Annotated in this window: 49 protein-coding genes; 45 read left to right on the top strand and 4 right to left on the bottom strand. The window is 62.1% G+C overall.

All coding sequences use genetic code 11. From position 1 onward, the window contains the following. The 9 genes from E8E78_RS15990 to E8E78_RS15950 all read left to right on the top strand — a co-directional run. A partial coding sequence (locus E8E78_RS15990; protein WP_280337118.1) for a hypothetical protein occupies window positions 1–804 on the top strand: 804 nt, incomplete at its 5' end. A 92-nt stretch (window positions 805–896) separates the two neighbouring features. After that, the gene (locus E8E78_RS15985; RefSeq protein WP_010799440.1) at window positions 897–1112 is read left to right on the top strand and encodes an AlpA family transcriptional regulator; all 216 of its coding nucleotides are present in this window, start codon (window positions 897–899) and stop codon (window positions 1110–1112) included. A 4-nt stretch (window positions 1113–1116) separates the two neighbouring features. Continuing rightward, window positions 1117–2004: a ParA family protein gene (locus E8E78_RS15980; protein WP_280337073.1), complete on the top strand. Its 888-nt coding sequence runs from the start codon at window positions 1117–1119 to the stop codon at window positions 2002–2004. An 89-nt stretch (window positions 2005–2093) separates the two neighbouring features. Then, on the top strand, window positions 2094–3665 hold the full coding sequence (locus tag E8E78_RS15975) for a ParB family protein (RefSeq protein ID WP_280311639.1): 1572 nt from the start codon (window positions 2094–2096) through the stop codon (window positions 3663–3665). A gap of 16 nt (window positions 3666–3681) precedes the next feature. After that, on the top strand, window positions 3682–4233 hold the full coding sequence (locus tag E8E78_RS15970) for a DUF2857 domain-containing protein (protein ID WP_280337074.1): 552 nt from the start codon (window positions 3682–3684) through the stop codon (window positions 4231–4233). Then, the gene (locus tag E8E78_RS15965) at window positions 4227–5420 is read left to right on the top strand and encodes an STY4528 family pathogenicity island replication protein (protein WP_063423920.1); all 1194 of its coding nucleotides are present in this window, start codon (window positions 4227–4229) and stop codon (window positions 5418–5420) included. Before E8E78_RS15970 ends, E8E78_RS15965 begins: the two co-directional genes overlap by 7 nt. 324 nt (window positions 5421–5744) lie before the next feature. Continuing rightward, entirely contained in the window at window positions 5745–6500 is a 756-nt protein-coding gene (locus E8E78_RS15960) for a PFL_4669 family integrating conjugative element protein (protein WP_179027763.1), read from the top strand. Next, entirely contained in the window at window positions 6497–7000 is a 504-nt protein-coding gene (locus E8E78_RS15955; RefSeq protein WP_179027764.1) for a DUF3158 family protein, read from the top strand. The genes E8E78_RS15960 and E8E78_RS15955 overlap by 4 nt, the downstream gene beginning before the upstream one ends. Then, the gene (locus E8E78_RS15950; protein WP_179027765.1) at window positions 6997–7425 is read left to right on the top strand and encodes a single-stranded DNA-binding protein; all 429 of its coding nucleotides are present in this window, start codon (window positions 6997–6999) and stop codon (window positions 7423–7425) included. Before E8E78_RS15955 ends, E8E78_RS15950 begins: the two co-directional genes overlap by 4 nt. A 44-nt stretch (window positions 7426–7469) precedes the next feature. Here the strand turns inward: E8E78_RS15950 and E8E78_RS15945 are convergent, their stop codons facing one another. After that, window positions 7470–7652, bottom strand: a complete 183-nt coding sequence (locus E8E78_RS15945) for a hypothetical protein (protein ID WP_179027871.1) — start codon at window positions 7650–7652, stop codon at window positions 7470–7472. Between the two features lie 200 nt (window positions 7653–7852). Between E8E78_RS15945 and E8E78_RS15940 the strand changes: the two genes are divergently transcribed. From E8E78_RS15940 to E8E78_RS15870, 15 genes are all read left to right on the top strand, one after another. After that, window positions 7853–8194: a helix-turn-helix transcriptional regulator gene (locus tag E8E78_RS15940; protein WP_179027766.1), complete on the top strand. Its 342-nt coding sequence runs from the start codon at window positions 7853–7855 to the stop codon at window positions 8192–8194. A 111-nt stretch (window positions 8195–8305) separates the two neighbouring features. Next, on the top strand, window positions 8306–10285 hold the full coding sequence (locus E8E78_RS15935; RefSeq protein ID WP_280337075.1) for a DNA topoisomerase III: 1980 nt from the start codon (window positions 8306–8308) through the stop codon (window positions 10283–10285). Between the two features lie 742 nt (window positions 10286–11027). Beyond that, complete coding sequence (locus E8E78_RS15930) at window positions 11028–11540, top strand: STY4534 family ICE replication protein (RefSeq protein WP_280337076.1); 513 nt, start codon at window positions 11028–11030, stop codon at window positions 11538–11540. 61 nt (window positions 11541–11601) lie between these two features. Beyond that, window positions 11602–11859 (top strand): hypothetical protein, encoded by a 258-nt coding sequence (locus E8E78_RS15925; protein WP_280337077.1) that lies wholly within the window; start codon window positions 11602–11604, stop codon window positions 11857–11859. Window positions 11860–11921: 62 nt separating this feature from the next. Continuing rightward, window positions 11922–12416 carry a JAB domain-containing protein gene (locus tag E8E78_RS15920; RefSeq protein WP_280337117.1) on the top strand — a complete coding sequence of 165 codons (495 nt, stop codon included), beginning with the start codon at window positions 11922–11924 and terminating at the stop codon, window positions 12414–12416. A gap of 58 nt (window positions 12417–12474) precedes the next feature. Next, a complete protein-coding gene (locus tag E8E78_RS15915) occupies window positions 12475–13191 on the top strand; it encodes a hypothetical protein (protein WP_280313772.1) in 717 nt (238 codons plus the stop codon). Window positions 13192–13450: 259 nt separating this feature from the next. Beyond that, the gene (locus E8E78_RS15910) at window positions 13451–13840 is read left to right on the top strand and encodes a PilL N-terminal domain-containing protein (protein ID WP_280313771.1); all 390 of its coding nucleotides are present in this window, start codon (window positions 13451–13453) and stop codon (window positions 13838–13840) included. Continuing rightward, window positions 13837–14505, top strand: coding sequence for a hypothetical protein (locus tag E8E78_RS15905; RefSeq protein WP_280313770.1), 669 nt, complete (start codon window positions 13837–13839; stop codon window positions 14503–14505). Before E8E78_RS15910 ends, E8E78_RS15905 begins: the two co-directional genes overlap by 4 nt. A gap of 10 nt (window positions 14506–14515) precedes the next feature. Continuing rightward, window positions 14516–15232 carry a TIGR03759 family integrating conjugative element protein gene (locus E8E78_RS15900; RefSeq protein WP_280313768.1) on the top strand — a complete coding sequence of 239 codons (717 nt, stop codon included), beginning with the start codon at window positions 14516–14518 and terminating at the stop codon, window positions 15230–15232. Further along, window positions 15214–15768, top strand: a complete 555-nt coding sequence (locus E8E78_RS15895; protein ID WP_280313766.1) for a transglycosylase — start codon at window positions 15214–15216, stop codon at window positions 15766–15768. Before E8E78_RS15900 ends, E8E78_RS15895 begins: the two co-directional genes overlap by 19 nt. Before the next feature lie 71 nt (window positions 15769–15839). Then, the gene (locus E8E78_RS15890) at window positions 15840–16226 is read left to right on the top strand and encodes an integrating conjugative element protein (protein ID WP_280313765.1); all 387 of its coding nucleotides are present in this window, start codon (window positions 15840–15842) and stop codon (window positions 16224–16226) included. A gap of 9 nt (window positions 16227–16235) precedes the next feature. Continuing rightward, window positions 16236–18362 (top strand): type IV conjugative transfer system coupling protein TraD, encoded by a 2127-nt coding sequence (gene traD, locus E8E78_RS15885; RefSeq protein ID WP_280313763.1) that lies wholly within the window; start codon window positions 16236–16238, stop codon window positions 18360–18362. A 34-nt stretch (window positions 18363–18396) separates the two neighbouring features. Then, entirely contained in the window at window positions 18397–19125 is a 729-nt protein-coding gene (locus E8E78_RS15880) for a TIGR03747 family integrating conjugative element membrane protein (protein ID WP_280313761.1), read from the top strand. A gap of 226 nt (window positions 19126–19351) precedes the next feature. Beyond that, window positions 19352–20695: an MATE family efflux transporter gene (locus tag E8E78_RS15875; protein WP_280313759.1), complete on the top strand. Its 1344-nt coding sequence runs from the start codon at window positions 19352–19354 to the stop codon at window positions 20693–20695. A gap of 75 nt (window positions 20696–20770) precedes the next feature. Further along, a complete protein-coding gene (locus E8E78_RS15870; RefSeq protein WP_280313758.1) occupies window positions 20771–21415 on the top strand; it encodes a TetR/AcrR family transcriptional regulator in 645 nt (214 codons plus the stop codon). 8 nt (window positions 21416–21423) lie between these two features. Here the strand turns inward: E8E78_RS15870 and E8E78_RS15865 are convergent, their stop codons facing one another. Beyond that, a complete protein-coding gene (locus E8E78_RS15865; protein ID WP_280313776.1) occupies window positions 21424–24063 on the bottom strand; it encodes a glycoside hydrolase family 3 C-terminal domain-containing protein in 2640 nt (879 codons plus the stop codon). Between the two features lie 91 nt (window positions 24064–24154). Continuing rightward, window positions 24155–24367, bottom strand: a complete 213-nt coding sequence (locus E8E78_RS15860) for a hypothetical protein (protein WP_280313756.1) — start codon at window positions 24365–24367, stop codon at window positions 24155–24157. Window positions 24368–24879: 512 nt separating this feature from the next. Here E8E78_RS15860 and gspE point away from each other — a divergent pair. From gspE to gspD, 11 genes are read left to right on the top strand one after another with little or no spacing between them, the layout of a single operon-like run. Next, complete coding sequence (gspE, locus tag E8E78_RS15855; protein WP_280313755.1) at window positions 24880–26568, top strand: type II secretion system ATPase GspE; 1689 nt, start codon at window positions 24880–24882, stop codon at window positions 26566–26568. A gap of 1 nt (window position 26569) precedes the next feature. Beyond that, window positions 26570–27769, top strand: a complete 1200-nt coding sequence (locus tag E8E78_RS15850; protein ID WP_280313754.1) for a type II secretion system F family protein — start codon at window positions 26570–26572, stop codon at window positions 27767–27769. Between the two features lie 10 nt (window positions 27770–27779). Beyond that, window positions 27780–28202, top strand: coding sequence for a type II secretion system major pseudopilin GspG (gene gspG, locus E8E78_RS15845; RefSeq protein WP_179053554.1), 423 nt, complete (start codon window positions 27780–27782; stop codon window positions 28200–28202). A gap of 2 nt (window positions 28203–28204) precedes the next feature. Beyond that, a complete protein-coding gene (locus E8E78_RS15840) occupies window positions 28205–28645 on the top strand; it encodes a GspH/FimT family pseudopilin (protein ID WP_179053553.1) in 441 nt (146 codons plus the stop codon). Continuing rightward, on the top strand, window positions 28642–29004 hold the full coding sequence (locus E8E78_RS15835) for a type II secretion system protein (protein ID WP_179053552.1): 363 nt from the start codon (window positions 28642–28644) through the stop codon (window positions 29002–29004). Before E8E78_RS15840 ends, E8E78_RS15835 begins: the two co-directional genes overlap by 4 nt. Then, window positions 29001–29606: a prepilin-type N-terminal cleavage/methylation domain-containing protein gene (locus E8E78_RS15830; protein WP_280313746.1), complete on the top strand. Its 606-nt coding sequence runs from the start codon at window positions 29001–29003 to the stop codon at window positions 29604–29606. The genes E8E78_RS15835 and E8E78_RS15830 overlap by 4 nt, the downstream gene beginning before the upstream one ends. Next, window positions 29603–30316 carry a general secretion pathway protein GspK gene (locus tag E8E78_RS15825; protein WP_179053550.1) on the top strand — a complete coding sequence of 238 codons (714 nt, stop codon included), beginning with the start codon at window positions 29603–29605 and terminating at the stop codon, window positions 30314–30316. Before E8E78_RS15830 ends, E8E78_RS15825 begins: the two co-directional genes overlap by 4 nt. After that, window positions 30313–31353, top strand: coding sequence for a type II secretion system protein GspL (locus E8E78_RS15820; RefSeq protein WP_280313745.1), 1041 nt, complete (start codon window positions 30313–30315; stop codon window positions 31351–31353). Before E8E78_RS15825 ends, E8E78_RS15820 begins: the two co-directional genes overlap by 4 nt. Then, window positions 31337–31948: a type II secretion system protein GspM gene (gspM, locus tag E8E78_RS15815; protein ID WP_280313743.1), complete on the top strand. Its 612-nt coding sequence runs from the start codon at window positions 31337–31339 to the stop codon at window positions 31946–31948. Before E8E78_RS15820 ends, gspM begins: the two co-directional genes overlap by 17 nt. After that, window positions 31945–32457, top strand: a complete 513-nt coding sequence (locus tag E8E78_RS15810; RefSeq protein WP_280313741.1) for a general secretion pathway protein GspN — start codon at window positions 31945–31947, stop codon at window positions 32455–32457. Before gspM ends, E8E78_RS15810 begins: the two co-directional genes overlap by 4 nt. Further along, entirely contained in the window at window positions 32454–34703 is a 2250-nt protein-coding gene (gene gspD, locus E8E78_RS15805; RefSeq protein ID WP_280313740.1) for a type II secretion system secretin GspD, read from the top strand. The genes E8E78_RS15810 and gspD overlap by 4 nt, the downstream gene beginning before the upstream one ends. A gap of 424 nt (window positions 34704–35127) precedes the next feature. Here gspD and E8E78_RS15800 read toward each other — a convergent pair whose 3' ends face one another. After that, complete coding sequence (locus E8E78_RS15800; protein WP_280313738.1) at window positions 35128–35694, bottom strand: hypothetical protein; 567 nt, start codon at window positions 35692–35694, stop codon at window positions 35128–35130. Window positions 35695–35910: 216 nt separating this feature from the next. Between E8E78_RS15800 and E8E78_RS15795 the strand changes: the two genes are divergently transcribed. From E8E78_RS15795 to E8E78_RS15750, 10 genes are all read left to right on the top strand, one after another. Next, window positions 35911–36162 (top strand): hypothetical protein, encoded by a 252-nt coding sequence (locus E8E78_RS15795; RefSeq protein ID WP_280313736.1) that lies wholly within the window; start codon window positions 35911–35913, stop codon window positions 36160–36162. Window positions 36163–36320: 158 nt separating this feature from the next. Further along, window positions 36321–36656 (top strand): RAQPRD family integrative conjugative element protein, encoded by a 336-nt coding sequence (locus E8E78_RS15790; protein WP_179053544.1) that lies wholly within the window; start codon window positions 36321–36323, stop codon window positions 36654–36656. After that, window positions 36643–36882 carry a TIGR03758 family integrating conjugative element protein gene (locus tag E8E78_RS15785; protein ID WP_179053543.1) on the top strand — a complete coding sequence of 80 codons (240 nt, stop codon included), beginning with the start codon at window positions 36643–36645 and terminating at the stop codon, window positions 36880–36882. Before E8E78_RS15790 ends, E8E78_RS15785 begins: the two co-directional genes overlap by 14 nt. Window positions 36883–36897: 15 nt before the next feature. Beyond that, window positions 36898–37254, top strand: coding sequence for a TIGR03745 family integrating conjugative element membrane protein (locus E8E78_RS15780; RefSeq protein ID WP_179053542.1), 357 nt, complete (start codon window positions 36898–36900; stop codon window positions 37252–37254). A gap of 7 nt (window positions 37255–37261) precedes the next feature. Next, a complete protein-coding gene (locus tag E8E78_RS15775) occupies window positions 37262–37663 on the top strand; it encodes a TIGR03750 family conjugal transfer protein (protein ID WP_280313731.1) in 402 nt (133 codons plus the stop codon). Continuing rightward, window positions 37660–38298 carry a PFL_4703 family integrating conjugative element protein gene (locus E8E78_RS15770; RefSeq protein WP_280337116.1) on the top strand — a complete coding sequence of 213 codons (639 nt, stop codon included), beginning with the start codon at window positions 37660–37662 and terminating at the stop codon, window positions 38296–38298. The genes E8E78_RS15775 and E8E78_RS15770 overlap by 4 nt, the downstream gene beginning before the upstream one ends. After that, window positions 38298–39104: a TIGR03749 family integrating conjugative element protein gene (locus tag E8E78_RS15765; RefSeq protein WP_280337106.1), complete on the top strand. Its 807-nt coding sequence runs from the start codon at window positions 38298–38300 to the stop codon at window positions 39102–39104. The genes E8E78_RS15770 and E8E78_RS15765 overlap by 1 nt, the downstream gene beginning before the upstream one ends. Then, window positions 39094–40602, top strand: coding sequence for a TIGR03752 family integrating conjugative element protein (locus E8E78_RS15760; protein WP_280337107.1), 1509 nt, complete (start codon window positions 39094–39096; stop codon window positions 40600–40602). Before E8E78_RS15765 ends, E8E78_RS15760 begins: the two co-directional genes overlap by 11 nt. After that, on the top strand, window positions 40565–40984 hold the full coding sequence (locus E8E78_RS15755; protein WP_280312361.1) for a TIGR03751 family conjugal transfer lipoprotein: 420 nt from the start codon (window positions 40565–40567) through the stop codon (window positions 40982–40984). The genes E8E78_RS15760 and E8E78_RS15755 overlap by 38 nt, the downstream gene beginning before the upstream one ends. Next, window positions 40984–41306: TraC family protein (locus E8E78_RS15750; RefSeq protein ID WP_280312363.1), on the top strand; the 323-nt coding region annotated here is incomplete at its 3' end. The genes E8E78_RS15755 and E8E78_RS15750, both read left to right, overlap by 1 nt.

The raw sequence follows: 41306 nt of genomic DNA, 5'->3' as shown, positions 1-41306 counted from the left end.
CCCCTGTCAGTGGTCAGGAGGATTTTCAGCAGGAGGCTGTTAGCTATGGACTCAGTTAGGAGCTGCTATCACCCTATCGATGCCGCCATCCTTTGGTGCGACCTCGCCAACCACACAGCGGAGATATTGCAGGTCGAGATTGCTCATTCCGGTGAGCTATTAAAGCATTTTCCACAGTGGCCCGACCTTCACTTTCATGTAGAACAAATATACGAGGCTGTAGCCTGCGGTGAGCTACCGGCAACCTTCTTAGGAGGTCCGATTACGCCTAACAACCCCTCCGAACGCGTGTATTGGTCTATTCGTCGGCCGGATCTACGGACGTGGTTTGCGCTGAACCACCCTGAAGATAAGCCCGCGTTTCTATTTCCCAAGAACACCGACCACCTTGAGTGCGTGAATCTCAGCGTTTTTTTGGCTGTGCAAGCCGAGCGAGACTTCTACGCGCGCGAATACGAAAAAATGCATCAGGCTTTTGATTCGCTCGTCGAAGAGATGGCTGCCTATAAAAAGCAAGAGCACGAATTGGCATCACAATTCGAGGCGGCTGGGCCTGCATCCGAGGCATCCACCAAGGTGCACCACACGATTATTGGGGCCCTGCTCGCGATCATGCTGGAAAAGTCGAAAAGCGGCCAACCGCGATCAATCTACAAGACCCAGACTGCGGTAGTCGATGCCATCACTACGCTGTTCCCCGGTATTGCTGGGTTGAGCAAACGCACCCTTGATCGGAAATTTGCACAGGCTCGCCGTCTGTTAGCCCAGGCGGTAGAGGCAGAACATCGAATTGCCAGGCAATGACCGCCATTGCCTGGCAATGATTTTCTAAACCAACGGGCCTTCACTGACTGTCACATCCCACTGCGCGCCACATGGCGCTAAGGAGTGACAGAATGCAACCTGCCAGCCCTGCCCCAGCTTCCGCCGATCGCCACATCATGCGCCGCGATGAGGTGGAACAAAAAACCGGCTTCAAACGCTCACACATCTACAACCTGATGAAGGCCGGACTATTCCCGCAATGCCGGCGCATCGGCACCCGTGCGGTCGGTTGGGACTCGCTGGAGATCGAGCAGTGGGTTCAGGATCGCCTGTCTGTTCGGGAGTAGTGCCATGAAAGTCCTTTCGCTGATCTCGACCAAGGGCGGCGCCGGCAAGACCACGGTTGCCGCCAACCTCGGCGGCCTACTTGCCGACGCCGGCTTGCAGGTGCTGCTGCTCGACCTGGACAGTCAACCGACGTTGTCCAGCTACTACGCCCTGTGCGAGTCACGTGAAGCGGGCAGCTACGAACTGATCTCGCAGCGGCTCACGGTTGCCGAGCAGATCATTTCCGTCACCGCTATCCCGCGGCTTGAACTGATCGTTTCCAACGACCGCGCGGGCCACCTGGGCACCGTACTGCTGCACGCGCCCGATGGCCGACTGCGCCTGCGCAACCTGCTACCCGCATTTGCCGATCAGTACGATGTGCTGATCGTCGACACCCAGGGCGCGCGCAGCGTGGTGGTGGAAATGGCCATCCTCGCCTCCGATTGTGCGCTATGCCCGTTGCCACCGGAAATGCTCGCGGCACGCGAACTGCGCCGCGGCACGCTCGGCCTGTTCGAAGAGCTGGAACCCTACCGCTACCTTGGCGTGGACTTGCCCCCGGTGAAACTGCTGCTCAATCAGGTGAACGCCAATCGGCGGGACACCTGCCTGATCATGCAGAGCCTGCGCAACACCTTTGCCGCCGACCCGCATGTCAGCGTCTGCAACACGGTGATTCCCGATCGCGTCGCGTACCTCAATGCCGCGTCATTGGGACTGCCGGTGCATCGGGTCGAGTCGAAAGCCGCCCCTCGATCGCGCAGTCGCTGCGCGGCCGATGTCATGCGGGCACTGGCCAATGAACTGTTCCCTGAGTGGGAGCAGCGACTGGCCCAGACCAGGATCCGTGCGCGCTCTTATCCCAACAGCGTTGCCTCAGTGGAATGCATCACCGGCCGACCAGCTTAGTGCCACGTTCATCCCTCGCTGCCTCACTCACGCGGCCGATCGGAAAGGCCTGGGCAGTCCGTCTGCATTGACAGATCAAGGGCAAGTTCATGAAACCGCCAACCTCCGAAGACATCACGCGCCAGCTCCAGCACGGGCACTTCCCACAGCGGGTAACACAGCTGCCGCCCACCGATCCCGACTGCGATACACCGATGGTCGTGACCCTGGAGCAACTGCGGCCCTACGAGCACAACCCGCGCTTCATCCGTAACCCGTTATACGAGGAATTGAAGGCCTCCATCCGCGACCGCGGCCTGGATCAGCCCCCGTCCATCACACGCAGACCCGGTGAGCCGCAGTTCATCATCCGCAACGGTGGCAACACCCGCCTGAGTATCCTCGGTGAGCTGTGGCAGGAAACCCGCGAGGACCGCTTCTTCCGCATCCACTGCTTGTTTCGCCCCTGGCAGTCGGAACTGCATACGCTGCTGGGCCATCTGGCCGAAAGTGACCTGCACGGCCAACTCACCTTCATCGAGCGTGCACTGGCCGTGGCCAAGTTCCGCGACATGCTGCTGATAGACGGCAGTAGCCTGAGTCAACGCGAACTGGCGGCGCAACTATCCGCCGGCGGCTACCCGATCTCGCAATCGCACATCAGCCGGATGCTGGACACGCTGGAGCACCTGCTGCCGGCTATCCCGCAGACCTTGTACGCCGGCTTAGGCAGACCTTCGATCGAGCGAACCCTTAGCCTGCGTCGACGTGCCGAATCGGTGTGGAATCGATACGTTGCGACACAGTTGGATTTCACCGCGCTATGGTTGGAGGTGCTGTCCACGTTCGACTGCACAACCGCCGAGCTGGACACCGCCGAGCTGCAGGACGAACTGCTCGCACAGATGGCGAAATCCTTGGACCAGTCACCACGCCTGCTGGCGTTGGAGCTGATCCAGGATAGTGGCCAACCATCACGTCAGCCACTTACGTCCGGCATGTCCCTGTCTCCCCCGCTGAGCGTGGGCCAAGACACCGATGCTACTTCCGGCAGTGAGCCTGAATCTCCCACGGGGCTCCACTCACCGGAACCGGCCTGCCCTCTGCAACCCGCTGACAGACAACCCGAACAGGCAGACCAGACGAAGCCTCCCGCCGCCGCCCGAGAACAGGTATATAGTCCAACTCCGCCACCGCCCGCTCGGCCTGCCAATCTCGGCAATGCTGGGCTTCAGTGCTTGCCCGACTCACTGGACACCATCTGGCCGATACCGCCGGCTCTGGAAGACCTGGTGCAACTGCGCCAAGCCTGCGCGCAGCTGGCCAGCGAACTGGCTGGCTACGCCAATGCACCACACATGGTCTGCGCCACGGAAGAAGGCCTGGGTTTCTCGTTGGCGCCCGATACAGCAACGCCTTCGACACCCCACCGCACCGGGATTCAGCTGCTGTTGGGCGCACTGTTGCGCGTGCAGGATGACGTTGCTTGGGAGCAACGGCAGCAACTTCCGGCAGCGCTGTTCGGCCAACTGCTGCTGGGTGCCTACGACCTGCCACTGATCGAGCGCCCACCGCTCGCGATCGGGATTGAGCGGCTCCCCGATCCTCAATTGGCGCAACTGTTTTCACTTATCCGGCTCTCTCGACGCCTGATCGAACTCACGCTGTCGTCCACCCGCTGACCCCCGGAGGTGCCGCATGAGCACGTCGTTCAATTTGCTGAACCACGCCATGTTGAACCAGGTCCTGCATGAGCTGCGCCATGGCCGGCTGCAACGGTGCAAGGCCTTGGGCCTCGGCGACGAGGACATCGAGGTGCTCCAGTCGCTGCCGCCCACCACCTTGTCCCACCTGGCGCATACCACGATCGCCTGGGTCGAGATCAAGGTCGACACCACGGTGCTGCGTCGCCTGATCGCCCAGGCCGAACGCGACGAACTGAACGAGCGGCTGATCAACCGTGCCCTCAAGCTTGGGGCGAGCTCGAACATCATGTACCGCTGCTTCGGCCTCGACCACTCCGACACGGCGTTGCGTCGGCGAATCCTGAAGATCGAGACCCATCGCGGCCGCCCTGTCCAGCTCAGCGAAGCCCAGGAACATGCCGTGTGGAACCGTTGGCGCCAGTTGCGAGCTGAAGATCCGGACAGCGAGCCGCTGGACGCGATGATGATGCTGGCCGAGGAACAACAGATCAGCCTGACCCTGATTTGGCAGCAGATCGAGCTATACGGAGGTATCCCATGCTGAACTTCTACACCGTGGACTGGGCTGATGTGGTGCGCCAGAGCATGGTCACGCTCAAGCGTTGTCTGGAGCAGGCCGAACAAGCCAGGGCCGCCCGTGCGCTGGCTGAGGGGCCATGCTTCGTGTACTACGGCAGCCACGATCCGTTACCGCGGGGATTGCTGCAGGATCGCCGGCTCACACCCGTGGAGCGCAATCTCTGGTTGGTGCTGCGCTGGTTGATCACCGAACGGCAAATGCGTACCCCACGGTATCAGGACCTTCAGCCGTACCTGGCGACCAGCCCCTGTGGTGCGCAGGCTTCACGCGAGACCATCGCCCGCGCGCTGAACGTGCTGCGCGCTACCCGCTGGCTCAGCCTGAGCGAACGATATCGCGATTCGCAGGGTTGCCTGCGCGGCTGTGTCTACGTACTGCACGACGCGCCGCTGTCACCCGCACAAGCCATCGACCAAGATGCCGGTTACCTGCCCCTGATCTGCCAAAACCTGTCCCATGCCACCAAAGGCGTGCGCGATCTCGCTCAACACCTCCTCCAGGAGCTACGGGCGGATCCAGAGGTGACTGACGAGGCCTTGGCCATGATGGCTTCGCTCCCCGCATCAGGCGCTCAACAGGCCTTGCCGCTGCAGGACGACAGCCATGCCGAGCATTCCGAACGAGGCGAGGCGTACAGCGTTCGGTTTGCCACAGCGTCCTCGACCGATTCCGAACCCAGCGCGAATGTCCCGGCTCCGGCTGCCGTTCGGATTCCAGCGCACGACCGTACCGTACAAAAACAAAGCAAAAAAAGTACAGTACCGCCCGCCTCGGCCAGTGGCAGCGCCGCTTGGCCAGAGGGTCTGCAGTTGAGCCCGACTGAACAGCGCCGGGCAGTCCAGGCGCTGCGCCAGCTCGAGCCCGAACAGCGACAAGCGGTGATCAATGAAGCAGCCGTTCGCTGCAGCCGCGGCGACATTCGCAAGCCGATTGCATATCTGTTGGGGCTGATCAAGCGGGCGTGCCAAGGGGACTTCACCCTGTGGGCCGCCCGTAGCGATGCCCCGCTAGCACCGCGCAAGCGCATTCGCCCGCCAGAGCCAGCTGATGAGCGCTCACGGGAGTCCGGAAGCCGGGTGGCCTCGCCGCTGGCCAAGGCGTACCTAGAGCAGCTCAAGCTTCGCTGCGGTGTCGTGAGCGGGGCAACGTAACAGCGCGCTGAGTCTTCCAGGTCTCCAACGTTCAGCGGACCGCAATGGATTTGATCACAGTGGCATCACTCCAGTGACGTCTTCTAGCCAGACACAATCGCTCGAGGAGTGTGATCTGCGTGATGGGTGTAAGGTCGCAGCTTTGACCAATGCCAAGATGAAATAGTTAGCTGCGTTGGCACTCAGCGGATTTGATCACAGTGGCATCAATGTGAGGACCTTCGAGAGTAGGGGCAATGTGAGCCCATCGCGTTCACATTGATCACTGCCAGGTTGCCCGAGAGCGCAGATCGTCGGCGTCATTCCGACGGCGAGGATCTGGCAATGGTCGACCACTACCAGCTCAACCTGGGTTCACTGCGCAGCAGCATCACCCTCACCCTGCACACGCATCACGCAGCACGACTGTGGCAAGGCCGTGCCGCACGCGAAGGCGTGTTCGGCATCATGGGTATGGCGGGCTACATCAGCGTGACCAACCTGCTCAAGCAGGCGAGCAGTCAGGACGACCCCTTCGCCGACTGGTTCATGCTGCAACTCGAAGACAAGGTACTGCAGGCCAAGGCCGAGCTGCTGACATTGACCGAGCAAGTCAAACTGGTCGAACGGGATTTACCCACCCAGGTCAGCGTTGGCGACAACCTGAACATCCACCCTGTCACCCTGCCCTTGTTCATCGGCAGCCAGCTGGGGTTTCTCGCCGTCTACCTGCTGACCGACTACGACAGCCTGGTGCGTCGCGTGCTGCTCGCCCACCACACCGCGCTGATCGGCCGGGTCGACATGGAACACTGGATCGATCGTGGCGCCCACCTGCTGCGCAGTCTGTTCAGCATGGCGCAGCAGTATCGACTGGCCGGGGTCAGCCGGGATGACATGGCCGCCAACAACGCCCGCGCCCGCGAGGCCATCGACAAGTTCGGCACCCCACCTCAGGACATTCTCGAAGGTACGCGACGCTCGCAATTTGCGCCGCCCATCGTGCGCGCCGCCAAGCCCGCACTGCCCGCTGAGACCGATCAACTTGATGACGACGTGGAACCTTCGCCCGGCGCCCCCGCCGAAGGCGGTGCAGCATGACCCTGGCCGAAGCGATCGCCCATTGCCTGTCATCCGAGGCCTATCGCGAGTTTGAACACAGTGCCTCTCTAAAAGGCCTTTTAAAGCCTTTTAAGGGTAAGGGGGAGCTGTTCCAGTACGCCGAGACAATCAAACAGCTGCGCGGCGAACTCGAGACGCTGATGGCCGCGATGCTGGCGATCATGGCGCAGCCACCCTTCTCGTTACTCGAGTTGCGACTGAGTGTCCAGCACAGCTCCCAGGGCGCATGCTTCCTCCGCTGGCGCAGCCCGGACTTCAAGCGCATGGGCGTGGAGGTCTGGGAGCAGGTGATGGCGCATCCGTTGCTGCAGCCGGAGTTGCGCCAGGCGCTGTACCAGCTGGAGGCCAACCGGATCGTCCTCAACCTGCAGATGAGCAGCCTGAACTCGCTCTATCGCCAGGTCCTCATGGGCGCCCTCAAGCTCGCGTATGCCGATGACGTCCTTTTCGATACCACCACCGAGGAGAAACACCCATGAGCACGTTCTTTGTTGGCGAAGGCAATATCGGCAGTCCCCCTGAGTTTCAGGAGTTCAACAACAACCCGGACGAGCCAAAGCGGCTGCTGCGGTTGAATGTCTATTTCGACAATCCGGTACCGCGCGAGGGCGGCTATGAAGATCGCGGCGGCTATTGGGCGCCGGTCGAGCTCTGGCACCGCGATGCCGAACACTGGAGCACCTTGTACCAGAAAGGTATGCGCGTCCTGGTCATGGGCCGAACGGTCAAGGATGAGTGGGAAGACAGCGAGGACAATGCCCGGGTGACATTCAAGGTTGAGGCGCGGCACATCGGCATCCTGCCGCATCGTCTGGCCGGCGTATCCATGCGCGAAAAGGCCAGTGACAGTGGGGGCAGCAGCCGCAAGCCGGCCGGCAAGAAAACCACCCGCAAGTCGACCTGAGCGGGTGGACGTCAGTGGAACCGTGCCCTTCAGCGCGATACTGCTCAGTCGCGGGGCCCCACGCGGCGGGCGACGCCATGCAGGTCGTCCCCCTCGATCAACCCTTTGACCTCCGCCAGGTACTGGTCCAGGGCAAGGAACGCCCGCCAGTGCGCGGGCGCTTCCTTGACCCACGCGATCAACCTGGCCCTCGCCGCCTGATCGTCCGGTTCCTGATGGGTAGCCATGAACAACTCGCAGGCCTTGATCGCTAACGCATCCGCTTCATGCTGCTCACGTTCGTCCAATCCGCTATCTCCGTGTGACGGTCAGGTCACCGTACTCTCATTGGGTGATACGCCCTGATAGGTCGATAGTCAACCGTTCAGGGCGTTCATATCTTCGGGTGGCTGGTCAACCAAACGGGTTGAATTGGAGAGCCGCCCCGTTGCCAGTCAAAGAGCCTAGCCCACAACACATCGGCCGCCAGTTGGCCAAGTACCGCCGTGCCCAGGGCTTTACCCAGGCGCAAGTCGGTGAGCGCCTCGAGATCGGTACCGAAGCGGTGTCGCGCATGGAGCGTGGCAAGGTCGAGCTGACCGTGCCCAAGCTGCTGCAGTTGGCGGATATGTATGGATGTCCGGCCGATGAATTGCTGCTGGCCATCAGTCCTCGGCCACAGGACCAGGGGCAAAAGATTGCCCCACTGATCAAGGACCTTGGCGAGACGGACAAGCAATTTGCCTTGGACCTTCTGCAGACCGTGACCGCGCACCTCTCGCAACGGTAAGTCGCTCGCCGCTGGTGGTTACATCGATATGATCTCGACCAGTTCAGCTTTTCCCTAGCGCTCCCCTGTCACGCGACCACCCTGTCGGTACCTGACCGAGAGGGCCACGTCATGCGCCTCTACATTTGCGAAAAACCGTCCCAAGCCCGCGATATCGCTCGCGTGCTGCAGGCCCATCGTCACGGCGATGGCTGCCTGCAGGGCACGGGGGTGACCGTAACCTGGTGCGTGGGGCACTTGCTGGAGACCGCGCCGCCAGAAACCTATGGTCAACAGTTCAAGCGCTGGTCATTGGAGCACCTGCCGATCATCCCGCAGCACTGGCAACTGGTGGCGAAGCCCAAGGTGGCGGCGCAGCTGAAGGCGATCAGCCGGCTGCTGCAGAACTGCACCGAGGTGGTGATTGCCACCGATGCCGACCGCGAGGGCGAGATGATTGCCCGGGAGATCCTCGAACGCTGCCAGTATCAGGGGCCGATACTGCGCCTGTGGCTGTCCGCCCTCGACGACGCCTCGATCCGCCGGGCCCTGGCGGCGTTGCGGCCGGGTGAGCAAACCCTGCCGCTGTACCACGGTGCCCTCGCCCGGTCACGGGCCGATTGGCTGGTTGGCATCAACCTAAGTCGATTGTTCACCCTGCTCGGTCGCCGCGCCGGCTTCGACGGTACACTGCCCGTGGGCCGTGTACAGACACCGACCCTGCGCCTGGTGGTTGAACGTGACCGCGCCATCGCCAGCTTTGTCGCCCGGCCGTTCTGGACCATGGACGTTGTGCTGCGGGATGACGGGGCTGAGTTTGAGGCACGCTGGCAGCCACCTGCTGCACACTGCGATGATACCGGTCGCTGCGTTGATCAGGTGGCGGCCGAGCGGGCTGCCCGGCGCCTGGCAGCTGCGCGTTCAGCACACGTCGAGCGGGTCGACGTTGAACGCGTGACGGAGGGGCCGCCCTTGCCGTTCGACCTGGGCACGCTGCAGGAGGTCTGTTCGGCCAAACTCGGCCTGGGCGCGCAGGAAACCCTCAGTGTGGCGCAGGCACTGTACGAAACCCACAAAGTCACCACCTACCCTCGCAGCGATTGTGGCTACCTACCCGAGAGCATGCTGGACGAGGTACCGCGTGTACTAAAGGCCTTGGCCGCAGCCGACCCGATGCTTGGCCAGCGCTTCAAGGAACTCGATCCGACACGGCGGTCCCGCGCCTGGAACAGCAGCAAGGTCACCGCCCACCACGGCATCATCCCCACCGCCGTGGTGATCCCCCTGGATCAGTTGTCCGAGCGCGAGCGCGCCGTGTACACCCTGATCCGCGCCCGCTACCTGGCGCAGTTTCTGCCTCAACACGAATACCTGAAGACCCAGGTGCAGTTGCGCAGCCAGGCCGATCAGTTGCTGGCCCGCGGCAAGCAGATCCAGGTACGTGGCTGGAAGGCCGTGATCGACGAAGCCGACGCCAGCGAACCGACCGAGCAAACGCAGCGGCTCCCCACCTTGCAGGAAGGTGCGTCGGTTGGTGTGCGAGACGCCAAGGTCAACACGCAGCGCACCCAGCCGCCCAAACCCTACACCGAGGGCACACTGGTCAAGGCGATGAAAACCATCGCCAACCAGGTGGCCGACGTGCGCCTCAAGCAAACGTTGAAAGACAGCATTGGCATCGGCACCGAGGCCACCCGCGCCGCGATCATCCAGGGCCTGATCGATCACGGCTACTTGACCAAGAAAAAGCGCAGCCTAGCGGCCTCTGCGGCCGCCCACACGTTGATCGAGGCCGTTCCGCGTGAGGTGGCTGATCCGGTGATGACTGCGGTATGGGAACAGGCGCTGGCACGGATCGAGACCGGTCAGCTGAGTGTCGAGGCGTTTCTCGCCAAGCAATCGGCCTGGCTCACCCAGGTGGTGCGCAGCCAGGCCTCGTTGGACCTGCAGCTACCCCGTTCGAAAGGTCCAGCCTGCCCCGTGTGCCGAAGCCCCATGCGCCAGCGCAAAGGCCGCACCGGCAACTTCTGGTCCTGTGTGCGCTACCCCGACTGCAAGGGTACCAAGCCGTTGAAGGCCAGCGCGGCGCCCGCCAAACCGAAGCGTTCCTGACTGCTTGACGCTGGGGGCCGTCCCTGATGTAGTGAACAGGCCCCTCGCCGTTTGGCGACCCCAGGCCGATTCGCTCCGGGCAGCTCGGCCAGACTCGTTGAGTTCGGAGCCTCTTTCACCGCGCTGTATCGCTGTTCCAGATGTCCAAGGTTCTCGAGACGGATGACCCGTGCGACCTGCTGCAGGCTGCAGGGGTCATCCGCCTCGGCGACGATGCTCAGTGCCGGTGCCCGCCGGCGAAAAAACGGGCGCCGTTTGTGCGCGGATGCGTGCCAGTTATCCCGACCCAGGCCACGACAAGGGTCGGTTGATCAGGGTGACGCGACAGCTGAAGTGAAGCGATGACTTCGCTGTCAATGGGCCGGATCAAGGGTGGCCTCTCTGTTCCTAGCCCGACGACCGTTGGGCTATTTTTTTACGCGTTTGTGTCCACTGCGCTCCACTCATGTCCACACCTCTGAACCCAGTCAAAACCGCTGTTGACGAGCGCTGCGCACCGTTCTATAGATGAACTGCACCGCGCTGTCGTTGACAGCACCAGGTAGCCGGAACCTGCAAGGCTACGCTCTCTCCAGAGTGGTTCCTCCCAAAGTGCGACTAGCGTTCGGCGGCTCGCACGGTTATCGCTCCCCGCGATGATGAGCGCTCTTACACCACTGCTGTTGCACCTGACCTTCCCTTGCGGACTCACCCCCGCCAGGGCCGGTGAATATCCGCGTTTCTCGCAAACAGGAGATTCACCATGACCACGGCAAACACTGCTGCCCCCAGTACCTACTTCAACCTGCACACCCAAGGCATTGGTTACTTGAACCGCGTGCGTGAGGTGCCAGTGCGGCGAGGCCAGCCCTTTATGGCCTGCGACATTGCCGCCTTGCACGGTGCGTCGGATGACGTCGAGTACACCCGCTTCGACTGCAAGGTCGCTGGCGGTGAAGCCGAACGGCTGATCCGCGAACACCTCGAGGATGTCCGTGCCGAACGCAAGGTGCTGATCGCGTTTCGCATTGGCGACCTTTGGGTCGACGCCTTCACCTACGAGAAAGGTGAGCGCAAAGGCCAACCCGGTGCCAGCCTCAAAGGTCGGCTGATCTTCATCGAGTGGATCAAGGTCAACGGTCAGCTCACCTACAAAGCGCCAGATCGGCAGGATGCTTCCTCGGCAGAACTGCCGTCCGAAGCGGCAGAAGAGCATGCGCCGAATCCTTCACACAGTGCCGATCAGGCTCAGGACCAGGCCACGCAGCCTGCCTGAGACGGATGCTCCACCACAGAGGCGCTCGCATGAGCGCCTTTTCTTATCCCCGGAGGTTGCCATGGAGAGTTACTGGCTCTGTGAGGATTGCCTGCATGCCGTGGCCTACGACGACTTTAGCGCGCTGTCGCTGTACTACAGCGAGGTCGAAGTCGACCAGCGAATTGCGCAGATGCGTATCGAGCTGCAGGCGCTAATGCCGCTCAGCGCCGATTTCGATCCGCACACCGGCGTCGGCATCGACCCCTTCTCCACTCGCCCCTGCGAAGCCTGCCATTCCCCGTTGCACGGCACCCGTCATCGTTTCACCCGCCTGTGACCGCCTGATCCCACACACCGGAGGCCTCCTCCCGGAGCGCTTCTGCACACGAGGCTCTGCTCATGAACACGCCCTTGACCCTGGTCGAGCCCCTCGACCCCGCCCTGACCCAGCGCGCCCACGAAGATGCGTTGATCAACGAAGCTCTGCAGCTGCTGGACCAACGCTATTTCCAGCGCGGCGAAGTACTCATCACGCCAGCCGACGCCGCATCCTACCTGAAGCTGCGTCTAGCGCCTTATCACCACGAGGTGTTTGCCTTGCTCTATCTCGACTCACAGCACCGCGTGCTGGACTTCGAGGTGCTGTTTTTCGGCAGCATCGATGGGGCCTCGGTGTACCCCCGTGAAGTGGTGGTCAAGGCGCTGGCACACAACGCCGCCGCAGTCATCCTCAGCCACAACCACCCTTCCGGCTGCCCTGAGCCCAGCGGCGCCGACCGCGTGCTGACTACACGCCTGATCGAAGTGCTGGCGCTGGTCGAGGTCCGCGTTCTGGACCACATCATCGTTGGCGAAGGTCAGCCCCTGTCCCTGGCCGAATATGGCTGGATCTAACCCTCTCTCTCGCCACCGCCTGCATGGGGTGGCGTTCTCTTTTAACTGGAGCGCCACCATGCTCACCTCAACCCCCAACCCCTTTGCCCGCGGCTTCCATGCGCTCTCCTGCGAGCGCGTGGTCCAGATCCACTACGACGACCAGTGCCCACCCTGCTACCGTCCTCTGCACACCGCCCAGTTGGACCTGGACGACGATCACATCAACTGCCAGGCGTGCGTGTTCGATGACGACTGTGCCGTCATCACGGAAGGCCAGGATGTCTCTGGCTTCCTTCGCATGCAATTGCCCGCAGACGGCGTGGTCACCACTGTGCTGTACCAGGTCACCGCTGAGCGGCTGAGTGGCTCGGTACACGTTGGCGATCTTCCCAGCTTGGAAGCGGCGGAGCATGTGATGCAGCAGCTGTCCTTTGCCACCGGCCACTACAGCCGCAGCTGGGAGATCAGCTCATCCCATCTACCGGCCGAGGAGTACGTCTACCTTGAGCAGTTGGCCCGCAGCGAACGACCGGCCGGTTTCTTTGAATGCTTCCAGTTGGTCAGCAACCGATCCCTCGGCTGCAAACTGTACTCGACTCCCTGGCACCGCAGTGCCCATGTAGAAGGCTTCGGCTGCTCAGCGGCGGATGTCTGCATTCGCCTGTTGGATGAGCAGGTGCCAACGGTGTTGATGACCCTGTTGTTGCTGGCCGGCCAGGCCGACACGCGCTTCCTGGTGTTCGATCCCGATGCAGCCCCGCTGGCAGGACTGCCGGTGTTTGCTGACGATTGACCCAAGGCGCCCTGCAGGGCGCCTTTTTCATGTGTTGGGCTCGATAAACAGGGCGGGCAACTTCGGTTTTTCAGTGGGTGCACCTTGCGTGCGTTGCCAAGGTGTCGGCACCTACTGTCGAGACCTGCTCATGCCCACGCCCGCACTTCCTTACCTGGTCCTGATGCTCGCGCTGGCGGGCTGCAACACGTCGCCTGCTATCACCCCAGCGACAGCGCCACCCAAAGCCGCTCCAGCTCCGCCCCCCCCTTCCAAGCCGTTGTCAGAGTCACCAGCATGGGTCCACCAGGACCGCTACACCCTGGTCAACACGCGACCGACGCTGGAGCAACGCCAGCCACTGTTCCAGCTCATCACCGTGCAGATTGCGCCGGCGCTGCACGCGACGGTCGGTGATGCCCTGCACCACGTGTTGCAGCGCTCGGGCTACTCACTCTGCGCCAACCGCGCCGAAGTCACGACCTTGTTTAGCCACTCACTGCCGGCCGTACAACACCAGCTTGGGCCGATGGCGCTGCTGGACGCCTTGACCATCCTCGGCGGCCCGGCCTGGCGGCTCGTGATCGACCCGGTCGAACGCAGCGTGTGCTACGAACTTCGCGCACCGGTGCCCCTCCCACCTCACCCGCCAATGGAGATCGCGCCATGAAGGTCCATCACTTTCAGGCCCTGGTGCTCGGGGCTCTGTGCCTCGGCGCCGCCGTACTGGCCGCCGTGACCTACAACCACCAGCAACAACTGACCGCGCTCCTGGTCGCCGCTGATAATGCGCCAGCCGATCCAGCCCCGGCGCTGCGTCGGGAACTCGATGCACTCGACGCCACCCTCGCTGCACTTCCACCGCAAGTGAACGCGCTGGGCGAGCATCAGCGCCAACAGGACGCGACTTTCGCGACGCTGAGCAAACAGCTGGATGAGGTGAGCGCTTCGCTCAAGGCCATTGCAGCGGTGCCGCTGGGTCCGACCAAGGCCGATCTGGCCGCGCTGGAACAACGATTGGGCAACGCCGAAACCGCCGTCCAAGCCCTCGAGGCTCGACCGGCTCCGCCATCCGCACAGCCCCAGCCTGCAGCCCCCGCCAAATCGGCCGCCAAAGCCCAAGCCCCGACGCCGCCATTCACCTTGCTGGGTATCGAGACCCGTGGTGATGTCCGGTTTGTCTCGGCCCTGCCGGCCGGCGCGCACGCCCTGTCAACCGTCCACCTGCTGCAGCCCGGTGACAGTCTGAACGGCTGGCACCTCAAGGCCATTCGCGAGAACCAGGCCGAGTTCCAGGTGCGTGGCCTCGGCGAACGTTCGCTGTCCCTGCCGTAACGAGGTGCGTATGGTCCGGTTCACCACCCTCTCGTTGCTCCTACTCCCCATCTGCCTGGTAACAAGCCCAGGGTGGAGCGCACCCGCCACGGTTGAAACCGAGCAGCAGCCCAGCGAGCACGCCCCGCTGCAGCAAGCCCGTTCCGCAGCACAGGCCAAGGCCTGGGGGCTAACTGATGACGAATGGGCCGAGTTCGAGCGCCTGCAGAGCGGCCCACGCCAGTACTGGTCTCCGCAACTCGACCCGTTGACCACCCTGGGCGTGGAAGCCGACTCTGACCAGGAGCGTCAGCGCTACGCCGAGCTGCAGGTACGACTCGAAGCCAAGCGTGCCGCGCGCGAACTCGCCTATCAAAAAGCCTATTCCGCGGCCTGGGGACGTCTATTCCCGGGATTGCTGCCGGTTCAGGGAATGAGCGATGCCGCAGCCCCATCGAGCAACCCGCGCTATGCGGTGTTTGTGGAGGACCCGTGCTCGACCTGTCAGGCCAGCCTCCGCCAATGGCTGAGCACCGGCGCCCATCTGGACGTTTACTTGGTAGGCAGCCAGGGTGACGATGCGCGCATTCAGCAATGGGCGCGCAAGGTGGGCATTACCCCTGCCCAGGTTGGCAGCGGCCAAGTCACGCTCAATCACGACCGCGGCCGCTGGTTCGCCCTCGGCGCCAACCGCCCACTGCCCGCGCGGTTTCAACAGGTGGAAGGGAAATGGCAACGCGTCGACTGACCCTCGCCCTGGCCCTGATGGGGGTGACTGCCGCCCATGCAGGCAGCCTACCTCCACCGGCGTACCAGTTGGCCGCCGCCCAGGCCGGCATTCCGGCCTCGGTGCTGTTCGCCATTGCCCAGCAGGAGAGCGGCACGCCGCTGCGTGGTCGGCTTGTTCCCTGGCCGTGGACCTTGAATGTGGCCGGCACGCCGCAGCGTTTCGCCACTCGCGACCAGGCCTGCTCCGCACTCACCGTGGCGCTCACCCGGCATGACCCCAAGCGCATCGATGTCGGCCTAGGACAAACCAACCTGGGTTACCACCCGGAGCGTTACCTCACCGCCTGCGATGCCCTCGATCCGCGTAGCAACCTCGCCGTCACCGCCGACCTGCTGCGTGAGCACTACGCCGACGTCGGTGACTGGGTCATGGCCGCAGGCCGCTACCACCGGCCTGCGGGTGGCGCCCCGGCGGCGCGCTACCGCACGCAGTTCAGCCAGCACTGGCAGCGCATTGAAGCCGCCACGTCCAGCCGTGGAGGACCGCGCTCATGATTGAGCTTCGCCGGGGCGGACTGATCAGCAGGTTGGTGTGGTCGTTAGCTGTCGGGACATGGCTTGGGCCAATGGCCCCAGCCCTGGCCGCTGAATCGGCCACACCGGTCGAACGGCCCGATCCACGCACACTGAACTGGGTATTGCCGGTGCACAGCGCGCGCCTCACGCCGGGTGAGGTGCCGCGCAGAGCATTGGATCTGCCAGGCATGGTCCCGCTGTTCTTGGTTGGTGCGGACGCCGCCTCATTGGCCTGGCTGGCGCAGCACGCGCCGGCCTTGAAGCGGTTGGGCGCCAACGGCCTGGCCGTTGAGGTCGCCGATGCGGCGGCGCTGCGGCGCATCCAGGCTATAGCACCTGGTTTGGCCATCTGGCCGGTCAGTGGCGACGACATTGCCGAGCGGCTGGAGCTGGAGCACTACCCCGTGCTGATCACACCGACTGGCTTGGAGCAGTGAGGTAGCGCAATGGGCGATCATGCGATGGAATCTTTGCTGCGCCCAGCGGTGGAGTTGTACACCGTGGGGATCTGTGCCGGTGCCGGTGCGCTGTGCCTGCATTCGCCTTGGGCGGTAGCCCTGTCGCCGGAGGTCGGTGCTGGCATGGCCCTGGCCTACACCGCCTTCGGCCTCAAGCGCCTCAATGAGGCCCGCATTGTCCTGCGTTATCGGCGCAACATCCGCCGCCTGCCCCGCTATTCGCTGACCAGCCGACAGATCCCGGTCAGCAGCAAACGCCTGTTCATGGGCCGTGGCTTTCGCTGGAGCCGCCTGCACACCCAACGCTTGCTGGAGGCGCAAGACCCCGCGCTCGCCCGCTACGTCAACCAGTCAGCGGCCTACCAGTGGGCCAGACGCCTGGAGCACCTCCTGGAAAAGGCGCCGTCAGGGTTCTCCCTCCTGCCACGGGTGACCGCCTGGGACAGCCCGCTCAACCCGGTACGACCGCTGCCGCCAGTGGGCGGTTCACCGCTGCTGCACGGCGTCGAACCCAATGAGCAGGAAGCCTCCTTGCCACTGGGCGAGCGCGTGGGCCATACCCTGGTCCTGGGTACCACCCGGGTCGGCAAGACACGCCTGGCTGAGGTCTATATCACCCAGGACATTCACCGGCCAAGTCAGGAAGTGGTGATCGTCTTCGACCCCAAAGGTGATGCCGACCTGCTCAAACGCATGTACGTGGAAGCGCGACGCGCCGGCCGTGAACATGAGTTCTACGTCTTCCACTTGGGCTGGCCTGAGATCTCCGCTCGCTACAACGCCATCGGCCGCTTCGGTCGGATCTCGGAAGTGGCCACCCGCATCGCTGGCCAGCTGAGCGGTGAAGGCAACTCGGCAGCGTTTCGCGAGTTCGCCTGGCGCTTCGTCAACATCATCGCCCGGGCCCTGATCGAGCTCGGCCGGCGCCCCGATTATCTGCAGATCCAGCGCCATGTGGTGAACATCGATGCGTTGTTCATCGAATACGCCCAGCACTTCTTTGCCCGTCATGATCCGCAGGCGTGGGAGACCATCGTTGATCTCGAGGCTCGCCTTAACGAGAAGAATGTGCCGCGGCACATGATCGGCCGTGAGAAACGCGTGGTCGCCATCGAGCAGTACCTCACCGCCAAGCGCTTGTTCGACCCGGTGATGGACGGCCTTCGTTCGGCGGTGCGCTACGACCGCACGTACTTCGACAAGATCGTCGCCTCGCTGCTGCCGCTGCTGGAAAAGCTCACTAGTGGTAAGACAGCCCAGTTGCTGGCCCCCAACTATTCCGACCTGGACGATCCACGACCCATCTTCGACTGGCTGCAGGTGATCCGCAAACGCGGCATCGTCTACGTCGGCCTGGATGCACTCTCCGATGCCGAGGTCGCCGCAGCGGTCGGCAACTCGATGTTTGCAGACCTTGTCTCGGTGGCCGGACACATCTACAAACACGGCATCGACCACGGCCTGCCGGGTTCCTCCAGCGCGGCCGAAAAGGTTCCCATCAATCTGCACGCCGACGAGTTCAACGAGCTGATGGGCGACGAGTTCATCCCACTGATCAACAAAGGCGGCGGTGCCGGCATCCAGGTCACCGCCTACACCCAGACCTTGAGCGACATCGAGGCACGTATCGGCAGCCGGGCCAAGGCCGGCCAGGTCATCGGCAACTTCAACACGCTGCAGATGCTGCGCGTACGGGAAACCGCGACCGCCGAACTGCTGACCAATCAACTGCCCAAGGTAAACGTCCAGACCCGTACCCTGGTCTCCGGCGCAACCGACACCGCTGATCCCGACGCACGTACCGACTTCACCTCCTCCTCACAGGACCGGGTCACTTCCACCGCCGTGCCGCTGATCGAACCCGCACACATCATCGCCCTGCCCAAGGGCCAGATGTTTTCGTTCCAGGAAGGCGGGCAACTGTGGAAAGTGCGAATGCCGCTGCCCAAACCGGCCAGCGACGATGCGATGCCGATGGATCTGCAGGCTCTCGCTGCGCGCATGCGCGAGTCCTACAACGCCAATGCGGGCAGTTGGTGGAGCAGTGCTGGCGGTGCGCCGACAGTCCACTTCGATCCCGAGGTGCCACCACCTGGGCGTAAGCCTGCCCCGTGATCACGTGGAAACCCGCGAGCACTGGAGAGCCTCTATGTCTAATGTCCCAGCCAGCTCACCGCCTGCACAACGACGACCGGGTCTGATCTTCGGCACCCTCGACCTGTGCCTGAGGCTGCTCGGTCTGCTACTCGCCAACTTGGTATTCTCTATCGCACTGGAATTCATCGGCATGCTGTGGTTCTGGCCAGAACAAGGTTGGCATCACAGCCATACCATGTGGCTTAGAGAGTTGACTTGGCTCAGCACTCATTTCAAGACTTCAGTGCTCGTGCAAGAGCCCGCGCAAGCCGCCGCGAAAATCCTTGAGCATCTCAAAGAGTGGGTTGTGGTTCGCTCCGGCTGGGCACAATCCGACGCCCACCTTAAGCTACTCAGTATGGAGTCGTCGCTGCAAGGACAGCTTGCTCAAGCGTATGTCGCTAGCCAGGATTACCTGCTCGCAACTGTGTTCACGGTTTTCACGTTCGTTGTGCGCTTGACCGTCCTCACTTTAGCAACGCCCCTCTTCTTGCTAGTGGTAGTCACCGGACTGGTCGACGGGTTGATGCGCCGCGACCTGCGCAAGTTCGGGGCGGATAGAGAAAGCAGCTTTGTCTATCACCGAGCCAAGCGCACACTAATGCCGCTGGTGATCAGTCCATGGGTGATTTACCTCTCATTACCCTGCTCACTCAACCCTAACTGGGTGCTACTTCCCTGCGCTGCATTGCTCGGATGCATGGTGGCGCTCACTGCTACCACATTCAAAAAATATCTTTGAATGCTCAGTATGCCGCCGGTCTGGCTTCACCAGAGCTATGCCGAATGTCGTCTTGAGACCTCGCTCAGACCGAGCGCTGGCCAGACAAAGGCGCATTGCTCGACAGGGATGAATTCGCAGAAAATGCTCAAGCACGTGCTCCCGACTTTTCATCCGATTGTTGTAGGGTCAAAGAAAGAGCACGTGTGAAGCATGACTACACTTCACCGCCTTTGGCGCGAAACTCATGAAAAAATCTGCCGCCACATTTACTCAGGGATCGTTAAACCATCACGTCAGGAGGATGGCATTTACCAGCGCATTCGGCCTCCTGGCCATTTTTCTGACCGACATCCTAACGCTCACGTATGTAGCTATGCTGCACGATGAGGTGCTTACCGCCGCAGTCGGCATAGCCAAGACGTTGGCGTTTTTCAATTCAAGCCTGGTGGCAGGCACCCTTGTCGCCGCCGGCACCCTGATTTCGCGCAGGCTGGGCCATGGTTCAGGCGCATCTGTACCGGCATTGGCCACGCATGCACTGATCCTCACCGCGCTGCTTTCAATATGTGTGTCAATCATTGAATGGGTTGCCTTGGACTTCTTTGCCAGCCTGCTAGGCGCCCATGCACCTTCCAGCATGCCGGCCAGGCATTTTATCGCCATGACGCTGGTCGCTTCGGTGCTGATGGCGCTTATACAGGCCAGCGCTCAAGCCCTGAGAGCAATTGGCCACGCCGGCCGCGCCCTCACGGTGGTACTGAGTAACGCGGTGTGCCTCAGCATCGTCGATCCGCTACTGATATTCGGCGCTAACCTCAAACTGCCTGGCGCTGGCATGGCGTGCCTGATTGCTGGCCTGGTCGGCTGCCTGGTAGGTTGCCAGCAAGTGAGGAAGCACGTTGGCCTCACCACCCGGGTGCACGTGCGCCTGCTATGGCTATACGGCATGCGGTTGAGCCGCATCGCCTTGCCTTATACCCTTGCCAACCTGGCGATGCCCATCGCCCTGACCTTCACCATGGCCCAGTTGGCCATGTTCGGGGTCTCGGTCATGGCTGGCATGGCGGTCATGGACAGGGTGTTGCAGTTTACCTATTGCCTTTATTTCGCCTTGCCCGGCGCTCTGGTACCGATACTGGCGCAAAACCTCGCAGCACATCGCACTGCACGGTCCCAGGCCGTGCTTCAGAGTGCTGCCAAGTTGGTGGTGATGCATGGTCTGTTCGCGTGGGCAGCCCTGCTCACCATCAGCCCGTGGCTGGGCCGCGCCTTTGCCCTTTCAGGGCCGGGGCTGGCGTTTCTCGAAGACCTGCTCCGCTTTGGCCCAGGGCTGTGGATCATCTTCGGTCTGGACTTTATCGCGATCTCCGTCTTCATTTGCCGAGGACATACCTGTTGGGTCACCGTGTACGCTTGGCTTCGCGCGACACTCGGCACCTTCCCCTTCGTGACGGCGGGCGCAACGTTGTTCGGGGCCAGTGGGGTTATGCTCGGGATGTGGCTGGGCAATGCACTGGTCGCCCTGGCCTCGATCGGCACGGCCATCTGGCTCAACCGGCATGGCGTATACCAGGCGCACGAAGGCTAGAAGTTTTGCCATAATCTTTACCTTTGCCGCTTCACCACAGGCGGCCTACCTCCCACCTCAGCTTGAAGTTGGTTTATGTCAGGTCAGGATCACGAAAGCGAAACGCCCAGCGCACCTACCGTCAAGCGTCGTCGCGCGCCCAAAGGCGAGATGCGTCGTGCGGCACTGCTGGATGCGGCCACGGTGGTATTTGCCAAGGACGGGTACACGGCAGCATCGATGCGTGATGTCGCCGAAATTGCCGGGATCACCACGGTGGGCTTGCTCCATCACTTTCCCAACAAAGTTTCGTTGCTGCAGGCGCTGCTCGACCGCCGCGATCAGCGGGTCACCGAGAAATTTGCCGAACTCGAGATGACGCCAACGCTGGAAAACTTCCTGGCGTTCGTGCGCATGAGCATGAATTTCAGTGTGCAGAACCTGTCCGAGTGCCAGGCGTCGATGATGATCAGCATCGAAAGCCTGTCGGATCAGCATCCGGCATGGCCCTGGTACAAAGAAAAGTTCACGCAGACCCACGCCCACGCGCAGGCACATCTGGCAGCGTTGGCCGAACAAGGGGAAATCCGAGGCGACATCAATGTGGAATCGTTGGCCATCGAGATCTTCGCCGTGATGGACGGCCTGCAGATCCAATGGCTGCGCGCCCCAGACCAGGTCGACGTCGAAACGGTGCTCGACGCCTACCTGTCTCGCCTTGCCATGTACATCAAGGCGTAGCGTACCGGTCAGTACGCCTGGCTGTCGCTGACCTTCACCGCCGCTTGCAGCGGCACTGGCAGCGGGTTGCTGTCACGGGTGGTCAGGTGCTGCGGCATCAGCGTGACCAAAGTGCGTTGCAGGGTGAGGTGTTCCGAATCTGCCCCTACCCAGACCTTGAACTTGCCGGCATCGACGTCCCAACTGTCAGTGCTTTCCACGAAGTACGCCAGCGAACGCGAGTCGATCGGCAAGCTCACGGTCTTGCTCTGCCCCGGCTCCAGGTACACCTTGGTGAAGCCCTTGAGCTCTTTCTTCGGGCGGTCGACTTGTGGGTCGATTGGTTGGATGTACAACTGCGCGACCTCGAAGCCCGCCTTGTCACCGGTGTTGGTCAAGGTGAACGTGACATTGACGGTGTTGCCCGGGGTCATGACATTGCTCGACAGCTTGATGTCCGAGTAGCTGAAGGTGGTGTACGACAAGCCGAAGCCGAACGGGTACAGTGGTTTGCTGCCGCTCTTGTCGTAACCGCGATACCCCATGTACAGGCCTTCGCTGTAGTTGATCTCGGTCAGCGGGTTGTCACCACGGTAGGCCGCAGGGTCCGGGTACGAGGCGTAGCTCGGGTTGTTCTCGATCTTCTTGTCGATGGTCACCGGCAGCTTGCCCGATGGGTTGACCTTGCCATAGAGGATCTCAGCCAGTGCCTGACCACCCTGCTGCCCCGGGAACCAGGCATGCAGCGACGCGCCGACCTTCTTCGCCCACGGCTGCATGTCTGCCACGCCACCGCCATGGGTGACGACGATGGTGTTCGGGTTGGCCTTGGTGACGAACTTGATCAAATCAGCTTGCTGGTCCGGCAGCTCGTAACCGTGGTCGGAACCTTCGCCTTCGTTCTCGTAATTGGTGCCAGCAGCGATGACCACAGCATCATAGTTGGCAATGTCGGTAGGTGGACGCAGCGACGCCCAGCTCATCTGCACGCCCGCCAGGCCACCCAGCGCCGGCGTGAAGTTGCCCTGAACACGGCGATACTCAAGCTTGACGGTATACGACTTGCCCGCCACCAGCGCCGCACTCTGGCCCGAAGTGGTCAGCGCGTTGACCACGTCGGAGGAGTAAGGCACACCGTCGCTTTCAACCACCAGCTTGTCGTTCACCCACAACTTGTATGGGCCGTCAGCGCGCACCTTGAACACGTGTTTGCCAGAGACAGTCGGCTTGATCGTCGCGGTGAAGCGCGCCGAGAAAGCACCCGCCGTAGGGCTGAAGCCAGACACAGCGGTAGTACCGGTATTGGTTTCGTTGGTGCTAGTGGTCCAGTTGAGGTTCACGCCTGGCTCGACGCGAGTCAGCACAGGGTCACCACTCAGGGTGCTATTGCTGAAGTATTCCGCTTTCACCCCCGCGTTGCTGACGCTGCTCTTATCCGAGCTTGGCTGGTACCAGACAGCCGCCTTCGGGTTCAGGCTCAGCGCCGACAGGTAAGTCACGTTGGTACTGCTGGACGCCAGCTGTTGCAGGCCGCTCAGCTCGGTCACGTAGCTGTTGGGCGGCGAGTTGGCGGTACCGAATGGAGAAGCAGGCGCCTGGTCTGCCCAGTCGCCGATCACCGCGACCTTGGCCGTGCGCGCCAGTGGCAGCAGAGGCTTGCCAGCGGCGGTTTCGGCGTTACGCAGCAGCACGATGCCTTCGCGCGCAGCGTTCAACGAAGCACGCTGGCCGTACTCGGTGTGCTCTAGGGTCTGCGCGGTGTTCTGGTTTTCCTGGAAGTCGTAGCTGACCACCGCCCGCAGGTTGCGTTTGACCTTGTCATCGATGACGTTCTGGGTCAGCTGGCCACTCCACAGTAACGGCAGCAGGTTGGCTTCAGTGAACTGCAGGCCCGAAGGCATGTCCAGGTCGGTGCCGGCCCAGGCCCCTTTGAACGGGTCATGAATGGCATTGAAGTCACTGAGCACGACACCTTGATAGCCCCACTCACCTTTCAATACTTCGGTAATGAAATGGTGGTTTTCACAGGCATAATCGCCGTTGACCTTGTTGAAGCCGCACATGATCGAAGCCACATTGGCGTTCTTCACAAGCGACTCAAAGCCTGGCAGGTACAGCTCGCGCAGCGTACGTTCATCGGCCACGATATTGACCGCCTGGCGGTTGGCCTCCTGCTCGTTGGCCAGGTAGTGCTTGCCGCTGGCCTGGATACCCTGGGCCTGAATGCCATTGACGATGGCGGGGCCCATCACTGCACCGAGGAACGGGTCTTCACCACTGACATGTTCGGCTGAACGCCCGTTGTAAGGTGTGCGGTACAGGTTCAACCCCGGTGAAAGCATCTGCTGGCCACCGGAAATCCGCGTCTCATAGGCAATCGCCAGACCAAACTCCTTGGCCCGGTTGATGCTCCAGGTCGCCGCCAAGGCGGACTGCGAAGGGTACTGCGCGCCAAAGGTGGCGTTGTTTACGTGCACACCCATGGAGGAGTCATAGGCCACGGTGCCTTGAATGCCCCACTTGAGCAGCGACGGGATCATGTGGCCGTCGTTGACCCGGGTGAAATTGATCTTCTCCGACGGGTTCATGTTGTCCAGGATGGAGCTGACTCGGGCTTCAACCTCGTTGCCGCTGGTTGGCCCAGCCGCGAGCGCAGCCGATGCTTGCATGACGCCAAGCGCGATCAGGCTCAGGGCCTGCTTGAGATGTTTCACGTATTGAATCCTTTATGAACAGAGTGAGGCGCAGTAGCGATCGGTCTTAGGGCTGGCTCACCAACACGGGGGCATCTTCAGTGTCTACCGGTGCATCGACGAGGGCATTGGCAGTCGTGGTGCTCTGGGCAACATCGCTGGCGCCGGACAGTTGCGCACGCTGGCTTTCCAGTTGTTCGCGGGCTTGATAAGCCGCCGAGCCGGAAGAAGTGCTCGTTGTATCGGCAAAAGTACAGGGCGCGGTGGCGAGCAGCAGCAAACATGCAGCCGGTAGCATTAATCTATTCATCGAATAGCTCTCAATAAGGGATGAGGGACTTAGCGGCCGTTAATGGGCACGAGCCGGCGCATAAGTCTGGGCACTTCACTAAAAAGTTCAAGTGCTCATGAACGCACGCCCTGCCGCGCATCGTAAAACGCATGAAAAACTCATGAATATATAGAGAAACCCCAATTAAAACAGCACGAACAATCTGTATAAAAGTCACCAATCTCCACAATATTTGCTCAAATTTATGCTTTTATAGTTTTTTATTGCTTTTTTCTCGTATTCTTGGCAATTTTAGCCGAAGCACTAAACCTAGTTGAAATTAGGTTTAGTGAAGTGGTATGCTTTCGTAGCCCTTGCGAACACCCGCATAACATTTAATGAATTTGCAAATTTCACTGTATTGCGCCAATTAAATTTACGACGTATTCTCCCGCCACCTTAACAACCTGATTAATAGTAAAGTGCCGCCACATAGCCAGCACTTAAACTAAGCCATCATTATGAAATCAATCATTCCTGCTGCTGACGATATATGTGAGTGGTTGCTCAATGCTGGCGCATTGCAACTACCTGACATGAATCGCGCTATTCGCCTAGGAATGGCCCAAGGTATTGGTGAATACGACAAACTGCGCACGCTGCTACGTTTAGGCGCAGTCAAAGAGCAGCAAATGGTCAATGCCTATGCCGAGCTACTGCGCGTGCCAAGGCTTACCTCGCAATGCGTCGAAGCGCCACCCGTGGCCACCGAGCGCTTCGCCCGCCACCATGGGGTCATCGCCCTAAGCGAAAGCAGCAGCCATTTGCAGGTTGCCGCCGCCGTACCGCTCTCGGCCTATGCCCTGCACGCGCTCGCCTATCAGGCCGGAAAGCCGATTGAGCTGGTGGTCGGGACCTGCGACGAAATCACGGCCTTGATCGAGCAGGCGTATGGCGAAGGTCGCTCGGCCATGGGCGCACTGATCCAGACGCTGGACGATGACAGCATCGACGAAGGCGATATCGAGCAGCTCAAGGACATGGCCTCCGGAGCGCCCGTGATCCGCCTGGTCAACCTGATGCTGCAGCACGCCGTCGACCGCCGGGCATCGGACATTCATGTGGAGCCGTTCGAGAGCCAGCTGAAAGTGCGCTACCGGGTCGATGGCGTGCTCATCGAGGGCGAGGCTCCCCCGGCTGGCTACGCTGCCGCGGTCATCTCGCGCTTGAAGATCATGGCGCGGCTCGATATCGCCGAACGCCGCCTGCCTCAAGATGGGCGGATCATGCTACGTATCCAGGGCCGCGAGCTGGACTTGCGGGTTTCCACCGTACCCACCAGCTTCGGCGAGTCGGTCGTGATGCGCCTGCTGGACCGGCAAACCGTGAGTTTCAACTTCAACAGCCTCGGCATCCATGGGCAGACCCTGCACACCATCGAACAGTTGCTGGCTCGCCCCCATGGCATTTTCCTGGTGACCGGGCCGACCGGCTCGGGCAAGACCACCACCCTGTATACCGCGCTGTCAGGCTTGAACACCGCCGAGCGCAAGATCATCACGGTCGAAGACCCGGTCGAGTACCAGCTCACCGGCATCAACCAGATCCAAGTCAAACCGGCGATCGGCCTGGGCTTCGCCACGGCGCTGCGGTCGATCGTGCGCCAGGACCCGGACGTGATCATGATTGGCGAAATGCGCGACCTCGAGACCTGCCGCATCGCCATTCAGTCCTCGCTGACCGGGCACCTGGTGCTGTCGACACTGCACACCAACAGCGCAGCAGCCAGCATCACGCGGCTGCTGGACATGGGCGTGGAAGGCTACCTGCTCGCCTCCACCTTGCAAGGTATTCTGGCCCAGCGCCTGGTGCGCCGCCTCGACCCGGCAACGCGTATCGCTTTCGAAGCCCCGGCCGAACTGATCGAGCGCCACCAGTTGGCACGCTTCACCGAGCAACGGCCGATCATGTTGTATCGCCCCGATGAACAGGCACCGGGCGGCGGTTACCACGGTCGCAGCGCGATCACCGAACTGCTGGTGATGGACGAAGCGCTGCGCGGCATGCTCATGCGCCAGACAGACGCCGCCACGCTCGAAACCCACGCCCGCCAAAACGGTTTGGTCACCCTCTACGAAGACGGCCTGCGCCAAGCCCTGGCCGGCGTCACCTCACTCGAAGAAGTACTGCGCGTCACGGGTGGTGATTGACGTGCCGATGTTTTCCTACCGCGCACTCGACAGCGAGGGCCGTCAGCAGCAAGGCGAGGTCGACGCCAGCGACCGTGACAACGCCGTGCAGCAATTGCAGCGCCGCGGCCTGCTGATCCTGCAACTGAAACAGGGCAACGGCCTGCTGCGTTCGGGCAAGGCACGCAGTGTGTTCAAGCCGGTCGAGCTGATCACCCTCACCCAGCAGCTCACCACCCTGATCAGCGCTGGCCAGCCGTTGGACAAGGCGTTGGGAACCGTACTCAAGAATATCCGCCGGCCTGCCGCCCGGGCCGTGCTGGAGCGCGTGCGCGACCAGGTCAAGGCTGGCCTGCCATTGTCCCAGGCGCTTGAAGAACACCCTGCCAGCTTCTCACCGTTCTATACCAGCCTGGTGCGTGCCGGTGAGGCCGGCGGCGTCCTCGAAACCACCCTGGCCCAACTCAGTGGCTACCTGGAGCAAAGCCACAAGCTGCGCGGTGAAGTCATCAACGCCCTGATCTACCCTGCCTTCCTGGTCATCGGCGTGATCGGTTCGCTGGCACTGCTGCTGGCCTACGTAGTGCCGCAGTTCGTGCCGATTTTCCAGGACCTGGGCGTGCCCATCCCCCTGGTCACTCGCGCCGTGCTGGTCATGGGCGAGTTCGTCAATGTCTGGGGCCTGATCTGCCTGCTGACGTTGGCCGCCGCCACCTGGCTTGGCCTGGCCGCGCGACGTGACCCCGCGCGGCGTATCGCACAAGACCGGCGCCTGTGGTGCAACCGCCTGTTCGGCCCGCTCTTGCAGCGCCTGGAAACGGCACGCCTGGCACGCACGCTGGGCACGCTGCTGTGTAACAGCGTCTCGCTGCTCGGCGCGCTGGCGATTGGCCGCGAAGTCAGCGCCAACCATGCGCTTCGCCAGCACGTCGCAAACGCCACCGAACAGGTCAGGCAAGGCAGCAGCCTCACCCAAGCACTCAACACAGAAGCGCTGCTGCCGGAGCTTGCGCTGCAGATGATCGAAGTCGGCGAACAGTCCGCCACCCTCGGCACCCTGCTGCTGAAAGTGGCCGATGTCTACGACCTTGAAGCCAAACGCACCATCGACCGCCTGCTCGCGGCGCTGGTGCCCACCCTGACCATCGTCATGGCAGTGATGGTGGCGGCAATCATGCTCGCCATCATGCTGCCGCTGATGAGCCTCACCAGCAACATTTAGGAAATAGCCCATGCGCCCCAAGCAACGCCGCAACGCCCGCCAAGCGGGTTTCACCCTGCTCGAGATGCTCGCCGTGATCGTGCTGCTGGGCATCGTCGCCACCATCGTCGTGCGCCAGGTCGGTGGCAACGTCGACAAGGGCAAGTACGGTGCCGGTAAAGCGCAGTTGGCCAGCCTGAGCATGAAGGTCGAAAGCTATGCGCTGGATGTCGGTGCGCCGCCGGCCAACCTCGAACAACTGCTGCACAAACCGGCCAACACCAGCCGCTGGGCCGGGCCTTACGCCAAGCCTTCGGACCTCATCGACCCGTTCGGCCATGGGTTCGGCTACCACTACCCCGGCAGCCACGGCAGTTTCGACCTGATCTTCCTCGGCCAGGATGGCGCGGCCGGTGGCGAAGGCTACAAGGCCGACCTGGGCAACTGGGAGTAACCATGCCCGCGCGCCGGCTCCGCGAACAGGGGTTCACCTTGTTCGAACTGCTCATCGTGATCGTCCTGGTCGGCGTTGCCACGTCGATCCTGGCCGTCGGCGTCGGCCAGGGCATGCACGCAGCCAACGAGCGCAGCGCGCTGGCGAACATGGTATCGGCCCTGCGCAGCGCACGGGTGCAGGCCATTGCCAGCGGGCAACCGGTGCGGGCGCGCTTCGACCTGCAGCGCCGCCAGGTGCAAGCACCAGGGCGTTTGCCACAGGCGTGGCCCGACGATTTCAAGGTGCGCTTGCAGACGGCACGCGGCCTGGGCGCTGCGTTCGAGTTCTACCCCGACGGTGCCGCCAGCGGTGGCAACATCCTGGTAAGCCGCGGCCAGGCGCGCTGGCGCATCGACGTAAGCTGGCTCACCGGCAGCGTGCAATTGCGAGCGCTGCCATGACCCGTCAGCACGGTTTTACCCTGCTGGAGATGCTGGCGGCGATTGCCTTGCTGGTAGTGGCTTCGGCCGTTCTGTTCGGCGCGTTCGCCCAAAGCAGCCGCTCGCTGGTGCAGGTCGTGCGCAGTGACCGCCACACTGCGGCGGCGCGCTCGCTGATGGATGAGTTCGACCTTGGCCCGCTTGCCGTTGGCCAACAACGGGGGAATTGGCAGGGCATCGACTGGGTAATGAACATTACCTTGGAACAGGTGGCAGCAAGCCGCTTCGAGCTATTCAGGCTAGACCTCACCCTGAGCGACCATGGGCATGCCTCGCACTACAGCACCCTGCGCACGCGCATGGCAGGTGCCAGCCAATGAAACGCCAGGCAGGCTTCACGCTGATGGAGATTCTGGTCGTTATCAGCCTGCTGGGGTTGCTGCTCGGGCTGGTCGGTAGCGCCTTGGTGGCCACCAATCGGGCGATGGCCAAGGCCGAGCAACAAAGCGCCAACCTCGATGAGGTACGCGCAACGCAACGTTTCCTGCGCCAGTCGCTAAGCCAGGTGTTGCCGTTGAGTGCCGATACCGGTAACGGGTCGCACACCACGACATTCGAGGGCAAGGAGGACAGCGTGTCGTTCTTTGCTCCTTTGCCCAGTTCAGTCGGGGGCGGCCTTTATCGCCAGCGCCTGGAGCTGCACGAGGGGCGGCTTGAGCTCCAGCTGGCCAAGCTGGACGGGCTACGCCTGCAGGCCTGGGGCGAGCCACAACGGTTACTCGGTGGTGCCAAAGGGCTAACGATGAGTTACCGCGGTTTCAGCCCACTGGGTAAGGCGACCGGCTGGATGGCCCAATGGCCCTGGCCAGAGCGCCTGCCCCAGGCCGTACGTGTGGCGGTGCAACTACAGGGTGGCCAAGCGTGGTCGCTGTTGCAGGTCAACCTGCTGCTCGATCTGTCCGGCGACGGTGGCCGACCATGAGGCAGCAACGCGGTGCGGCCCTGCTGCTGGTGCTCTGGGTCGTCGGTTTGTTGAGCGTGTTGCTCGGCGGCCTGGCGGTTTCGGTCCAACTACAACAGCGCCAGGCCCGCTGGCAAGGCAACCAAGCCCAGGCCGCATTCGCCGCCCAGGCAGGTTTCAACCTGGCCGTGGCCAACCTGCTGGGCGATGACTCGGCCCGCTGGCCCGCCGACGGCACAGAACACCCGTTGCGGTTCGCCGGCAGCACACTGCGCGTCAGTGTGGTCAGCGAACGCGGCAAGCTGGACCTCAATGCAACACCGACCACAAACCTGGAACGGCTGCTACTGGCCAGCGGCGCCAGTGCCGAACGCTCAAAAACCATCACACAGGCTTTAGGGACGAGGCGTAACAAGGTACCCCTGCGGATGCTCGAAGAATTTCGCGAACTGCCCGGCATGACCTATGCCATCTACGACCGCGCCCTGCCCTTCATTACCGTCTGGTCGGGCACTGCCCAGCCCGCCCCGAGCCTGGCCGACCCCGCACTGGCCAAGGCGCTTGGCCTGCCCCGTTATCGTGGCGTAGCGCTGGATGCCGGGCAGATTCTTACCGTCACCAGCGCAGCCACCTTGCCCAGCGGCTTCCAGTCCCGCCTGCAGGCAACCTTCGTGCTGCTGCCTGCTTATGCCGGTGGCAAGCCGTACCGGGTATTGAGGTGGCAGGATTGATCAGCCTGGTAAAACGCGGTGCGGCTCACCTGGCCAATCAGCAGCTGGCTTACCGGGCACGCTGGCAAACCAGCCTCGCACGGCGCTGGCTCGCCGCCTGGCTGGCCGAGTTGCAGGGCATGCTGCCCCCTGGCCTGGCCTCGCGCCTGGCCAATGGCAATTCGCCCCAGGTACTGTCGTGGCCTTTGCCGGTGCAGCACCAAAGCGGTCGCGCTGCGGTTTTATTGCTGCCCGCGTCACACGTGCTGGCGCAGCGTATCGAGCTACCGGTTGCCGCGACCCGCAACCTCATGCAAGTGCTGGCGTACGAAATTGATCGCTACACGCCCTATCGCGCAGATCAGGTGCACTTCGTTGCGAGGGTCGTGCATCGACAGGCAACGTTGGCCCAGGTCGAACTCGTGGCCATCGCCCGCAGTGCCCTGGATGACACACTGGCAAGCTGTCGCGAGCACGGCGTGCAAGTGGTTGCCATTGATGCACTGGGCATAGACGGCAAGCGCCTGTCGATCGACCTGTTACCTGCCGGCAGTGACAGCAGGCAATCGGGCCCAGGCCGGCTGGATCGCTGGCTGTGGCTTGGCTGCGTGGCCTGCTGCGTGATGGTGGCTGCAGCCTGGCTCGACCGTCGCCAAGGCGAAGTCGAGGCCATGCAGCAGGCCGTTGCCGCACAGCGTGAGGCGACAGTCGACGTGCAGCATCTGCGCCAGCGCCTCGACACCACCTTGGGCGCCTCCCGCTACCTGGCCGAGCGCAAAGCACAGCACCCGTCCGTCACCGCACTGCTGGCCGACCTCAGTGCCTGCCTGGGCAACGACACCTGGGTAGAGCAACTGGAAGTGCGCGAGGGCGCACAGGTGACGTTCTCTGGGCAGAGCGCCCAAACCAGCGCCTTGCTGGCCCAGGCAAAGGCCTGTTCGACGCTTGAGCACGTGCAGTTCCAGGGCATCATTCAAACCGACAAAACCACCGGCCTCGAGCGGTTTTCCATCACCGCGCAACTCAAGCAGGAGGTGGCCCATGCGCCCACTCACTAAACGGGAGCGCAAGATCGTCGCGCTGGGTGTGCTTGGGCTACTCGCCTGGATACTGTGGTACGCACTATTCGAATGCCTATGGCTTGCACCCTTGCGCAACCTCGACGAACAGGCGCAAGGGCTGCGCGAACAGCAACGCCGTTATGCCAGCCTCATGCTCCAGCAGCCCGAGCTGAAGGCCCAACTGCAACGCATCCAGCATGACCCGGCCCAGCGCAACAGCCTGCTCCCCGGTGACGACCCCAACGCCGTTGCCGCCGACCTCATGCAAAAGGCCGTCGAGCAGGTCAAAGCCCAAGCGCAGCTTGGCCCGGGCTGCGACATTACCCAGCGCATGCCCATGGCCCCCGCAGAACAGGAACAAACCGAGCCCTATCGCCCGGTAAAAGTGAGCCTGACGCTGGCCTGTGCCATCGAACCGCTGGCAGCCCTGCTGCACGCGCTCGAATATGGCCAGCCGAGCCTGTTCATCGACCAACTGAACATCCGCCGCACCTCATCGGCACCGGCCCAGGGGCCCGCCGGGCGCCTTGAGGTACACCTGCTGATACGCGGCTACATGCGTGCGCAGCCGACGGAGGCCTCCGGCTCATGAAACTGCGCCCCACGACCCTGGTGTTACTGGCAGTCAACAGCACTGCACTCGCGGCCACCGCCTGGATGCTCATGGCCCCCAACTCACCGCAGTGGCTGCCCAGGCAAAAGCCCACCGCCATTACCACGCCGCGGCCACCTGCGCCGCTGCCCGAACTCGCTCAATCAGCGCGCGCAACGACCTGGAACCAGCCAATCTTCAGTGTCGATCGCCAGCCCGACCCACAACGCCAGGGGCAGCGCACCTCCGTGCTGGCCAACCTGGCCTTGAGCGGCGTAGTGCTCGATGGGCAGAGCCGCTGGGCGTATTTGCACGAAGGCCACAAGCCTGCCCGCAAAGTCGCGCTGGGTACCACGCTGGATAACGGCTGGACCCTCACCGAACTGACCGCGCTGACGGCAACCTTCACCCGTGCCGGGCAAACCCACACCTTGAGCATGCCACTGCTGCGCCTGCCGCCGCCGTCCAAGGCCCCCGCTATCACTCTTCCGCGTATCGAAACCCCATGAACAAGCCGCTTTCTGCACATCACCCATTCCTGACCCTGCGCACGCCATTGCTCGGCCTCGGTGTCGCCATCGCCCTGGCCGGGTGCGCCAGTACACCGGGCGAGCTGAAAACCGACCCTGCCCTGATGCAACAAGCGTTCACCGGCGCCGGCGATCCAGTACCCGCGCAGTCCAGCAGCACCGCCAATGCCGGCGAGGCGCCTGTGCCAGCCGCAAGCACTGCGCCCAGCGCGCCGCGCCGGCAAATCATCACCGGCAACCGGCGCTTCGTCCGCTCGCCCTCGGCTGCCCCTGCAGCGGCGCCATCAGAGCAAGGCGACATCGTCTTCAACTTCACCGACCAGCCCATCGAGGCAGTGATCAACAGCGTGATGGGCGACCTGCTGCATGAAAACTACAGCATCAGCCAGGGCGTCAAAGGCAGCGTGAGCTTCTCGACCTCCAAACCTGTGAACAAGCAACAGGCGCTGTCGATCCTGGAAACCCTGCTGTCGTGGACCGACAACGCCATGATCCGCCAAGGTGACCGCTATGTGATCCTGCCCGCGGACAAAGCCGTCGCTGGCAAGCTCGTACCGGAGGTCGCAGTGGCCCAGCCCGCCGCCGGCATGGCCGCCAGGCTTTACTCGCTGCGCTATATCGGCGCCAATGAGATGCAGAAGCTGCTCAAGCCCTTCGTGCGGGAGAATGCGTTCCTGTTGGTCGACCCCGCGCGCAATGTGATCAGCCTGTCGGGTACACCGGTTGAACTGGCCAATTACCAGGACACGATCGACACCTTCGACGTCGATTGGCTCAAAGGCATGTCCATTGGCGTATACGGCCTGCAACGTGCCTCGGTGGCAGAACTCATGCCGCAGTTGCAGAAACTGTTCGGCCCCGACAGCGGCATGCCGCTGTCGGACGTGGTCAAGTTTATGCCTAACGAGCGCACCAATTCGATCGTGGCCATTTCCTCGCAGCCGGAATACCTGCAGGAAGTCGGCGACTGGATCAGGACCATCGACGAAGGCGGCGGCAACGAACCGCAGTTGTTCGTGTACGACGTGCGCAACATGAAAGCGGCTGACCTGGCGCGCTACCTGCGCCAGATCTATGGTTCGGGGCAGGTCACTGACGACAAGGCAGCAAAAGTCGCCCCAGGGCTCAAGACCACCAGCCTCACCTCGCTCAACGGTACCTCCGGGCAGTCGGCTCAAGGCCTGGGCACCACCAGCATGAGCAACCAGGCCAGCACCCGCGACGAAGAATCGGGTGACGAATACGAAGACACCGAGCAAACCGACGCCGGCAGCGCCGATTCCGGCGACGGTACGGCCAAGAGCCTCGAAGAGTCCGTGCGTATCACGGCGCAGAAAAGCAGCAACCAGTTGCTGGTGCGCACCCGGCCGGCCCAGTGGAAAGAGATCGAGTCGGCCATCAAACGCCTGGACAGCCCACCCCTGCAGGTGCAGATCGAAACGCGCATCCTCGAAGTGAAGCTTACCGGCGATCTCGACCTCGGCGTACAGTGGTACCTGGGCCGGCTGGCTGGCAACTCATCCAGCACCACCGTTGCCAACGAAAGCGGCAGCCAGGGCGCGCTCGGTGCCGGAGGGGTCGCGCTGGGCAGCAGTTCGATGTTCTACTCGTTCGTCAGCAACAACCTGCAGGTTGCCTTGCGCGCCCTGGAAACACGTGGTTTGACCCAGGTGTTGTCGGCGCCGTCGCTGGTGGTGCTGAACAATCAGCAGGCGCAGATTCAGGTCGGCGACAACATTCCAATCAGCCAGACCACGGTCAACACCACCAACTCCGATACCACCTTGAGCAGCGTGGAATACGTGCAGACCGGCGTTATCCTCGACGTGGTGCCACGGATCAACCCCGGTGGCCTGGTGTATATGGATATCCAGCAACAGGTGAGCGACGCCGACGACAGCGCAGTCACTACCACGCAACCCAACCCGCGCATTTCCAGCCGTGCGGTCTCGACTCAAGTGGCCGTGCAGAGCGGCCAGACGGTGCTGCTGGGTGGCTTGATCAAACAGGACAATGCTCAGTCGGATACCCGTGTGCCCGGGCTTTCGAAGATTCCTGGGTTGGGGTGGTTGTTCGGCAGTAGCTCGAAGAGCCGCGATCGGACCGAGTTGATCGTTTTAATAACGCCCAAGGTGGTCAACAACCCAGAGCAGGCGCGCCAGGTTACCGCCGATTATCGTCAGCAGATGCAGGTGCTCAGACAGCAGTCGTCTTTGACGAAGTAAGACAGATGAACTCCGGCAGGCCGACAAAATCGTCGGGCCTGCACGGAGGTGCACTCAATTTGACCTGCCGAACAGCTCCACCGACCGCTCACTGCCACCACACATCACTTTGACTTTCCTTTCACTCAATTTTCACGCTCAGCTGGGCAGTCTCCAGCTATCCCTACGTGTGATAGACCTTGCCCGCCTAGCAGCGGGCTTTCTTCTGCCTTTGATTTATTACCGGTTCGAGCCAGCTCATTGCTGAACGCAAAAGTACCGAAGTAAACACACGCCAAGACCACGCCATCACTACCCTGTTGATTACTGAGCGATTACAGCTATTCGCAAAGATACGAAAAAACAGCCACACGGCTAATCCTCTCGTTCGATTTGCATGGCGTTGGACGCCTCTCATGGACCGATGCCGACCTGCCACCCGTTTTCAAAAGGCGTCGAGCCGCGCGTCGATTCCGGCCTGACTGGCCAGTGCAATCAGATTTTCGATGTGATCACTCTCAACAATGCATCCCACATACTCGCCATCGCCCGTGTCCAGATGCAGGAAGCGTTGGCCGAACGCAGTCAGCCATTGATCGAAGTCGATAAGCACCTGCGCCATCGTGCACGTGCCTTCATGCGCATAGACATAGACCTCTTCAATACCACTGGCTTCAACTGCTAACGGCGCCAGGTACTCAAAATCGTCGAAGCCCCGCGCATCCACGGACAAAAGCACCAGCTGATTGAGTGACTGGCCTTTCTCTGCATCAAGAAGACCATGGGCCAGCGCAGTCGCAGGATCCTCACCTAGGTTGTAGCAGCGCGATACCCTTCTTACGAGACGCGAGCGCTCGTTCTCTGGGAGACGTGCCAACAAGGCCTCGGTGAACGTTCTCAGCTGCGCCCGAAATGGGTAAAGCTCACGCATTATCGCGGCATAGCTCAGCAGTGGCTCATCGGGTGGGGCTTGCGTGAAGCGGCCGCCGAACAATCGATCGAGTAGGCCCATAGCCGTTCATCTTCCCTTCAAATGCAGTATCTGTGGCGAACATTAACCCACCCAAACGACGACGGCGACCGGGGCCAATACTAACCTCGTGTAGGCGCCTTCGACCGTTGGTGAACGAGGTGACGCGATTTGCCATGCAATCGTCTCGATGAGTCATATTGATGCCTTTCAACCATCAGGCTAATACTAAGGCATCTGCTTGGGGAGGCATGAACGATGCACACAAGATTCGTTATCGTACCGGCTTTACCCGTCGAAAAAGAGTCCTTTCAATCGGGATCTCGCTTCTACGCAGCGACCGAATCATCTGGATTCGACATCTATGACAACCAAGAAAAATTACGGCTAAACCCAACCTACTCAACCAGGGTACTTGCAGAAGCATCGCGTATAGAACTGAACAGCGAGTGTCGAAATCCGGACGAGCTGTTTCCTGTCTTGCGAGTTGATTACTCTGCTACGGAATAGCGCCATGTAAGTTACGATCCAGATCATTAGGGCAGTCGTGGATGTACCCGCTTTTTTCCTTCCTTCCCGAAAAGCGAAAGGTCGAGATTCATTTTTTTTCATGCTTCAACTCACCCTTGCAGTGATGGTTGAGCTCAGAGAGTGCTCAGGAGCTAGCCATGACGACGTATGCCATTCCGCTGCTGGTGATCTGCCTGGTAACACACCCGATCGCAGCGCAAGAGGCTCGCGAACGATCCGACTTAAGCCTTGTTCAGCAGCAGATCACCGCACTTGAGCAATTAGCCAACCGTGCGAACAGCAGCACTTCCGATGCTTCTGGCGCGCGCTATCGCTTCGACTATCCGATGTTCACTGCGGATCTCGAGCGCGTACGTCAGGGCATCCACAAGTACCTGTCGCCGTCGCGCGCGCAGCCAGCTGACATGGTTGAACTGACCGGTGATTACCGCACTGAAGCGTCCGTAGCGAGACCATCCCATGAGCATGACTGACGCCCAACTGAGCGTGTTCTCGGCCGTGGCCGGGTTTACCCCGCAGCTGAGCTCAGTGCTATGGCGCTCATCGGTGCTGGTGCTCGCGTTGCTCTGGTGCGCCTGGGCATTGTGGACCGGCTACCGCGGCTGGGCGGCCGGTAACATTAACTTTGGAGCGCTGGGCGGGAGCACGCTACGTCTGGCTCTCGCCCTGATCGTGCTGATGTTTTTCATGCTGTCGTAATCAGGAGGCCTTGCTATGAACCTCTCCCGTGGTTGTCACCGTACCTATACAAAAGCCCTGTTCGGCGGCTTGGTGCTGCTGAGCTCGACGCTGGCTTGGGCTGACCTGCCGACCATGGAAGCGCCCTCCCGCGGCGAGGGCTCAGGACTGATCGACACCATCAAGAACTACGCCTACGACGGCGGCATCCTGCTCGGTCTTCTGATCGCAACACTCGCCTTTTTGGGTGTGGCCTGGCATTCGCTCACGGTCTACGCCGACGTGCAGAACCAGCGCAAGACTTGGAAAGACCTCGGCGCCGTGGTCGGCGTCGGCGCTTTGCTGGTGGTGGTGATCCTGTGGTTCCTCACCAAAGCCGCCACGATCCTGTGAGGTTGCCATGTCCGACGTCCCTGGCAACCTCCCCGACGGCACGCTGACCTTCCTGCCGGAACGCCTCAACCGGGACCCAGCCGTCCTGCGCGGCCTCACCAACGACGAGATGTGGGTCGCCCTGTTTGTCGGTGCCGTGCTGGGCCTGATTTTGGGCGGGCCGCTGGCGGTGGCCACCGTGTCCATCGCGACTCTCCCCACCTGCATGTTCCTGTGCATGGCGTTGGTGCTGCTTGGCGGTGGCAAGCTGCTGCGTCGGGCCAAACGCGCCCGCCCCGAGACCTGGTTGTATCGACGCCTGCAGTGGCAGCTGGCGGTGCACTGGGGCATCGGTACTCAGTACCTGATCCTGCACTCCGGCCCATGGACGGTTCGGCGCACGCGCCGACCTGCGAGGACCAACCCATGAGCCGTTTTCGCAACAAGGTGGATGCACAGCAGGCGCATATCCTCAGCCTGCGCCTCGCCGTGGCGGTTCTGACGCTGCTGTGTACTGGGCTCTGGTACGGCTGGCAGTCCGCCCCCTTCGAGCTGACCATTCACGTACCACCGGATCTGCGCTCAGGTAGCACGCGCAAATGGTGGGACGTGCCGCCCGAAAACATCTATGCCTTTGCCCTGTACATATTCGGCCAACTCAACCGCTGGCCCACCGACGGCGAGGTCGACTACCACCGCGCGATCTTCGCCCTGCAGCCTTATCTGACACCGGCGTGCAAGACCTTCTTCGATGGCGATTTTGAGTACCGCAAGGCAGCCGGCGAACTGCGCGGCCGCGTACGCGGCGTATACGAGGTGCTGGGGCGGGGCTACAGCGACGACCCCGACCTGCGGGTAAAGCAGTTGGATAAGCACAGCTGGCTGGTCAAGCTCGACCTCAATGCCGACGAATATTACGCCGCCGAGCCGGTGAAGCGCGTCGTCGTGCGCTACCCCCTGCGTGTCGTGCGCTTTGACGTCGATCCCGAGCACAACAAGTGGGGCCTGGCCCTGGACTGCTACGAAGGCACACCGCAGAAGCTGACACTGCCTGGAGGTGCATGATGATGCGTATCTTGATCCTGATGCTGGTCTCGATCGCCGGCTGGTGTTCCGCTGTGGGTGCCGTCGAGGTCAAGTACTGGGACCGCCTGCCGCTGGCCGTGCCGCTGACGGTGGGCCAGGAACGAATCCTCATGCTGGATGAGGATGTCCGCGTCGGGCTCCCCAGTGCGATCAGCAGCAAGCTGCGCGTGCAGTCGGTCGGTGGCACGGTGTACCTGCATGCGTCGGAAGCCATTCCCCCTACCCGCCTCCAGCTGCAGTCGGTGAAGTCGGGGGACATCATCCTGGTCGACATCGAAGCGTTCGAGGGCAGCGAGGCGCTGGAGCCGGTCAAGATCGTCGCTCAAGCGCAGACGCCGGACGTGAACACCGCGCCGGACGCAGCGCCTACAGCCACGCCGGTACCGGTAGTGTTGACTCGCTATGCAGCGCAAAACCTGTATGCGCCTCTGCGCACCGTGGCACCCTTGCCTGGTGTCCATCGGGTCTCGCTAGGCGAGTCCTCAGGATTAAGCACACTCCTGCCGACCGAGCACGTATCCATCAAGGGGCTCGCCGCTTGGCGGCTGGGCGATTATTGGGTGACGGCGGTGAAGATCGTCAACCGTGGGCCGGCCAAGGTCTCGCTGGACCCGCGTCACTTGCAGGCCACGCTGTATGCCGCCACCTTCCAGCATGAATATCTGGGGCACGCCGGCACACCTGAAGACACCACCGTGGCGTATCTCGTCACCCGAGGCGGCGACCTGAAACACGCACTGCTGCTGCCACCGCCAGCGCCGGAGGCTGCCGATCATGAAAGCTAACGGTTTACTGAAATGGCTGGTACCGGCGGTCCTGCTGGGGATCGTGCTGATCATCGGCAAATCCTGGGTGACGGCGCCAGACGCTGAACCTGCCCATGATCCCGAAAACACTGCCCTCAGTCCGGAACAGGCCAAGGCCCTCGGCATTGCCGGCGACACGCCGCGCGACACCGTGGCCACGCTGATTGGCCAGGTCAAAGCGATGCGCAGCGAGATGCTGTCGCTGAAGAAAGGCAACGAGACGCTGCAGACCGAAAACAACCGGTTGCGCACGCGCGAAGGCAACATCGACAGTCGCATTCAAAACACGCTGAGCAGTGTCACCCAGCAAGTCACCGAGCAGCGCCAGCAGGCCAACGATGCCCGGCAGAAGGCCGAGCAACAGCACCGCGAAACCCAGGGTTTGCTGTCCCGACTCAAGGACCAGCTCACCAGCAAGCCGGCCGCGAAGTCCGACGTACCTGTGGGCTTTGGGCTCGAACCGGGTGACGAGCAACAATTCTCCGGGGCACAACCGCCGGCGGATGCAGTGCAATGGATCGAGCCATCCAATGCACGTGCTGGCCAAGAGGGGGCCAGCAAAGCTGAGGGACCGTTGTCATCGCTGACGTCGAAGTTCAAGGATCTGCATGGCCTAGACAACAACGCGATCGACCGGGGCCAGGACCATCTGCGCGGCGTGGCCAAGGGCGAGCGCGACCTGGACAGCACTCAGGATCGGACCGATGGCGCCAAGCCGGTCTACACCATCCCCGAAAACTCGACCCTGATGGGCTCAATCGCCATGACCGCCCTGATTGGCCGGGTGCCGGTGGACGGCACGGTGAACGATCCCTATCCGTTCAAGGTACTGGTGGGGCCGGACAACCTCACCGCCAACGGCATCGACCTACCGGACGTGGTCGGCGCGGTCATGAGCGGGACTGCGGCCGGTGACTGGACCTTGTCATGCGTGCGCGGCCAGGTCGAGTCGATCACCTTTGTCTTCAGCGACGGCACCGTGCGCACGGTGCCGCAGCCGCAGAAGGTGGTCAGTCGCAACCGCAGCAGTACCCAGACTTCAGACACCGAGAAGATCCGCGGCGGCTTGGGCTACATCTCCGACCCTTACGGCATTCCCTGCATCGCCGGTGAGCGTCGCTCCAACGCCCAGCAGTACCTGGGCAGTCAGAGCCTGATCACCGCTGCCGGCGCCGGCTTCGCTGCAGCGCTAGGCAGCGAACAGACCAATACGTCATTCATCAACTCGGCCAGCGGCAGCCTGGGGCTTTCACAGAACAGTGGCAACAGCGCGCTGAACTCGGTCATCAGCGGTGGCATCGGCGATATCCGTGACTGGATCAACAAGCTCTACGGCGAAGCCTTTGCCGCCATCTACGTCCCGCCGGGGGCCAAGGTGGCGTTGCACCTGGATCACGAAATCAGCATCGACTACGAACCCAAAGGCCGGAGAGTGAATCATGAACGCCCATCCGTTTCGGTACTGGACCTGGATTAGCCTGCTGCTTTGCCTACACCTGGCAGGCTGTACCACCAGCAAGGACGAGATGCTGCCCCACGGCGATCACACCATGCTGGATATCTGGAACAGCGGCGCCGCAATCGGCACGCAGCAGCAGTTGCAGGAGGCCCGCAGTGAGCTGCGCCGGCCGGTTCTCGATCCCGAGCGCCAGATCAAGGACCAGAGCGCCTATACCCGCACGGCCGCCAACGAGATTCGCACCCAGTTCCCACGCCTGCCCAATCCCGATCTGGTGATGTACGTCTACCCGCACCTGGCCGGCACCCAGCAGACGCCCGTGCCCGGCTACTCGACCGTGTTCCCGTTGTACGAGAAGGTCCAGTACGCACTGCCCGGCGAACGCCTGGACGATTTGTGATGGTCGATGACGCAGATCGAGCCCCGCCACGCTGGCAGCCCTGGCGCGCGGCGCAGCGTCGACGTGCAACGCGTGCGGACGAAGCTGCGCAGTATGCGCACAACCCCAGCTTCACCGACTACTTGCCCTGGGTCGAATACCTCGAGGAGGAGCAATGCTTTCTGCTCGACGACAACCGCTCGGTGGGCGCCGTGTTCGAGTTGCAGCCGATCGGGACCGAAGGCCGTGAGCCCGAATGGCTGATGGCGGCGCGCGATGCGCTGGAAGATGCGCTGCAGGACAGCTTCGACGAGCTCGACCAAGCACCCTGGGTGGTGCAGTT

The sequence above is a fragment of the Pseudomonas sp. BN505 genome (assembly GCF_029873175.1).
In the GTDB taxonomy this organism is placed as follows: Bacteria; Pseudomonadota; Gammaproteobacteria; order Pseudomonadales; family Pseudomonadaceae; genus Aquipseudomonas; species Aquipseudomonas putida.
The sequence above is the reverse complement of the archived record's forward strand: the minus strand, read 5'-3'. Positions and strand labels throughout refer to the sequence as shown.

What these genes read in the sequence shown, in the direction of transcription:
- E8E78_RS15775 (WP_280313731.1), top strand. Translation starts at nt 37,262, where the DNA reads ATGTCCGACGTCCCTGGCAACCTCCCCGACGGCACGCTGACCTTCCTG.
- gspE (WP_280313755.1), top strand. Translation starts at nt 24,880, where the DNA reads ATGAAATCAATCATTCCTGCTGCTGACGATATATGTGAGTGGTTGCTC.
- E8E78_RS15925 (WP_280337077.1), top strand. Translation starts at nt 11,602, where the DNA reads ATGGAGAGTTACTGGCTCTGTGAGGATTGCCTGCATGCCGTGGCCTAC.
- E8E78_RS15880 (WP_280313761.1), top strand. Translation starts at nt 18,397, where the DNA reads ATGTCTAATGTCCCAGCCAGCTCACCGCCTGCACAACGACGACCGGGT.
- traD (WP_280313763.1), top strand. Translation starts at nt 16,236, where the DNA reads ATGGGCGATCATGCGATGGAATCTTTGCTGCGCCCAGCGGTGGAGTTG.
- E8E78_RS15840 (WP_179053553.1), top strand. Translation starts at nt 28,205, where the DNA reads ATGCCCGCGCGCCGGCTCCGCGAACAGGGGTTCACCTTGTTCGAACTG.
- E8E78_RS15785 (WP_179053543.1), top strand. Translation starts at nt 36,643, where the DNA reads ATGAGCATGACTGACGCCCAACTGAGCGTGTTCTCGGCCGTGGCCGGG.
- E8E78_RS15935 (WP_280337075.1), top strand. Translation starts at nt 8,306, where the DNA reads ATGCGCCTCTACATTTGCGAAAAACCGTCCCAAGCCCGCGATATCGCT.
- E8E78_RS15875 (WP_280313759.1), top strand. Translation starts at nt 19,352, where the DNA reads ATGAAAAAATCTGCCGCCACATTTACTCAGGGATCGTTAAACCATCAC.
- E8E78_RS15955 (WP_179027764.1), top strand. Translation starts at nt 6,497, where the DNA reads ATGACCCTGGCCGAAGCGATCGCCCATTGCCTGTCATCCGAGGCCTAT.
- E8E78_RS15770 (WP_280337116.1), top strand. Translation starts at nt 37,660, where the DNA reads ATGAGCCGTTTTCGCAACAAGGTGGATGCACAGCAGGCGCATATCCTC.
- gspM (WP_280313743.1), top strand. Translation starts at nt 31,337, where the DNA reads ATGCGCCCACTCACTAAACGGGAGCGCAAGATCGTCGCGCTGGGTGTG.
- E8E78_RS15825 (WP_179053550.1), top strand. Translation starts at nt 29,603, where the DNA reads ATGAGGCAGCAACGCGGTGCGGCCCTGCTGCTGGTGCTCTGGGTCGTC.
- E8E78_RS15755 (WP_280312361.1), top strand. Translation starts at nt 40,565, where the DNA reads ATGAACGCCCATCCGTTTCGGTACTGGACCTGGATTAGCCTGCTGCTT.
- E8E78_RS15905 (WP_280313770.1), top strand. Translation starts at nt 13,837, where the DNA reads ATGAAGGTCCATCACTTTCAGGCCCTGGTGCTCGGGGCTCTGTGCCTC.
- E8E78_RS15865 (WP_280313776.1), bottom strand. Translation starts at nt 24,063, where the DNA reads ATGCAAGCATCGGCTGCGCTCGCGGCTGGGCCAACCAGCGGCAACGAG.
- E8E78_RS15890 (WP_280313765.1), top strand. Translation starts at nt 15,840, where the DNA reads ATGGCCCCAGCCCTGGCCGCTGAATCGGCCACACCGGTCGAACGGCCC.
- E8E78_RS15870 (WP_280313758.1), top strand. Translation starts at nt 20,771, where the DNA reads ATGTCAGGTCAGGATCACGAAAGCGAAACGCCCAGCGCACCTACCGTC.
- E8E78_RS15920 (WP_280337117.1), top strand. Translation starts at nt 11,922, where the DNA reads ATGAACACGCCCTTGACCCTGGTCGAGCCCCTCGACCCCGCCCTGACC.
- E8E78_RS15830 (WP_280313746.1), top strand. Translation starts at nt 29,001, where the DNA reads ATGAAACGCCAGGCAGGCTTCACGCTGATGGAGATTCTGGTCGTTATC.
- E8E78_RS15960 (WP_179027763.1), top strand. Translation starts at nt 5,745, where the DNA reads ATGGTCGACCACTACCAGCTCAACCTGGGTTCACTGCGCAGCAGCATC.
- E8E78_RS15970 (WP_280337074.1), top strand. Translation starts at nt 3,682, where the DNA reads ATGAGCACGTCGTTCAATTTGCTGAACCACGCCATGTTGAACCAGGTC.
- E8E78_RS15760 (WP_280337107.1), top strand. Translation starts at nt 39,094, where the DNA reads ATGAAAGCTAACGGTTTACTGAAATGGCTGGTACCGGCGGTCCTGCTG.
- gspD (WP_280313740.1), top strand. Translation starts at nt 32,454, where the DNA reads ATGAACAAGCCGCTTTCTGCACATCACCCATTCCTGACCCTGCGCACG.
- E8E78_RS15975 (WP_280311639.1), top strand. Translation starts at nt 2,094, where the DNA reads ATGAAACCGCCAACCTCCGAAGACATCACGCGCCAGCTCCAGCACGGG.
- E8E78_RS15980 (WP_280337073.1), top strand. Translation starts at nt 1,117, where the DNA reads ATGAAAGTCCTTTCGCTGATCTCGACCAAGGGCGGCGCCGGCAAGACC.
- E8E78_RS15795 (WP_280313736.1), top strand. Translation starts at nt 35,911, where the DNA reads ATGCACACAAGATTCGTTATCGTACCGGCTTTACCCGTCGAAAAAGAG.
- E8E78_RS15895 (WP_280313766.1), top strand. Translation starts at nt 15,214, where the DNA reads ATGGCAACGCGTCGACTGACCCTCGCCCTGGCCCTGATGGGGGTGACT.
- E8E78_RS15965 (WP_063423920.1), top strand. Translation starts at nt 4,227, where the DNA reads ATGCTGAACTTCTACACCGTGGACTGGGCTGATGTGGTGCGCCAGAGC.
- E8E78_RS15835 (WP_179053552.1), top strand. Translation starts at nt 28,642, where the DNA reads ATGACCCGTCAGCACGGTTTTACCCTGCTGGAGATGCTGGCGGCGATT.
- E8E78_RS15915 (WP_280313772.1), top strand. Translation starts at nt 12,475, where the DNA reads ATGCTCACCTCAACCCCCAACCCCTTTGCCCGCGGCTTCCATGCGCTC.
- E8E78_RS15800 (WP_280313738.1), bottom strand. Translation starts at nt 35,694, where the DNA reads ATGGGCCTACTCGATCGATTGTTCGGCGGCCGCTTCACGCAAGCCCCA.
- E8E78_RS15765 (WP_280337106.1), top strand. Translation starts at nt 38,298, where the DNA reads ATGATGCGTATCTTGATCCTGATGCTGGTCTCGATCGCCGGCTGGTGT.
- E8E78_RS15780 (WP_179053542.1), top strand. Translation starts at nt 36,898, where the DNA reads ATGAACCTCTCCCGTGGTTGTCACCGTACCTATACAAAAGCCCTGTTC.
- E8E78_RS15810 (WP_280313741.1), top strand. Translation starts at nt 31,945, where the DNA reads ATGAAACTGCGCCCCACGACCCTGGTGTTACTGGCAGTCAACAGCACT.
- E8E78_RS15945 (WP_179027871.1), bottom strand. Translation starts at nt 7,652, where the DNA reads ATGGCTACCCATCAGGAACCGGACGATCAGGCGGCGAGGGCCAGGTTG.
- gspG (WP_179053554.1), top strand. Translation starts at nt 27,780, where the DNA reads ATGCGCCCCAAGCAACGCCGCAACGCCCGCCAAGCGGGTTTCACCCTG.
- E8E78_RS15950 (WP_179027765.1), top strand. Translation starts at nt 6,997, where the DNA reads ATGAGCACGTTCTTTGTTGGCGAAGGCAATATCGGCAGTCCCCCTGAG.
- E8E78_RS15790 (WP_179053544.1), top strand. Translation starts at nt 36,321, where the DNA reads ATGACGACGTATGCCATTCCGCTGCTGGTGATCTGCCTGGTAACACAC.
- E8E78_RS15900 (WP_280313768.1), top strand. Translation starts at nt 14,516, where the DNA reads ATGGTCCGGTTCACCACCCTCTCGTTGCTCCTACTCCCCATCTGCCTG.
- E8E78_RS15930 (WP_280337076.1), top strand. Translation starts at nt 11,028, where the DNA reads ATGACCACGGCAAACACTGCTGCCCCCAGTACCTACTTCAACCTGCAC.
- E8E78_RS15985 (WP_010799440.1), top strand. Translation starts at nt 897, where the DNA reads ATGCAACCTGCCAGCCCTGCCCCAGCTTCCGCCGATCGCCACATCATG.